At 74.6% G+C, this 56,120-nt stretch carries 54 protein-coding genes and 1 pseudogene (1 of these 55 only partly in view); 29 read left to right on the top strand and 26 right to left on the bottom strand.

All coding sequences use genetic code 11. The features are described from left to right. Positions 1–127, top strand: partial view of a hypothetical protein gene (locus AB0D10_RS14490; protein ID WP_360255531.1) — the final stretch only. 305 nt of this gene lie to the left of the window's left edge; 127 of the gene's 432 nt are visible here — the last part of the coding sequence; its start codon lies beyond the left edge, outside the window; its stop codon occupies positions 125–127. Here the strand turns inward: AB0D10_RS14490 and AB0D10_RS14485 are convergent. Further along, positions 112–456, bottom strand: coding sequence for a hypothetical protein (locus tag AB0D10_RS14485; protein WP_360255529.1), 345 nt, complete (start codon positions 454–456; stop codon positions 112–114). The two genes, AB0D10_RS14490 and AB0D10_RS14485, sit on opposite strands and share 16 nt — an antisense overlap. Before the next feature lie 23 nt (positions 457–479). On the opposite strand from AB0D10_RS14485, the gene AB0D10_RS14480 reads away from it, so the two are divergent. Together AB0D10_RS14480 and AB0D10_RS14475 are read left to right on the top strand one after the other, a co-directional pair. Further along, a complete protein-coding gene (locus AB0D10_RS14480; protein ID WP_360255526.1) occupies positions 480–683 on the top strand; it encodes a hypothetical protein in 204 nt (67 codons plus the stop codon). A gap of 174 nt (positions 684–857) precedes the next feature. Then, positions 858–2,474: an alpha/beta hydrolase gene (locus AB0D10_RS14475; protein WP_360255524.1), complete on the top strand. Its 1,617-nt coding sequence runs from the start codon at positions 858–860 to the stop codon at positions 2,472–2,474. 582 nt (positions 2,475–3,056) lie between these two features. Here the strand turns inward: AB0D10_RS14475 and AB0D10_RS14470 are convergent. Further along, positions 3,057–3,794: an ABC transporter ATP-binding protein gene (locus AB0D10_RS14470; RefSeq protein WP_360255522.1), complete on the bottom strand. Its 738-nt coding sequence runs from the start codon at positions 3,792–3,794 to the stop codon at positions 3,057–3,059. A gap of 406 nt (positions 3,795–4,200) precedes the next feature. Here AB0D10_RS14470 and AB0D10_RS14465 point away from each other — a divergent pair, with 406 nt between their 5' ends. The 3 genes from AB0D10_RS14465 to AB0D10_RS14455 all read left to right on the top strand — a co-directional run bounded on the left by AB0D10_RS14465 (position 4,201) and on the right by AB0D10_RS14455 (position 11,337). Next, positions 4,201–7,404 carry an FtsX-like permease family protein gene (locus AB0D10_RS14465; protein WP_360255520.1) on the top strand — a complete coding sequence of 1,068 codons (3,204 nt, stop codon included), beginning with the start codon at positions 4,201–4,203 and terminating at the stop codon, positions 7,402–7,404. Next, positions 7,401–10,217, top strand: a complete 2,817-nt coding sequence (locus tag AB0D10_RS14460) for a hypothetical protein (protein ID WP_360255518.1) — start codon at positions 7,401–7,403, stop codon at positions 10,215–10,217. Before AB0D10_RS14465 ends, AB0D10_RS14460 begins: the two co-directional genes overlap by 4 nt. A gap of 130 nt (positions 10,218–10,347) precedes the next feature. Continuing rightward, a complete protein-coding gene (locus AB0D10_RS14455) occupies positions 10,348–11,337 on the top strand; it encodes an ABC transporter ATP-binding protein (RefSeq protein WP_360255516.1) in 990 nt (329 codons plus the stop codon). A gap of 130 nt (positions 11,338–11,467) precedes the next feature. Here AB0D10_RS14455 and AB0D10_RS14450 read toward each other — a convergent pair whose 3' ends face one another. After that, positions 11,468–11,650 (bottom strand): hypothetical protein, encoded by a 183-nt coding sequence (locus tag AB0D10_RS14450; RefSeq protein ID WP_360255514.1) that lies wholly within the window; start codon positions 11,648–11,650, stop codon positions 11,468–11,470. A 151-nt stretch (positions 11,651–11,801) separates the two neighbouring features. Beyond that, positions 11,802–13,418 (bottom strand): AMP-binding protein, encoded by a 1,617-nt coding sequence (locus AB0D10_RS14445; protein ID WP_360255511.1) that lies wholly within the window; start codon positions 13,416–13,418, stop codon positions 11,802–11,804. 309 nt (positions 13,419–13,727) lie between these two features. Between AB0D10_RS14445 and AB0D10_RS14440 the strand changes: the two genes are divergently transcribed. Further along, positions 13,728–14,321 carry an AAA family ATPase gene (locus tag AB0D10_RS14440; RefSeq protein WP_360255676.1) on the top strand — a complete coding sequence of 198 codons (594 nt, stop codon included), beginning with the start codon at positions 13,728–13,730 and terminating at the stop codon, positions 14,319–14,321. Between the two features lie 2 nt (positions 14,322–14,323). Here the strand turns inward: AB0D10_RS14440 and AB0D10_RS14435 are convergent. Next, positions 14,324–14,530, bottom strand: a pseudogene (locus AB0D10_RS14435) (hypothetical protein). A gap of 270 nt (positions 14,531–14,800) precedes the next feature. Between AB0D10_RS14435 and AB0D10_RS14430 the strand changes: the two are divergent. From AB0D10_RS14430 to AB0D10_RS14395, 8 genes are all read left to right on the top strand, one after another. Beyond that, positions 14,801–16,048, top strand: coding sequence for a serpin family protein (locus AB0D10_RS14430; RefSeq protein WP_360255509.1), 1,248 nt, complete (start codon positions 14,801–14,803; stop codon positions 16,046–16,048). A gap of 182 nt (positions 16,049–16,230) precedes the next feature. Then, positions 16,231–16,983 carry an alpha/beta fold hydrolase gene (locus AB0D10_RS14425; RefSeq protein ID WP_360255507.1) on the top strand — a complete coding sequence of 251 codons (753 nt, stop codon included), beginning with the start codon at positions 16,231–16,233 and terminating at the stop codon, positions 16,981–16,983. 110 nt (positions 16,984–17,093) lie between these two features. After that, complete coding sequence (locus tag AB0D10_RS14420) at positions 17,094–18,338, top strand: styrene monooxygenase/indole monooxygenase family protein (protein WP_360255505.1); 1,245 nt, start codon at positions 17,094–17,096, stop codon at positions 18,336–18,338. Positions 18,339–18,898: 560 nt separating this feature from the next. Next, positions 18,899–19,354 carry an archease gene (locus tag AB0D10_RS14415; RefSeq protein WP_360255502.1) on the top strand — a complete coding sequence of 152 codons (456 nt, stop codon included), beginning with the start codon at positions 18,899–18,901 and terminating at the stop codon, positions 19,352–19,354. A 100-nt stretch (positions 19,355–19,454) separates the two neighbouring features. After that, on the top strand, positions 19,455–20,882 hold the full coding sequence (locus AB0D10_RS14410) for an RtcB family protein (RefSeq protein ID WP_360255499.1): 1,428 nt from the start codon (positions 19,455–19,457) through the stop codon (positions 20,880–20,882). Positions 20,883–21,280: 398 nt separating this feature from the next. Continuing rightward, positions 21,281–22,300: an ABC transporter ATP-binding protein gene (locus tag AB0D10_RS14405; protein ID WP_360255496.1), complete on the top strand. Its 1,020-nt coding sequence runs from the start codon at positions 21,281–21,283 to the stop codon at positions 22,298–22,300. Next, the gene (locus AB0D10_RS14400) at positions 22,297–23,133 is read left to right on the top strand and encodes an ABC transporter permease subunit (protein ID WP_360255494.1); all 837 of its coding nucleotides are present in this window, start codon (positions 22,297–22,299) and stop codon (positions 23,131–23,133) included. Before AB0D10_RS14405 ends, AB0D10_RS14400 begins: the two co-directional genes overlap by 4 nt. A gap of 221 nt (positions 23,134–23,354) precedes the next feature. Then, entirely contained in the window at positions 23,355–23,963 is a 609-nt protein-coding gene (locus AB0D10_RS14395) for a hypothetical protein (protein WP_360255492.1), read from the top strand. Here AB0D10_RS14395 and AB0D10_RS14390 read toward each other — a convergent pair. After that, on the bottom strand, positions 23,876–24,904 hold the full coding sequence (locus AB0D10_RS14390; protein ID WP_360255489.1) for a LysR family transcriptional regulator: 1,029 nt from the start codon (positions 24,902–24,904) through the stop codon (positions 23,876–23,878). The two genes, AB0D10_RS14395 and AB0D10_RS14390, sit on opposite strands and share 88 nt — an antisense overlap. Positions 24,905–25,079: 175 nt before the next feature. On the opposite strand from AB0D10_RS14390, the gene AB0D10_RS14385 reads away from it, so the two are divergent. The 7 genes from AB0D10_RS14385 (at position 25,080) to AB0D10_RS14355 (ending at position 31,593) form a co-directional block, all read left to right on the top strand. Then, positions 25,080–25,751: a type 1 glutamine amidotransferase domain-containing protein gene (locus tag AB0D10_RS14385; RefSeq protein ID WP_360255674.1), complete on the top strand. Its 672-nt coding sequence runs from the start codon at positions 25,080–25,082 to the stop codon at positions 25,749–25,751. A 204-nt stretch (positions 25,752–25,955) separates the two neighbouring features. Then, positions 25,956–27,032: a TIGR03617 family F420-dependent LLM class oxidoreductase gene (locus tag AB0D10_RS14380; protein ID WP_360255487.1), complete on the top strand. Its 1,077-nt coding sequence runs from the start codon at positions 25,956–25,958 to the stop codon at positions 27,030–27,032. A gap of 268 nt (positions 27,033–27,300) precedes the next feature. Further along, positions 27,301–27,693, top strand: a complete 393-nt coding sequence (locus AB0D10_RS14375) for a hypothetical protein (RefSeq protein ID WP_360255485.1) — start codon at positions 27,301–27,303, stop codon at positions 27,691–27,693. Beyond that, the gene (locus tag AB0D10_RS14370) at positions 27,690–29,504 is read left to right on the top strand and encodes a GMC family oxidoreductase (RefSeq protein ID WP_360255483.1); all 1,815 of its coding nucleotides are present in this window, start codon (positions 27,690–27,692) and stop codon (positions 29,502–29,504) included. The genes AB0D10_RS14375 and AB0D10_RS14370 overlap by 4 nt, the downstream gene beginning before the upstream one ends. Further along, positions 29,501–30,343: a hypothetical protein gene (locus AB0D10_RS14365; RefSeq protein WP_360255481.1), complete on the top strand. Its 843-nt coding sequence runs from the start codon at positions 29,501–29,503 to the stop codon at positions 30,341–30,343. The genes AB0D10_RS14370 and AB0D10_RS14365 overlap by 4 nt, the downstream gene beginning before the upstream one ends. After that, positions 30,340–30,999 (top strand): DUF402 domain-containing protein, encoded by a 660-nt coding sequence (locus AB0D10_RS14360; RefSeq protein WP_360255479.1) that lies wholly within the window; start codon positions 30,340–30,342, stop codon positions 30,997–30,999. The genes AB0D10_RS14365 and AB0D10_RS14360 overlap by 4 nt, the downstream gene beginning before the upstream one ends. A 33-nt stretch (positions 31,000–31,032) precedes the next feature. Beyond that, the gene (locus AB0D10_RS14355) at positions 31,033–31,593 is read left to right on the top strand and encodes a hypothetical protein (RefSeq protein WP_360255477.1); all 561 of its coding nucleotides are present in this window, start codon (positions 31,033–31,035) and stop codon (positions 31,591–31,593) included. Here the strand turns inward: AB0D10_RS14355 and AB0D10_RS14350 are convergent. The 5 genes from AB0D10_RS14350 to AB0D10_RS14330 all read right to left on the bottom strand — a co-directional run bounded on the left by AB0D10_RS14350 (position 31,559) and on the right by AB0D10_RS14330 (position 35,977). After that, a complete protein-coding gene (locus AB0D10_RS14350) occupies positions 31,559–32,605 on the bottom strand; it encodes a bile acid:sodium symporter family protein (RefSeq protein WP_360255475.1) in 1,047 nt (348 codons plus the stop codon). The two genes, AB0D10_RS14355 and AB0D10_RS14350, sit on opposite strands and share 35 nt — an antisense overlap. Positions 32,606–32,721: 116 nt before the next feature. Beyond that, complete coding sequence (locus AB0D10_RS14345) at positions 32,722–33,039, bottom strand: hypothetical protein (protein ID WP_360255473.1); 318 nt, start codon at positions 33,037–33,039, stop codon at positions 32,722–32,724. Beyond that, entirely contained in the window at positions 33,036–33,923 is an 888-nt protein-coding gene (locus AB0D10_RS14340; protein WP_360255471.1) for an isocitrate lyase/PEP mutase family protein, read from the bottom strand. Before AB0D10_RS14340 ends, AB0D10_RS14345 begins: the two co-directional genes overlap by 4 nt. A gap of 464 nt (positions 33,924–34,387) precedes the next feature. Then, positions 34,388–35,257, bottom strand: coding sequence for a class I SAM-dependent methyltransferase (locus tag AB0D10_RS14335; RefSeq protein ID WP_360255469.1), 870 nt, complete (start codon positions 35,255–35,257; stop codon positions 34,388–34,390). 177 nt (positions 35,258–35,434) lie between these two features. Continuing rightward, the gene (locus AB0D10_RS14330) at positions 35,435–35,977 is read right to left on the bottom strand and encodes a PadR family transcriptional regulator (RefSeq protein WP_360255672.1); all 543 of its coding nucleotides are present in this window, start codon (positions 35,975–35,977) and stop codon (positions 35,435–35,437) included. A gap of 154 nt (positions 35,978–36,131) precedes the next feature. Between AB0D10_RS14330 and AB0D10_RS14325 the strand changes: the two genes are divergently transcribed. Together AB0D10_RS14325 and AB0D10_RS14320 are read left to right on the top strand one after the other, a co-directional pair. Beyond that, complete coding sequence (locus AB0D10_RS14325; protein ID WP_360255466.1) at positions 36,132–37,571, top strand: MATE family efflux transporter; 1,440 nt, start codon at positions 36,132–36,134, stop codon at positions 37,569–37,571. An 84-nt stretch (positions 37,572–37,655) separates the two neighbouring features. Continuing rightward, the gene (locus AB0D10_RS14320) at positions 37,656–38,183 is read left to right on the top strand and encodes a DinB family protein (RefSeq protein ID WP_360255464.1); all 528 of its coding nucleotides are present in this window, start codon (positions 37,656–37,658) and stop codon (positions 38,181–38,183) included. Here AB0D10_RS14320 and AB0D10_RS14315 read toward each other — a convergent pair. Both AB0D10_RS14315 and AB0D10_RS14310 read right to left on the bottom strand, forming a co-directional pair. Then, the gene (locus tag AB0D10_RS14315; protein ID WP_360255462.1) at positions 38,170–39,549 is read right to left on the bottom strand and encodes an MFS transporter; all 1,380 of its coding nucleotides are present in this window, start codon (positions 39,547–39,549) and stop codon (positions 38,170–38,172) included. The genes AB0D10_RS14320 and AB0D10_RS14315 overlap by 14 nt on opposite strands. Continuing rightward, the gene (locus tag AB0D10_RS14310; protein ID WP_360255460.1) at positions 39,546–40,136 is read right to left on the bottom strand and encodes a TetR/AcrR family transcriptional regulator; all 591 of its coding nucleotides are present in this window, start codon (positions 40,134–40,136) and stop codon (positions 39,546–39,548) included. The genes AB0D10_RS14315 and AB0D10_RS14310 overlap by 4 nt, the downstream gene beginning before the upstream one ends. Positions 40,137–40,210: 74 nt before the next feature. Here AB0D10_RS14310 and AB0D10_RS14305 point away from each other — a divergent pair, with 74 nt between their 5' ends. Next, positions 40,211–40,369, top strand: a complete 159-nt coding sequence (locus AB0D10_RS14305) for a hypothetical protein (RefSeq protein WP_360255457.1) — start codon at positions 40,211–40,213, stop codon at positions 40,367–40,369. A gap of 85 nt (positions 40,370–40,454) precedes the next feature. Here AB0D10_RS14305 and AB0D10_RS14300 read toward each other — a convergent pair whose 3' ends face one another. Continuing rightward, positions 40,455–40,634 (bottom strand): antitoxin, encoded by a 180-nt coding sequence (locus AB0D10_RS14300; protein ID WP_360255455.1) that lies wholly within the window; start codon positions 40,632–40,634, stop codon positions 40,455–40,457. 151 nt (positions 40,635–40,785) lie between these two features. On the opposite strand from AB0D10_RS14300, the gene AB0D10_RS14295 reads away from it, so the two are divergent. After that, complete coding sequence (locus AB0D10_RS14295) at positions 40,786–42,450, top strand: M28 family metallopeptidase (RefSeq protein WP_360255453.1); 1,665 nt, start codon at positions 40,786–40,788, stop codon at positions 42,448–42,450. A gap of 283 nt (positions 42,451–42,733) precedes the next feature. Further along, entirely contained in the window at positions 42,734–44,140 is a 1,407-nt protein-coding gene (gene lpdA, locus AB0D10_RS14290; protein WP_360255450.1) for a dihydrolipoyl dehydrogenase, read from the top strand. Positions 44,141–44,276: 136 nt separating this feature from the next. Here lpdA and AB0D10_RS14285 read toward each other — a convergent pair whose 3' ends face one another. From AB0D10_RS14285 to AB0D10_RS14255, 7 genes are all read right to left on the bottom strand, one after another. Continuing rightward, on the bottom strand, positions 44,277–45,119 hold the full coding sequence (locus AB0D10_RS14285; RefSeq protein ID WP_360255448.1) for a sigma 54 modulation/S30EA ribosomal C-terminal domain-containing protein: 843 nt from the start codon (positions 45,117–45,119) through the stop codon (positions 44,277–44,279). 107 nt (positions 45,120–45,226) lie between these two features. After that, positions 45,227–45,562: a GNAT family N-acetyltransferase gene (locus AB0D10_RS14280; RefSeq protein WP_360255446.1), complete on the bottom strand. Its 336-nt coding sequence runs from the start codon at positions 45,560–45,562 to the stop codon at positions 45,227–45,229. A gap of 508 nt (positions 45,563–46,070) precedes the next feature. Then, on the bottom strand, positions 46,071–47,333 hold the full coding sequence (locus AB0D10_RS14275) for an AI-2E family transporter (RefSeq protein ID WP_360255670.1): 1,263 nt from the start codon (positions 47,331–47,333) through the stop codon (positions 46,071–46,073). A 332-nt stretch (positions 47,334–47,665) separates the two neighbouring features. Further along, entirely contained in the window at positions 47,666–47,893 is a 228-nt protein-coding gene (locus AB0D10_RS14270) for a hypothetical protein (protein ID WP_360255444.1), read from the bottom strand. Between the two features lie 296 nt (positions 47,894–48,189). After that, positions 48,190–48,651 carry a hypothetical protein gene (locus AB0D10_RS14265; RefSeq protein WP_360255442.1) on the bottom strand — a complete coding sequence of 154 codons (462 nt, stop codon included), beginning with the start codon at positions 48,649–48,651 and terminating at the stop codon, positions 48,190–48,192. A 182-nt stretch (positions 48,652–48,833) separates the two neighbouring features. Next, on the bottom strand, positions 48,834–50,672 hold the full coding sequence (locus tag AB0D10_RS14260) for an alkaline phosphatase family protein (RefSeq protein WP_360255440.1): 1,839 nt from the start codon (positions 50,670–50,672) through the stop codon (positions 48,834–48,836). A gap of 281 nt (positions 50,673–50,953) precedes the next feature. Then, positions 50,954–51,619, bottom strand: coding sequence for a TetR/AcrR family transcriptional regulator C-terminal domain-containing protein (locus AB0D10_RS14255; protein WP_360255438.1), 666 nt, complete (start codon positions 51,617–51,619; stop codon positions 50,954–50,956). Between the two features lie 70 nt (positions 51,620–51,689). Between AB0D10_RS14255 and AB0D10_RS14250 the strand changes: the two genes are divergently transcribed. After that, positions 51,690–53,108 carry an FAD-dependent monooxygenase gene (locus AB0D10_RS14250; protein WP_360255435.1) on the top strand — a complete coding sequence of 473 codons (1,419 nt, stop codon included), beginning with the start codon at positions 51,690–51,692 and terminating at the stop codon, positions 53,106–53,108. A gap of 30 nt (positions 53,109–53,138) precedes the next feature. Here AB0D10_RS14250 and AB0D10_RS14245 read toward each other — a convergent pair whose 3' ends face one another. The 5 genes from AB0D10_RS14245 to AB0D10_RS14225 all read right to left on the bottom strand — a co-directional run bounded on the left by AB0D10_RS14245 (position 53,139) and on the right by AB0D10_RS14225 (position 55,139). Next, positions 53,139–53,399 carry a hydrogenase subunit MbhD domain-containing protein gene (locus tag AB0D10_RS14245; protein WP_360255432.1) on the bottom strand — a complete coding sequence of 87 codons (261 nt, stop codon included), beginning with the start codon at positions 53,397–53,399 and terminating at the stop codon, positions 53,139–53,141. Next, positions 53,384–53,716 carry a hypothetical protein gene (locus AB0D10_RS14240; protein ID WP_360255430.1) on the bottom strand — a complete coding sequence of 111 codons (333 nt, stop codon included), beginning with the start codon at positions 53,714–53,716 and terminating at the stop codon, positions 53,384–53,386. Before AB0D10_RS14240 ends, AB0D10_RS14245 begins: the two co-directional genes overlap by 16 nt. Positions 53,717–53,966: 250 nt before the next feature. Continuing rightward, positions 53,967–54,164 carry a hypothetical protein gene (locus tag AB0D10_RS14235; RefSeq protein ID WP_360255428.1) on the bottom strand — a complete coding sequence of 66 codons (198 nt, stop codon included), beginning with the start codon at positions 54,162–54,164 and terminating at the stop codon, positions 53,967–53,969. A 79-nt stretch (positions 54,165–54,243) separates the two neighbouring features. Further along, positions 54,244–54,417 (bottom strand): CsbD family protein, encoded by a 174-nt coding sequence (locus AB0D10_RS14230; RefSeq protein ID WP_360255426.1) that lies wholly within the window; start codon positions 54,415–54,417, stop codon positions 54,244–54,246. A gap of 86 nt (positions 54,418–54,503) precedes the next feature. Next, entirely contained in the window at positions 54,504–55,139 is a 636-nt protein-coding gene (locus AB0D10_RS14225) for an SRPBCC family protein (protein ID WP_360255423.1), read from the bottom strand. A 162-nt stretch (positions 55,140–55,301) separates the two neighbouring features. On the opposite strand from AB0D10_RS14225, the gene AB0D10_RS14220 reads away from it, so the two are divergent. Next, complete coding sequence (locus AB0D10_RS14220) at positions 55,302–55,991, top strand: TetR/AcrR family transcriptional regulator (protein ID WP_360255421.1); 690 nt, start codon at positions 55,302–55,304, stop codon at positions 55,989–55,991. Positions 55,992–56,120: the final 129 nt, after the last annotated feature.

Genomic DNA, 56,120 nt, shown 5'->3' with positions numbered 1-56,120 from the left:
GGTGGAGGACCGGGAGGCCGCGCTCGACACCCTGCTCGGCGCCCTCGGTATCGGCCGTGAGGCGCTGGCGTTCGTCGGCACCCTGGAGGCCGGCTTCGAGTACCTCAACGGCTACAGCGACGCGTAGGGCCGCGCGTGGGACCGGCGCGTGGGACCGGCCGCCGCCGGGCGGGTGGCCAGGACGGTGAGCATGGCCGGGTGGTCGAGCAGCAACCGGCGCAGTTCGACGGCGAACTCCCGGACGACTTCGGTCCAGGGGCCGTCGGGTTCGGCGAAGAGGCCGCCGGTGGACAGTTCCAGCAGGCGTTCCACCCTGCCGTCGAGCAGGGCGGCCTTGCCGGGGGCGTGGTAGTAGCGCGTCATGCCCTCGACGCCGAGCACCGCGCCGAGTTTGCGGCTGGAGAGCGCGGCGAGGTCGTGTTCGTCCACGTGGGCGAGGGCGGCGTCGATGACCACGGGCCGGAGTCGATGCGGTCCGGATGGAGCGGTTCGCTCCGGTCGGGGAGCGCCGCTTCGAGCGGATCGAGGACCTGGTCGGCCCGCCGTGCCTGAACGCCGTCCATCAGGTGGTCGCCGAGGACGACCTGTCGAAGCCGATCGCGCAACAGCGGCGCCGGCCGCGGGTCGCGTCGGCGGCCCGCAGCCCGGCCGACGGTGCGTCAGTCCGGGATGGGCGGGAGTGAGAACGACCCGCTAATGATTGGCCGTCAGGTCAATGAACCGTCAAGTCGGTTCATTCACAGAATATTCCGTTGTTTTCGGCATGGAGTGCGGACAATTCTGCGGTCCCGAGGTCTTCACACGGAGATCTCCGGCTGACAGGCTGGGGCAGCCCTTTTCAGTACCGAGGAGGTTCCTTGTCCCGCATATCCACGACGGCCGGAGCAGTCGCCTGCGCTCTCGCCCTTGTCACCGGTTCCGCCGTCGCCGCCTCGGCGGCGCCGATCGACCGGGCCCCGGGCCTGGCCGAGGCGAAGGTCGACCCCGTCGCCTGGGCCCCGTGCAACCCCGACCCGAGCAAGCCGGACCCGGGCATCTACGACTGCGCCGTCTACCCCGTGCCGCTGGACTACGACAACCCGTCGGGCGAGAAGGTCGGCATCGCGATGATGCGGCGCCGGGCGAGCGACCCGTCGAAGCGGATCGGCTCGCTGTTCCTCAACCCGGGCGGCCCGGGCGGCAGTGGCTACCTGTGGGCGACGACCAGCCGCTTCGGCCCCGAGGTGCAGTCCAAGTTCGACCTGATCGGCTTCGACCCCCGCGGTGTGGCCCGGAGCAACCCGCTCAAGTGCTTCAAGACCCAGGAGGACGCCGACGCGGTCAACAACCGCATGGTCGGCGTCCCGGTCACCAAGGCCGAGGTCAACCAGACGCTGGACGCGGACCAGGACTACACGGACGCGTGCAGCAAGAACGCGGGCCCGCTGATCGAGCACATGTCGACGATCAACGTGGTGCGCGACCTCGACCGGATGCGCCGCGCCGTGGGTGACGCCCAGCTCAGCTTCGCCGGCTTCTCCTACGGCACCCTGATCGGTTCGACGTACGCCAACATGTACCCGAACAAGGTCCGCGCGATCATCATCGACGGCAACGTCGACCCGAACCTGCGCCTGCACAACGGCCTGGAGTACGACCGCCAGCGCGCGGGCGGCTTCGAGCTCGCCCTGGACGAGTTCCTGAAGCGCTGCCAGGCGGCCGGCGCCCCGCGCTGCGCCTTCGGCGAGGGCGACACCCGGGCCAAGTTCGACGGGCTCCGCGACCACCTGCGGACCAGCCCGATCACGCTGCCGAACGGCTCCAAGGTGACGCTGAGCAGCTTCACCAGCGAGGTCGCCAGCGCCCTGTACTCGCAGGCCAAGCTGGCTCCGCTGGCCAAGTCGCTGCAGGCGACCTACCAGGTGCTGCAGAAGCCGAACGCCGCCACCCTGCTGGCTCCGAAGGCGAACGTCGCGGAGGAGGACGCCAACCTCCTGTCGGTGAACGTGCCGCGGGCGCTGCGGGAGGCCCCGGCGGACTCCGAGTACACCGCCGACGACTCCTACATGGGCGTCAACTGCCAGGACAAGCCGTACCCGTCGAACGACCGGGTGTTCGCGAACGTGGCCAAGACCTGGGAGCAGGAGTCGCCGACCTTCGGCCGCTACCAGGCCTTCGACGCGCCCGCGTGCGCGAGCTGGCCGGCCCCGGCCCGGGACGCCGAGCGCTTCTCCGGCCCGTGGAACAAGAAGACCTCCAACACCGTGATGGTCATCGGCAACCTCTACGACCCGGCGACCCAGTACAAGTTCGCCCAGCAGATGCAGCAGGAGCTGGGCAACGCGGTGCTGGTCAGCGTCGACTCCATCGAGCACTGCGCCGTCGGCCGCAGCAAGGCGTTGAACGACCTGGTCACCCGCTACCTGGTGGACGGCACCGCGCCGAAGCCGGGCCAGCTGCTGAAGCCGGACGCGGAGATCTTCCCGGCGGTCTGAGGACCCGCCCCCCGGGAGTCCGAAGGATGAGATGACGATTGTGGTGGTCGGCTGCGCCGGCCACCACAGTCGTGTTTCCGGGGCGGGTTCCGGGACCGCCCCGGAATGCCTGGACAATCGTCGGCGAACCTTCCCGGGGCGGGCCGCTCCGCGTCGCGCCGACCCCGGCCGGTGCCGTCGGCAACGCCGGCAATGGGGGTCCGGTGCGGTGGTCGAGATCGGTGCCGTCGTGGATCGCCGGAAAGGACGTGGGGTCACATTTCGATCGTCACTTCCCGACGTCGAATTCCCGTGCCGACGGGAGCCCCGCCGGTTTCTCCCGAATCGGGAAAGCGCTGACCGCGCGCCGCGGGGAACCCGGATCGGATTTCCCCCGGCGCGCGGTGCACGTTCAGCGGTGCGCGGCTCGCGGTGCACCTTTTGCGGTGCACCTTTCGCGGTGCGCGTTTCGCGGTGGCGGTCACCGCCACCGGAGTTCCGCCGACAGAAGGCCCGTTACGTGCCGGTGGGCGGGTGCGGGGAGGCGCTCGGCGTCCCCGCACCCACCCACCCCACGCCCACCCACCGCGCGGCCGGCTGCCGTCAGGCGGCCTGCCCGGCCGACTGTTCCTCGATGACCCGCCCGTCGCGCAGCTCGATCACGCGGTCGGCGAGCCCCATCAGCGTCGGGTCGTGGGTGGCGACCAGCACGGTGACGCCCTCGCTGCGCACCACCGCGCGCAGCAGCTCCATGATCGAGCGGCCGGTCTCCGAGTCCAGCTGACCGGTGGGCTCGTCGGCGATGATCAGGCCGGGCTCGTTGGCCAGCGCGCGGGCGATGGCGACGCGCTGCTGCTGGCCGCCGGAGAGCTCGCCGGGGCGCTGGTTGGCGTGGTCGGCCAGCCCGACCAGGGCGAGCAGGGTGTGTGCACGCTCCTCGCGCTCGGCGGCCGCGACCTTGCGCAGCCGCATCGGCACGCCGACGTTCTCGGCGGCCGTGAGCATCGGGATCAGCCCGAAGGACTGGAAGACGAAGCCGATCCGCTCCCGCCGCAGGGCGAGCCGGCCGTCCTCGTCGAGCTCGGCGAGGTCGATGCCGTCGAGGGAGATGCTGCCGCCGGTCGGCGAGTCCAGGCCGCCGACCAGGTTGAGCAGGGTGGTCTTGCCGGAGCCGGACCGGCCCTTGAGTGCGGCGAGTTCGCCGCGCCCGACGGTGAAGGAGACGCCGCGCAGGGCGTGCACGGTCCGCTCGCCGGTGCCGAAGCTGCGCCGGAGGTCGGTCACGGCCACCATCGGTTCGGTGGTCGTGACGGTCGCGGTGGCGGCCTGATCCTGTGTCATGCGGCGTCCCCCCTGTGGGCGTGGCGACCCGGTCCTATCCGGTATCCACGGATGCGGTGGCTCCGCCGGTTCACGTTCCGGGACGGGAATCCGGGAAGGCGGAGTCCGCGGCCGTGGGAACGCGGTGGAGCCGGAGTCCTGAAGTGTGCATGGCATTTCGACGGCACATCCTCGGCCGGGATGCTACCAATGAAAGGAATTTGCTCACTGCTTACTTGATTCGCGCAAGTCCCTTCCGTTCCTGGATCGAATCTGACAGCATCGTCCGCTATCCGGTGATCGAATGCCGGTGTTCAATGCGTCGGTGTGCTCTCGATGTGTCCATCCGTGGCCGATTTGTGTCCGGATCGGGTCGATGGGCGGTGCCGGTGGACGCTACCGGGGACGCGATCCGGGGAGGAACTTGATGCTCGGCTTCGTCGTGCGCCGACTGCGCGGGCGACTGCCGCTGGCTGCCGCCGTCCTGCTGACGGTGCTGATCACCACGGCGGTGCTCACCGCCCTGGTGACCTTCAACAGCAGCGTCGGCCAGGCCGGCCTGCGGCAGGCACTGCAGGGCCCCGGCCACGCCCGGACCACGGTGGTGGTGACCGCGGAACACGGGCTCGACCAGCGGCAGAAGGACGAGGAGGCGCTCGCCTCCTACCTGCAGAAGCTGTTCGGCGACCTGCCCGTGCGCACCGACAGCCTGCTGCGCAGCCGTTCCTACGGCCTGCCCGGCAGCACCGCGGCCGGTGCGGCGGGAGGGGCCGACGTGGCAGGAACGGCGCCCGGAGCGGCGCCGGGAACACCGGCAGCCGGCGGGACGGCCGGTCAGGCCGCCGATGCCAAGGTGGACCTGACGGTTCTCGCGGACCTCGACCGCGACCGCGTCCGGCTGGTCGCCGGGGCGTGGCCGGGCGCCGCCACCGCACCCGTCGGCGCCACCGGCCCGCAGGTAGCCGTCCCGCAGAGCATGCTGGGCCGGCTCGGCCTGACCGAGCAGGCGCTGCCCGCCGACGTCCGCCTCACCGACCGGTTCGACGGCAAGCCGCTGACCGTCCGGGTCACCGGCGCCTACAGGGCTGTCGACCCCTTCGCCCCGTACTGGCGGATCGACCCGGTCGGCGGCCACGAGGTCGAGGTCGGCGGCTTCACCACCTTCGGCCCGATGATGGTCGACCAGAGCGCCTTCACCGCGGGCGGTCTGCTGCAGAGCAGCCGCGGCTGGCTGCTCGACGCGGACTTCACGGGCGTCGACCGGGACACCGCCCAGGCCATCGGCGACCGTGCCCCGGGCCTCACCGCAGACCTGCGGAAGGCCGCCTCGCTCGGTGTGACGACCGAACTGGCAGACGTCATGCGCGAGTTGTCGGCGAGCATGATGGTCGCCCGGTCCACCCTGCTGATCGGCGCGCTCCAGCTGGCCGTCCTCGCCGCCGCGGCCCTGCTGCTGGTCGTCCGGCTGATCTCCTCCCGTCAGGAGTGGGAGAACGAACTGCTCGCGGCCCGCGGCGCCTCCGGTGCCAGGCTCGGTGGCTTCACCGCCCTGGAACTGGTGCTGCTCGCAACACCCGCGGCACTGTTCGCCCCGCTGCTCACCCCCTTCCTGGTCCGCGTCCTGGCCGGTCTCGGCAGGGCCCACCAGGTCGCCCTGGACACCGGCATCAGCTGGACGCTCTGGCCCGTCGCCCTGCTCTGTGCCCTCGCCTGCATCGTGCTGGCCGGCGTGCCCAGCCTGCTGCGCGGCGCCGGCGCGGCCCTGCGCCGCCGGGCCGGAAGCCGCCAGGCCGTGGTCTCCGGCATCGCGCGCAACGGCGGCGACCTCGCCCTGCTGGTCCTGGCCGCCCTCGCCTACCAGCAACTGAGCCAGTACGGGGGCGGGCTGTCCACCGACTCCTCGGGCAAGCTCGGAGTCGACCTCCTGCTGGTCGCCACCCCGACCCTGGCACTGTGCGCGGGCACCCTGGTGGTGCTGCGCCTGCTGCCGCTCGCCGCCCGGCTGGGCGCCCGGGTCGCCGCCGGCGGCCGGGGCCTCGGCCCGGCCATGGTCGGCTGGCAGCTGGCCCGTCAACCCGCCCGAGCCACCGGCCCGGTGCTGCTGCTCGTGATGGCCGTCGCCACCGGCGTCCTCGCCCTCGGACAGCAGGCCACCTGGAACGCCTCCCAGCGGGACCAGGCCGCCTTCACCACGCTCGGCGGCCTGCGCATCTCCGCCTCGCACAGTTCGCTGATGGGCCAGGCCGGCCGTTTCGGCGCCCTGCCCGGCGGTGACCGGCTGGTCCCCGTGGTGCGCGAGGAGCAGCAACTGCCCTCCGGCACCGGACAGGTGCTCGCCCTGGACACCGCCGCCTTCGCCGACCGCGTCCCGGTGCGCGAGGACCTGCTGGACGGGCACACCCGGGACGAGTTGTTCCGTCCGCTCGCCCTTCCGGCCCCGGCCGGTGCGCCGGACGGGGTGCCGGTGCCCGGTCGCCCGCTGCGGATCGACGCCGAGCTCGCGACCGACTCGACCGGGTTCCCGTCCACCGAGCCGTCCCTGCGGGTGACGCTCCTCGTCCGGGACCGCTTCGGCATCGTCTACAAGCTCCCGTTCAACGGTGTCCCGACCGACGGCGGACTGCGCGGCTCGGCCTCGCTGAGCACGCTGGTCGACGCCCCGCTGGGCTCCGTCGCCGCACCCCTGACCGTCGTCGGGGCGACCGCCGCCGCCAGGAGCAAGACCGACCTCGACGCCGCGTTCCGCTCACTGGCCGTCTCCGACACCGAGGCCGGGCCCGCGACGGCCGTCCCGCTGCCGGCCGGCATCTCCTGGGGGGCCCGGGGCGGCGGCAAGGCCGGCGCACCGGCCACCGTGCCGGGTGTCGCCACCCGTGACTACCTGAAGGCCATCGGCTCCTCGGTCGGCGACACCGTGCGGGTGCCGTTCGGCGGGGCCACCCTCCCGATCAAGGTCACCGCCGTCGTCGAGGCCCTGCCGGTGGCGGGCCGCAACGCGGTCGTGATCGACCTGGCCACCACCGCGCGGGCGCTGCTCGTCCAGCACGGCACGGTCGCCAACAACGCCGAGTGGTGGCTGCCCGCCACCGGCCCGGACGACCACACCCCGGCGCAGGCGGCCGCGGCCCTCCGCGCGGCCCCCGGAGCGCAGGACGTCCGGCTGTACGACGAGGTGGCCGAGGGCTTCCTCAGCGACCCGGTCGGCGCCGCCCCGCAGAGCGCGCTGACGGCCATCGCGGTCGTCACCGCCCTCCTCGCGGCGATCGGCTTCGGCGCCGCCGTGGCCGGCTCCGCCCGTCAGCGCTCCCAGGACGCCGCCCTGCTGCTCGCCCTTGGCGCGCCCCGCCGGATGGTGTCCCGTACCACCACGGCCGAACCGGCCATCCTGGTCGCCCTCGGCGGAGCCGTCGGACTCGGCCTCGGGGCGCTGCTCGTCCACCTGATCGTGCCGTTCGTCGTGCTGACCTCCGCCGCGCACCGGCCGCTACCCGCGGCAGTGGTCGAACTGCCGCTGGGCCAGGCGCTCCTGCTCACCGCCGCGATCGCCGTCGTCCCGCTGCTGTCCGCCTTCCTCGTCGGACGCCGTCGTCGGAACGTGGCCGCCCGGCTGCGCCTCGTGGAGGAGATGTGACCACCAAGGCCGGCACCCCCGTGCCCACCCCCGCCTCCGCCCACCGGCCCGCGAGCTGGGTCCGCACCAGGTTGCGCGCCAACCCCGCGGCGGCGCTGCTGATGGCGGCCCTCACCCTGGTGACGGTCTTCCTGGCGGCGGCCTTCCCCCGCGTCGCGGACCGGGGCGCGGACGCGGCCCTGCGGGACTACGTGAGCCACCAGGGCCTGAACCTGACCAGCCTGCAGACGGCCACCAAGACCCGGACGGGCGACACCGCCGCCGGGCTGGACACCGCGCGCGAGCAGATCACCACACGGATCGGCCGGGAACTGACGCTGTCCCGGCCCGGCGAGGCCTACGGCACCAAGGCGCAGACCGAGGCCAGGATGAACAACCCGGGCTACGCCCGGCTGTCCGACAACGCCGCGCCGACGATCTCCCTGCTCTACCTGCACGGCCTGGCCGACCGGGTCACCCTGACCGCCGGGACCTGGCCCGGGCCCGCCCCGGCGGCGGTCGGCGCCCCGCTGCCGATCGTGGTCAGCGAGAAGGCCGCGGCGACCGTCGGCATCAAGCTCGGCGACACCGTCGACAACGGCGCCGGCGGACCGGGCACCGGGGCGAACAGCGTGGTGACCGGCTTCTACCGCGTCAACGACCCGCTGGACCCGTTCTGGGACGACCTCGGCTGCCCGGCCCGGGCCTGCCTGCACCTAGGGCCCAAGGGCACCAGCTGGTGGCAGACCACCGGCTTCGTCGACAGCGGAAGCATCGCCGCGCTGGCGCTCTGGGGCTCGGGCGGCGACAACTTCTGGCGCCTGCCGGTCGAGGCCTCCTCGCTGCGCGCCGACCAGCTCGACCGCACCCGCGCCATCCTCGCGTCCTTCCAGACCGGACGCGGCGCCTCGGACCTGGTCGACGCCACCAAGCGCGCGGACCTGCACACCACCTCCAACCTGTCCGACCTGCTCACCCGGGCGGACGCCCGCTACCAGGCCGCCATGCCGCTCAGCGCGATCGGCCCGGCGGGTGTCGCCGGGGTCGCCGTGGTGGTGCTGTTCCTGGCCGCGGCCCTGACCACCGACCGGCGCACCGCCGAGATCCGGCTGCTCCAGGCCCGCGGCGGCTCGCGCGGCGGCGTGCTGCTGCGCCTGCTCGGCGAGGGTGCGGTCACGGTCCTGCCGGCCGCCGTGCTCGGGACGGCCCTCGCCCTGGTGCTGCTGCCCACCCCCCGGTGGGAGTACGCCGTCCTGGCGGCCCTCGTCGCGGCTCTGCTCGCGCTGCTGGCCTTCCCGGCCCGGGCGGCCCTGCTGTGGTCGCGCCGCCGTACGGTCGGCGGCTGGCGCCGGGCGATCGGCGAACTCGCCGTCCTGGCCGTGACCGCCGCGGCCGTGGCCGAGGTCCGGCGCCGCGGGGTCGGACACTCCGGCGTCGGCGTGGACCCGCTGCTGGTGGCCGCGCCGCTGCTGCTCGCCGTCACCGGCGGGCTGCTGCTGGCCCGGATCGAACCGGTGGTGGTCGGCTGGCTGGCCGCGCTGACCGGTCGCGGCCGGGGCCTGATCGGCTTCCTCGGCCTGGCCCGGGCGGCCCGTGACAGCTCGGGCCGGCGGCGCCCCTCCGCGCTTCCGCTGCTCGCCCTGCTGATCGCCGTCACCACGGCCGGCTTCGGTGCCACCGTGCTCGACACCGTGGACCACGTCCGGACGCGTGCCGCCCGCATCGCCACCGGCGGGGACGCCTCGGTGGCGATTCCGGAGTACGCCACCCTGTCCGAGTCGTTCACCAAGGCCGCCGGCGCCCTGCCCGGGGTCCGCGCCGCTACCGGGGTCCGGGTCGAGGGCAAGGCCCTGTTCATCGGCGCCGACAAGCAGTCCACCGAGGCCTACCTGGTGGTCGCCGAGCCGACGGCGTACGCCGAGATCGCCCGGACCACCGGGCGCGGCGAGTTCGACCCGGCGAAGCTGGCCGGGACGCCCGGCAGCCCGGACACTCCGGTGCCCGCACTGTTCAGCCGCGACCTGGCCGCGCGCCTGGCCGCCGGCGATCCCCAGGTCCGCGTGCCCAGCGGGAACCAGGTGCGCACCACCGTCGCCGGGACGGTCGCCGCGACCCCCGCGCTGCCGGACCCGGGCAAGCCGTTCATCGTGCTGCCGGCCGGCCCCGCCGCCGAACGCCTGCCGGAACTCGGCCGGGTGAACAAGTGGTTCGCGGTCGGCGACCCCGACCCCGAGCAGGTCCGGGCGGTCCTCAGGGACGGCGGCGTGACCCAGCCGACGGGCATGGCCAAGCTGATCGCGGACGAGGCCGCGGCCGCCGGAAAGGACACCCACGGCCTGCCCGCGGGATACACCGTGCACAGCAGCCGGGAGACCGCCGCGGCCCTCGCCGACGATCCGCTGCAGCACGCCGCCGGCCGGCTGTTCCGGTACGCGGCCGCCGCGGGCGGCGGATTCGCCCTGCTCGCCGTGCTGTTGACGCTGTTCCGGGCCGCGCCCGAGCGCACGGCCGTGCTGGCCCGGCTGCGGACGATGGGCCTGCGGCCGCGGCAGGGGCTGGCGCTGATCGTCGCCGAGGCACTGCCGCAGACCCTGGCGGCGGCCGTCGGCGGCGGCCTGGTCGCCGCGGCGGCGGTCGCCCTGCTCGGGCCCGCGTTCGACATCTCCACCCTGGTCGGCGCCAAGGTCGGCGACGCCCTGAAACCCGCGCTGATGCCGGTGTTGCTGCCCACCGCGGGCCTGGCCCTGCTGGTCGGCCTCGGGGTGGTGGCGGAGACGCTGGTCGCCGGCCGGCGGCAGATCGCCACCGAACTGCGCGCGGGGGAGCAGCAATGACACGCGAAGCGTTGACACGGGAAACGCTGCCACGGGACGCGGCGGCGGACCGGTTCGTGACACCGGCGAACGCCGCCGGGGCCGTGGGAACCGGCACGATGAAGCACACAGTCGAGACAGGAGACGAGCGGTGAACAGCACCCCCCAGGGGCAGACGGTCGTCGAGGCCCCCAGCCTGCAGGAACTCCGGCAGCGGGCGCTTGCCGCGGCCTCGCCCAAGGCCTACGGCGAGGGCGCGGCCATCGTCTGTGACCGGCTGGTGCGGATCTTCAGTGCCGAGGGCGTCGAGGTCCAGGCACTCCAGGGCCTGGAACTGACCATCCGGCAGGGCGACCTGGTCGCCCTGGTCGGCGCCTCCGGCAGCGGCAAGTCGACCCTGCTCACCATCCTCGCCGGGCTGGACGTGCCGACCGCCGGCACCGCCACCGTGGCCGGCTGCGACCTGCTGGAGATGTCCGTCAAGGAACGGCTGCGCTACCGGCGCGAGGTGGTCGGCTTCATCTGGCAGCAGACCGCGCGCAACCTGCTGCCCTTCCTCACCGCGGCCGAGAACATCGCCCTGCCCATGCAGTTGCGCGGCCGCCGGTCGGGCACCACCGGCGCGAAGCGGCAGGCGGCCCGGGTGGCCGAGTTGATGGAGGCGCTGGAGATCGGGGAGCTCGCCCACCGCAAGCCCAACGAACTCTCGGGCGGCCAGCAGCAGCGGGTGGCGATCGCGGTGGCGATGGCCAACAACCCGCCGGTGCTGCTCGCCGACGAGCCCACCGGTGAGCTGGACTCCGAGACCGCCGGGGTGATCTTCGAGTCCTTCCGCACCGTCAACCGCGAACTCGGCGCCACCGTCGTCATCGTCACCCACGACCCGATGGTCGCGGGCGAGGTGCGCCGCACCGTCGCCATCCGGGACGGCCGGACCAGCAGCGAGGTGCTGCGCCGCACCGTGACGGACGAGCACGGCGAGGAGTCGGTCAACGAGCGCGAGTACGTGATGCTGGACCGCACCGGCCGGGTGCAGCTGCCGGTCAAGTTCCTGGAGGCGCTGGGGATGGAGCACCGGGTCGCGGTCGACCTCGCGGCCGACCACATCGAGGTGCGCCCGGACGACATCGCGGGGCACTGACCGGGGTCCGGCCTCCGGTGGCCGGGTCACGGGTCGTCGGCTTCCGGTGGCCGGGTCACGGGTCGCCGGCTTCCGGTGGCCGGGCGCCGGTTTCGGGGAGACGGCTTCCGGGCGACGGCGGCCCACGGTGTCAGTCGTCGTCGCCCATCCGCCGGAAGAGGCCGCTGTTCTCGGCGTCCGAACGGAGGTCGGGCGGTGTCTCCTCCGCGGCGCGCTCGCCGCGCGACGCGGAGGTGCACAGGGCGAAGACGAGCAGGGCACTGGCCGCCACGGCGAGGATGCCCAGTGCGGTCAGGACGCGTAGCCAGGTCAAGGTAGTGCCTCCTGGGGGACGGTGCGGGGAACGCTGCCGGGGATGTATCGGCAGGCGGGCCCGCACGGTCGAGTGCCCACGGACGGTTCTTCCCGCCGGGTGCCGGGCGAGCGGTGGCCCGCTTGGGCGCTCGAAGCACGGCCGGGGCGTGTCACGCCCCCTCGCGCGCCCCTGCAGTGGCGGCGGTCCGGCCGCTGCCGCCGGTCGGGCCCTTGCCGCCGCCGGTCGGGCCCCTCCAGTTGCCGGGGCGGCCGCGGTCGGCCGCCAGGGCGCGCAGGAGGCCGAGGTCCGGCTTCCCGAGGCCGTTCAGCGGGATGGCGGGCAGCAGGAGGACGGTGTCCGGCGCGCACCGCGTGCCGCCGTGCTCCCGGCTCCAGCGCCGCAGTTGCCCGGCCGTCGTCCGGGAACCCTCCGCGAGGGCCACCGCGGCGTGGACCCGCTCCAGCCGGTCCGGGTCGGTGGTCGTGAACATCACCGCCTCGTGGACGTCCGGGTGGGCGCGCAGCGGCTCCTCGACCTCGCGGGGGAACACATTGTGCCCCTCGACGATCGCCATCGGATCCCGCCGCCCCGCCACCGTCAGGTAGCCGGCGGCGTCCAGGCTGCCCAGGTCACCGGTGTGCAGCCAGCCGTCCCGCAGCATCGCGGCGGTCGACTCCGGGTCGCGCCAGTAGCCGACCATCGCCGTCGGCGTACGGACGCAGATCTCCCCGGTCCGCCCCGGGGGCAGCTCCGCCCCGTCCTCGTCCAGGACACGCACCCCGGTGTCCGGGTACGGGCGCCCGGCGGTGACCAGCAGCCGGGGGTCCAGGTGCTCGTCCGGGCTCAGCCGGGCGACCGGCCCGCACTCCGTCAGGCTGTAGGTCTGGTGCAGCACCCGGCCCAGCCGCCGGGTCGCCTCCGCCAGCCGCCGGGGCGAGGGCGGGCAGCCGGTGTAGCCGACCCGGCGCAGGCTGCCGGTCTCGGTCGCGGGTAGCAGGGGATGGTCCAGCAGCCGGTACAACAGGTGCGGCGGCAGGTACATCCGGGACACCCGGAACCGCTCGACCGCCGCCAGCACGGCCCCGGCGTCGAAGCCCTCCTGCAGCACCACCGTGCCGCCCGCCGCCAGCGCGAGGTCGGCGGTCGTGCCGCCGCCGTGGCAGAGCGGCGTGCACAGCAGGAACGTCGAACCGGCCGGCAGCAGCGGGCGCGGCGGCCGCGCGAAGCGCCGCAGCACGCCCTTCGGCCGTCCGGTGGTGCCGCCGGTGAACCGCACCGCCATCACGTCCTCGGGCCCGTACCGGGGGGCGAACGGGGCGGCGGAACAGTCGGCGGCGAGCCCCAGCAGGTCCTCGCCGAGCCCGAGCGGCGCCGGGCCGAGGGACAGCAGGGCGGCCCCGGGCACGGCACGCGCGACCCCGGCGGCCGCGGGCGAGCAACGCAGGGGGTCGAAGACCAGCGCCGAGGTCCCGGCGAACTCCGCCAGCGCCACCTGCTCCGCCACCGGTCCGTCCGGGAACGGCATCGCCACCCGGCAGCCCAGCAGGTTCGCGGCGAGCCGCACCAGCAGCGCCTCCGGCCGGTTCCCGGCCAGCACCGTCACCCCGTCCCCACGCCCCAGCCCGACCCGCTCCAGCGCCCGGGCCGTGCGGTGGACCGCGTCCAGGCAGTCCTGCCCGGTCAGCGAGGACTCCCCGGCAACCCCGGACCGGACCGCCATCCGCCCCGGGTCCCGCGCCAGCCCGTCCAGCACCAGCCCGGTGTACGTCGAAGCCACATCCGCCATGACCCGCCTCCCGTCTGACGGTGCGTCAGCCTAGTGGACGGGCGGCCCGGGAGCGCACCGCGGTCGCCCGGATCCACAGGAGCACCGTCGGCCGGGCGCGGACCGGGCTGCCGGACCGGACGCGGCGCCTGGGCACCATCGCCGGGAGCAGCCCCCGGTGCGGGGGTGCCGGCGCGCGGGTGACGGCGAGGGCCGGGGGTTGACGAGGGGCAGCCGCGCGCAGTTGTTAGGGTTCCCGGTCGGACGGAAACGGGGGAAGCGGGGGAAACGGTGGGCGGCGGGGTGGACGCGGTCGTGGTGCCGCACGCGGTGGTCGACCTGCGGGGCGAGGCCGGGGCGGGGTTCGTCGTGGCCTACCCGGCGGACGCCGTCGTGGTCGTGTCCGGTCTGCCGGGCGCCGGGAAGAGCACGCTGCTGCGCCGGTGGTCCGGGACGGCGGTGCGCGCGGTGGACCCGCGGACCGTGCACGAGGCCTGCGAGGCGGTGATGCCGGCGAGCCTGCCGTACGCGGTCTACCGGCCGTGGGCCCGGCTGGAGCACTTCCGGCTGCTGCGCTCCTCGGTGCGGCGCGGCGGGCCGCTGCTGGTGCACGACTGCGGCAGCCGCGCCTGGATGCGGCGCTGGCTGGCCCGGGAGGCCGGCCGCCGCGGTCGCGAACTGCACCTGGTGCTGCTGGACGTCGGCGCGGCCACGGCGCTGGACGGCCAGCGAGCCCGCGGCCGGCACTCCTCCAGCCGGGTGTTCGCCCGCCACCACCGCGGCCTGGAACGGCTGTTGGACGCCTTCACCCGGCACGTGCGCGTCGGCGGGCCGCTGCCGACGCCCGAGGCCTCCTCGGTGCTGCTGCTGGACGCCGCCTCCCGCTCCCGCGCCGAGGCGGTGCGCTTCGGGGTGGACCGCTGAGCTCAGCGGTGGGCGCGGCGCTCGGCCTCGGCGTGCCACCAGCCGGGTGGGGAGGGCCCATCGACGGCGGCGGTGGGCTGCTCGGGGTGGAGCCCCAGTGGGCGCAGGGCATCGGCCGAGACCTGGACGTCGAACCAGCCGCGTCAGTGTCCGTCCGGGCCGATCCCACAGGTCAGGCCCCAGCGCACCGAGTTCGTGGCGAACGGCATCCAGTCGATGCCCCGGTCGCGCAGTCAAGCGCGGACGGCGGCCCACGGGGTGAGGCGGCCGGGCAGGTTCTCGTAGGCGGCGACGGTGATCCAGTCGGTGTCGGGCTCGCGCATGGGGACATCCTGCCAGGGCGCGGCGCCGCCGGGGCCGGAAAATCCGCTCGCACCGGGCCCGCCCCCGGCCCTACGCTCGGCGCGCCGGACGCGCAACGCGCAACGCGCAACGCGCAACGCGCAACGCAACACGCACCACGGAGCGCAGGGGGACGGATGGGCAAGGCCGGAGCCGTACGGGCGGCCAACGCACTGGGCGTGCGATGGGTCGAGCGGACCGACCCGGCGGAGGGGACGGTCCTGATGCCGGCCGGTGTCTGGCCGCTGCTCGGGCTGCTGGCCCCGGCCGGGAGCCCCGAGGTCCGGGGCGAGTTGGCGCAGGCGCTCGGCATGCCGCCGGAGGCCGCCGCCGACCGTGCCCGGGACCTCCTCGGCCTGCTGCGGGACGTCCCGGCGGTCGGCTCCGCGCTCGGCCTCTGGACCTCGCGGCGCCTGCGGCCGCGCCCCGAGTGGCTGTCCGGGCTCCCGCCGGCCCTGCACCGGCGGCTGACCGGTGACGTGCCGGAGGACCGTCGGCAGCTGGACGCCTGGGCCAGGAACGCCACGGACGGCCTGATCGACGCGATGCCGGTGGAGGTGGACCGGGACACCCGGCTGGTGCTGGCCGCCGCACTCACCGTCCGCACCGACTGGATCCGCCGCTTCGACGAGGTCCACGGCGTGCCGTACGGCGTGGACGACGCCTGGGGCGAGCCCGTCCGCTACCTGTCGCGGTGGACGTCGATGCTCGACCGGGTCGCCGTCCTGGAGACGCCGGCGGGCCTCGTCACCGAGGCCAGGGTGCTCGGCTACGGCGACATCAGTGTCCACCTGCTGCTCGGCGAGCCCGACGCCCGGCCCGGCCGGGTGCTGGCCGCCGGGATCGAGGTGCTGGGCCAACGACACCGGCGTACCACCGCCGACCGCCTGCCCGACGGCGCCCCCGGCCCCGGTCTCACGATCGCCCGGATCGCGCGGTACCAGCCGGAGGACCTGCTCTCGGTGATCGTCCCGCAGTTCACCGTCGAGGCCGACCACGACCTGCTGGCCCACAAGGCGGTCTTCGGCCTGAAGACGCTGAGCGCCCGCTCCGAGACCGAGCACCGGCTGCCCGGCCTCGCGGACGGCGAGCCGCTGTACCTGAACAGCGCCCGCCAGCGGGCCACCGCCACCTTCGGCCCGCGCGGCTTCCGGGCCGCCTCGGTGACCGCCCTCGGGGTGGCGATCGGCGCCGCCGCGACGACCCGCCGCCCGCCCTACCAGCAGCGGATCGCCCGGGTCGGCTTCGGTCGCCCCTTCGGCTTCCTCGCGGTCCACCGCACCTCCGGTCTGGTCCTCGCGGCGGGCTGGGTCACCGAGCCGGACCGGGAGGCCGAGCGTGAGCCGGAGACCGACCCGTGGGAGGAGTGGCAGGAGGAGGACTGACGGACGGACGGGGAACCGAGGGACGAACGGGGAACCGACGGACGGAACCGACGGGTGGGGGACGGACGGATGGATGGCCGTCGGCCGGCCGGGGTGCGTGATCACCACAACACCCCGTGGCGGCCTGCGCGCTGACAGACTGGGAACAGCACAGTCCGTCACGGAGAGAGGCCACACCCCGCATGCCCAGCAGCGCTGCCGTCGACAACCCGTGGTTCCGCCGGTTCAACCCGTCCGACTCCGCGCCCGCCCGGGTCGTGATCTTCCCGCACGCCGGCGGCTCGGCCAGCTACTACCTGGAGTACGCCAACGCGCTGGCGCCGCACGCGGACGTGCTCGCCGTCCAGTACCCGGGCCGGCAGAACCGCTTCCTGGAGCCGACGATCAGCTCCGTGGACGAACTCGCCGACGAGCTGTTCCGCGAGCTGCAGGACTGGACGGACCGGCCGTTCCTCTTCTTCGGCCACAGCATGGGCGCGGCCGTCGCCTTCGAGACCGCGCGGCGCTTCGAGCGCCACGGCGTGAAGGGGCCCGAGCGGCTGTTCGTCTCGGCGGGCCGCGCGCCCTCGCTTCCCCGGGACAGCGAGGTGCACACGCTGCCGGACGACGAACTGTTCGCCGAGATCGTCGAACTCGGCGGCACCGACGAGCGGATCCTCGACATCCCCGCGCTGAAGGAACTGATCCTGCCCGCCCTGCGGGCCGACTACACCGCCATCGAGACGTACCGCTGCGCCCGGGACGCGACCGTGTCGGTGCCGATCACCGGCCTGGTGGGGGAGACCGACCCGAACGCCACGGTGGAGCAGGTCGGCCAGTGGGACCGGCACACGACCGGCGGCTTCGACCTGCGAGTCTTCCCGGGCGGGCACTTCTACCTGGCCGACCGGATCGCCGAGGTCGTGCAGCTGGTCGTCAGCCGCCTGCACGGCTGAGCCTGCCCGGAACCGGCCCTCCGCACGGGTGACCGAACCCCGTCGGCTCGGCTACTGTGCCAGCGTGACGGGCCGTCAGCGGACGGTCAGCAGAGCACCGGGAGGCCGTGTTGCGCCGGATCGCCGTCGTCGGAGCGGGCCAGGCCGGCCTGCAGTTCGCGCTCGGGCTGGTGGCGGACGGGTACGAGGTGACGCTGGTCGCCGAACGCACCCCCGAGCAGGTGCGCGGCGGTCGGGTGCTGTCCACCCAGGCGATGTTCGGCCCGGCGCTGCGGATCGAGGCGGCGGCCGGGCTGGACCTCTGGGCGGACCGGGCGCCCGCCGTCTCCTCGGTCGACGCGGTGCTGGTGGCGCCGCCCGCCGTCCGGGCGCTGGAGTTCACCATGACGCTCGACGAGCCCGCCCAGTCGGTGGACCAGCGGCTCAAGCTGGCCGGGTGGCTGGAGCTGCTGGCGGAGCGCGGTGCCCGGGTCGAGTACCGCGCGCTGGACCGGGAGGGACTGCACGAACTGGCCCGCCGGCACGAGCTGACCGTGGTCGCGGCCGGGCGCGGCGAACTGGCCGGGATCTTCGACCGCGACGCCGGCCGCTCGCCGTTCGACCGGCCGCAGCGGAACCTGTCCTGCCTGTACGCGCACGGCGTCGACGCGCCCGACCCGGCCGCTGGGCCCAGGGCCCGGATGCACGCCTTGCCCGGCCTGGGGGAGCTGTACCTGCAGCCGGCGCTCACCCACTCCGGTCCCTGCTCGGTCCTGCTGTGGGAGGCGCTGCCCGGCAGCCCGCTGGACGTGTTCGGCGACGACCCGGCGCCCGACGTCCGACTGGCCAGGATCCGCGCCCTGTTGGGCGAGTACCTCCCGTGGGAGGCGGAGCTCTGGAGGGCCGCCGAGCCGACCGACGCCGGGGCCGGGCTGTCCGGCGCGGTCACCCCGACGGTCCGCCGCACGGTGGCCGAACTGGGATCGGGCGTGGACGCCGTCCACGTGCTGGGCCTCGGCGACGCGGTGGTGGTGAACGACCCGATCACCGGCCAGGGCGCCAACAGCGCGGCCCGCGCCGCGGAGGCCTGCCGGCGGGCCGTCGTCGAGCACGGCGACGCCCCGTTCACGGCCGACTGGATGTGCCGCACCGCCGAGCGGTTCTGGCAGCAGCACGCCCGCCACGCCGTCGGGTTCACCGCCACGATGCTGACCATGCCGGACCACCTGCAGGGTGTGTTCGCGGCCGCCGCCGAGCGCGAGGAGGTCGCCCGCCGCCTCGCCAACACCTACGCCGAGCCGAGCGACCACGCCGCCTGGCTGGCCACCCCCGACCTGACCGCCGCGTATCTCGCCCCGCAGGGCACCGCGCCGTAGTTGTCGGGTGGGACGCCTCCCGCGTGAGCGCGCAGGAGCGGGCCGAACTGTCCGGCCTCGCGAAGGCCCTTCATGGTCGATCCGTTCGAGGCCGACATCCTCCCGGGATTCCGGGGCGACCTCGACGAGGAGGACCGGGACCGCCCGCTGGACGACATCGCCGGCGCCCTGCCGGACCTCGTCGACCGCGGCCGGATCGAGGTCCGGCGGATCGCGCCCTGGGTCTCACCGACCAGCGAGGAGGGGTACGGGCTCGGAGACCCGGCGCCGGTGGACCGTCTCGCGACCGTCCTGGGGACGAGTCCGGGTGGGAGCCCCCGGCGGACGGCACCTGGGTCGGCGCCCTTGATTCCGGTCGAGAGCGACGCCGGGAAGCGAGACCGACGCCGGGAAGAGGGGCAGCCGCCGCTCGCCGGGGACGGGGACGACGGGGACGGGGACCCGCTGGGGTCCGCCGCACTTGCCCCCGGGCCGTTCCCAGGACGACGCTGGAGGGGAGGACGGCAACGGGTTCGCGAAGCCGCGGGTCCGGGAAGCAGCGGGTTCGGGAGGCGTCTCCCGTGGACGGACACGAGCCCGCGGGCCGGTCCGGGAGCGGTCACCGCAGCGTGCCGCACACGGCCGACCTGCGGGTGGAGGCCTGGGCGCCGACGGCCGAGGGCTGCATCGGCGAGCTGGTGCACGGTGTCGTGCACAGCTTCGCCGACCTGAGCGGTGCGCGGATCGTCGGCGAGCGCGGCTGCACCGTCGTCGCGGCGAGCGACGTGGACCTGCTGGCGGGCGTCCTGGAGGAGGTCGTGTACCGGATGGACGCGCACGGCGAACTGCCCGTCGCCGTGGCGGTCGGCGGCATCGAGGGGCCGGACGGCGCCCGGACCGTCGCGGTGCGGTTCCGGATGGCGGACACCGCGACCGCGGCCCTGGTCGGAGCCGTGCCGAAGGCCGTCTCGCTGCACGACCTGGACCTGTGCGCCGGGCCGCACGGCTGGACCTGCCGGGTCACCGTGGACGTCTGAGCCCGGGGAGTGCCGGAGCGCCGGAGCAACCGGGCGCCGGAGCAGTCGAGCGGCGGATACCGCGGCAGCGGGCGCCGTCCGCGGGAACGGGGTGAGCGAGGTGGAGATCGCACTGACCGAGGCGGGCCGGCACCGCTGGCGGATCGAACCGCGCCCGCCGATGCGGGTGCCCGGCATCGTGTTCGCGTCCGCCGCACTGCTGCCGCAGGCCGCCGGGGACAAGGCGCTGGAACAGGTGGCCAACGTGGCGACCCTGCCCGGGATCGTCCGCGCCTCCTACGCGATGCCCGACGTGCACTGGGGCTACGGCTTCCCGATCGGCGGGGTCGCGGCCACCGACGTCGCCCGGGGCGGGGTGGTCTCGCCCGGCGGGGTGGGCTTCGACATCTCCTGCGGGGTCCGGCTGCTGGCGGCCGGCGTCGCCCGGCACGAACTGGACCACGAGCGGATCCGCCGCCTGATGGACCTGCTGGATCGCACCGTCCCGCGCGGCCTCGGCCGGGGCGGACTGTGGCAGCTGTCCGGGCCGGGGGAACTGGACGAGCTGCTGCTCGGCGGTGCCCGCTACGCCGTCGAGCACGGCCACGGCGTGCCGCGCGACCTGGAACGCTGCGAGGACGGAGGGGTGCTGGACGGCGCGGCCCCGGGGGAGGTGAGCACCCGGGCCGTCGAGCGGGGGCTGCAGCAGGTCGGCAGCCTCGGCTCGGCCAACCACTTCCTGGAGGTACAGGCCGTCGACCGGGTGATCGACCCGGAAACCGCGGCCGCCTTCGGACTGCGGCCCGGCCAGGTCTGCGTCATGATCCACTGCGGCTCGCGCGGCCTCGGCCACCAGATCTGCACCGACCACGTGCGCGCCATGGACCGCGAACTGCACCACCACCGGATCGACCTGCCGGACCGCCAACTCGCCTGCACCCCGGTCGACTCGCCGCGCGGCCGCGCCTACCTGGGCGCGATGACCGCCGCCGCCAACTACGGCCGCGCCAACCGGCAACTCCTCTCCGAGGCGGCCCGCCGCGCCTTCGCCACCGCGCTCGGCGTCGGACTGGAGCTGGTCTACGACGTCTCGCACAACCTCGCCAAGCTGGAGACCCACGAGGTGGACGGCGCGCCCCGGACGCTGTGCGTCCACCGCAAGGGCGCCACCCGAGCGCTGCCGCCCGGAGACCCCGACCTGCCCGCCGACCTCGTCGACGCCGGCCAACCGGTGCTGGTGCCCGGCACCATGGGCACCGCCTCGTACGTCATGGTCGGCCTGCCCGGCAACGAGGCCTTCCGCTCCGCCTGCCACGGCGCCGGCCGGGTGCTGAGCCGGCACCAGGCACTGCGCACGGTGCGCGGCGAGCAGCTCGGGAGCGATTTGGAGGCGCGGGGCATCGCGGTGCGCCCCGCCTCGTGGCGGGCGCTGGCCGAGGAGACCCCCGAGGCCTACAAGGACGTCGACGCGGTCGCCGCCGTCACGGAGGCGGCCGGGCTGGCCCGGCAGGTCGTGAGGCTGGTGCCGCTGGGCGTGTGCAAGGGGTGAACCGGGTGCCCGCCGCCCGCCTTCGCTTCCGCCGCTGCTTGCCCCCTGCCCGCTCTCTGCCCGTCGCCGGTCCGCCGCCCGTCGCCGGTCCGCCGCCCGCCTCCGGTCCGCCGCCCGCCGCCGGTCCGCCGCCCGCCTCCGGTCCGCCGCCCGCCTCCGGTCCGCCGCCCGCCGCCGGTCCGCCGCCCGCCTCCGGTCCGCCGCCCGCCTCCGGTCCGCCGCCCGCCTCCGGTCCGCCGCCCGCCTCCGGTCCGCCGCCCGCCTCCGGTCCGCGCGTCGGGGCGGGCCGCCGGTCCGTGTCCGGGGCCGGGCTGCACCCGGTCGTCCCGGCCGGGTCTCTCGACAGGCCGTCCCGCGGGCGCTTTGATGGCCGACGCACCCGTCACAGGAGGTGGTCCATGCCAGGCAACGGAACCGGGCCGGTGATCGAGCTGACCTCGCTCACCAAGCGGTACGGCAGCACGGTCGGCATCGAGGGACTGGACGTGTCCGTGGCGGCCGGCGAGGTGTTCGGCCTGCTCGGCCCCAACGGCGCCGGGAAGACCACCACCCTGCGCTGCCTGGTCGGCCTGCTCGGCCCGACCGGCGGCCGGGTGCGGGTGCTGGGCCTGGACCCGGTGGCCGACCACCGTCGGCTCGCCCCCTCGATCGGCTACCTGCCCGGCGAACTGCGGCTCTACCCCGAACTCACCGGGCGCCAGACCCTCGACCTGCTCGCCGCCCTCCAGGGCGCCCCGGTGCCGCGCCAAGGGGAGCTGTGCGAACGGCTGAAGCTCTCCCGGGCCGATCTGGCGCGCCCGGTGGGGGAGTACTCGCGTGGCATGAAGCAGAAGCTCGGGCTCGTCCAGGCGCTCCAGCACCGGCCCGCCGTCGTGGTGCTGGACGAGCCGAGCGAGGGGCTGGACCCGCTGGTCCAGGAGACCTTCTACGAGTTGCTCGCCGAGGAGACGGCCGCCGGGCGGACCGTCCTGCTCTCCAGCCACGTGCTGCCCGAGGTGCAGCGCACCTGCGGCCGGGTCGCCATCGTGCGGCACGGCCGGCTGGTGACCGTCCGCTCGGTCGCCGAACTGCGCGAGGCCCGGGCCCGGAAGGTCCGGCTGGTCCTCGCTGACGGGCTGGGCGCCCGGCCGCTCGGCGCCGCCGAGCGGTGGTCCCCGCGCTGGGACGGCGGGCGGGTCGAACTGCTGGTGCCGCCGGACGAGGTGGTCCCGGCCGTGCGCGGCCTGCTGGCCGAACTGCCGGTGGCCGACCTGACCGTGGAGGAGGCGGGCCTGGACGAGGCCTTCCTCGACCTCTACCGCTCGGACGACGACGGCTCGGACGACGACCGTGCGACCGGCGACCCCGATGTCCGGAGCCGTGCCGGCGGCGCCCGTCCGACCGGCGCCCGTCCGCCGACGACCGAGGAGCAGTCGTGAACCCGGGCACCGTCAGCCGCCGCCTCCCCCTGGTCTGGCTCGCCCTGCACCGGCGCCGCCGGATGCTGCTGTCGCTGCTGCTGGGCATGGTCGTCTTCGAGACCCTGATCGTGGTGATCGCCGGGACCGTCGCGCCGGGCGACCTCTTCGGCGCCGCCCGCCGCAACCCGCCCGGTGCCTTCAAGGCGTTCAGCGGTTCCAACGGCGACATCTCCATCGCCAGCTACCCCGGACTGCTCGGCGCCGGACTCACCCACCCGTTCTGGATCGCCCTCCAGCTCACCGTGATCGGCTCGCTCGGTGCCGCCGCCGTCGCGGCCGACGTCGAATCCGGCACCATCGAGCTGCTGATGACCCGCCCGGTCTCCCGGCGCCGGCTGCTCGCCGAACGGGCGGGTGCCATGATCGCCGCCTCGGTGCTGCTCAACGCCGCCGCCACGCTGACCATCGCACTCGGGGTGGCGTTTTCCCCGAAGCTGCGCGCCGCCGTCCCGGAGGGCGCGGTGTTCACGGCCGGATTGCTCGGCTGCGCCCTCGCGTTCTGCCTGACCGGGCCGGTGCTGGCGGTGTCCGCGCTCAGCCGGCGGCGGGCGTACGTGGTCGGTGCGGCGGTCGTCTTCGGGGCGGTCGGCTTCGCGCTCAACTTCGTCGCGCTGGCCTGGGCGCCGGCCCGGCCGCTGCGCTACCTCAGCCCGTTCCACTACTACGCCCCGGGCGACGTGCTCGGCCACGGCGGGGTGCCGTGGGCGGCGCTGGGCGTGCTGATCGGGGTCGGCCTGCTCGGTCTGCTGGCGGCGTTCCGGCTGCTGGAACGCCGGGACCTGGCGATCTGACCCGGACGGTGCCGGTCGACCGGCACCCCGGTGCAGCGGCCGGGGCGCCGCTCCGGCATGCTGTACCCCCGCCGACCCGGCGGTGATGATCATTCTGCGCGGACGGACCGATGGACAGCAGCGACGACAGACCCGCCCCGCCCCGCGGGGCGCGGCGCCCGCCGACCCGGCGGACGGCCCGCCCGACAGCCCGTGCGACGGACGGCCCGGGGACCCGGCGGGTGCCCAGGGCCCGGGTGGCGGCGCTCCTGGTGGCCGCGGCGCTGGCGGGCTGGGGTGCCGCCACCGCCCCGGACTGGAACGGGCCGTGTGACCCGGGCTTCCCCGGCGTGGACGAACTGCGGGATGCCCTGCCGGTCTTCGCCTGCTTCACCGTGGGCGACCGGACGGCCGCCGGCTACCGGCTCGACGTCCGCTACTCGGGGAAGGAACACGACCCGGAGGAGGCCCTGTCCGTCGCCCGTCAGGAGGCCGGGGTGTTCTGGCAGCGCTTCCCCTACCCGGTGTCGGGCGTGCACATCGACACCACGGCGGCATTCGGCGAGTCGGCGGTCAAGCAGGTGACGCTGGACGCGGGCGAGTTGACGTCGCGGTTCGGCCCACAGTCGGCCGGGCCGGGCGCGCGCTTCCCCGGACAGCCGGTCGGGCGCACCGAGGTCGTGCTGTGGGCGGTGTGCGGCGCGCTGCTCGCCGTGGCGGCGGGACTGCTGCGCCGCCGTCGGCCGGGTCGGCGGTCCGGGGCTCAGCAGGCGCGGGCCGCCGCCAGCAGGTGTTCGCGGACCAGGGCGACGTGGGGGTTGGCGGACCCGGCCGGCCGCCGGACCAGGTAGGCGGTGTTGATCGGCGGGTCGGCCGGCTCGTGCAGCAACCGCAGCGCTCCGGAGGCGAGTTCGGCCCGGCAGAGGTAGCCGGGCAGGACGCTCCAGCCCGCGCCCGCCGTCACCGCCGCCAGCACCGCCCGCAGGTCCGGCACGGTGAGTGCGGCCCGGGCGTGCAGCCGCCGGTCGAAGACGTGCCGCCAGTAGCGGCGGGCGATCGGCAGGTCCTCGGCGTAGCTGAGCAGCGGCACCTCGGCCAGTGCCTCGGGCAGGTCCCGGCCGGCCAGCCGGTCGGCCCAAGCGGGTGCGGCGACCAGGACGAACTCCTCGTCGGCCAGCGGTTCGGAGAGCAGCGTGCGGCCGCGCGGACGCCGGGTGGCGATCACCAGGTCGTGCCGACCGGCCCGCAGTTCCTCCAGCAGCGGGTCCGTCAGCCCGCCGGTCACCCGGAGCCGGACGCCCTCGGCGACCAGCGGTGCGAGCTCCGCCAGCAGGACGGTGCCGAGGAACTCCGCCGGCCCGGCCAGGTGGACCGGCTCCGGGACGCCACCGCCGCGTCCGTCGGCGAGGCCCGCCAGCTGGTCCAGCGGGACCGCCAGGCGGGCGGCGAGGTCGTCGGCATATGGCAGCGGACTGACCCCGCGCGCCCGGCGCTCGAACAGCTCCCGGCCGAGCCGCTGCTCCAGCGTGCGGATCTGCGCGGTCACCGTGGACTGGGACAGGCCCAGCAGGTGTGCGGCCGCGGTGAAGGATCCGGCGCGGTGCACGGCGAGGAAGGTCCGCAGCTGGTTGAGGTCCAGCGGGCCGGAGCCGGGGAGCAGCCGGTCCTCCGTGCTCGGGCGGCTCGTGCTCGGGCGGCTCGTGGTGGGGCGGTTCGTGGTGGGGCTGCTCGTGGTGGGGCTGCTCGTCGTCCGACCGCTCGCCGTCCGATCGCTCGTCGTCCGATCGCTCATGCCGCGAGGGTACGGGATCCCGATGGCTGGGCCGACCGTGCGAGGCATCGGAATTCCGATGCCTCGCATCGCGTGGCCCATTGGTTCCCGTGGGCCCGCCGGGTCTAGCGTCGACGGTGTGAGCGCCGCGGCGGGGGTCGTCGCGGCGAGGAACGCACCACTGGAGGCACCCACGATGGCCGACATCCTGTTCGTCCTGACCGGCTCGGACGTCTGGACCCTGAACGACGGCACCAAGCACCCGACCGGCTTCTGGGCGGAGGAGGCCGTCGTCCCGTACCAGGCCCTGACCGCGGCCGGGCACCGGGTCGTCGTCGCCACGCCGGGTGGCGTCGTCCCGGTCGCCGACCGGGCCAGCCTGACCGACCCGGCGATCGCCTCGGCGCTGGAGGCGATCGAGGAGTTCCGCCGGCCGCGCGTGCTGGCCGGGACCGACCCGGCCGACTACGACGCCGTCTTCTACCCGGGCGGCCACGGCCCGATGGAGGACCTGGCGGTCGACGCCGACTCCGGCCGGCTGCTGACCGCGGCACTGGCGTCCGGCCGCCCGCTCGGCGTGGTCTGCCACGGCCCGGCCGCGCTGCTCGCCGCCCGCACCGAGGACGGCGGTTCGCCGTTCGCCGGGTACCGGCTGACCGGCTTCACCAACGCCGAGGAGACCCAGGCCGGTCTGGCGGACCGGGCGCCCTGGCTGCTCCAGGACCGGCTGGTCGCCCTCGGCGCGGACTTCCGGGAGGGCGAGGCCTGGGCGCCGCACGTGGTGGTCGACCGCAACCTGGTGACCGGCCAGAACCCGGCCTCCTCCGCGCTGGTGGCCGCCGAACTGCTGAAGCTGCTGCAGGCGTAGCCGCCGCGGGCCGGCCCGCCCGGGCGGTGTGCCAGTCGGTGGTGCGCCCGGGCGGTGCGTCCGTCGGTGGTGCGCCCGGGCGGTGCGTCCGTCGGTGGTGCGTCCGTCGGTGATGCGCCCAGCCGCCGGGCTCGGGCCGGCCGGCGCCGACGGTCGTGGCAGGCTGCCCGGGTAGCACCGCCGCCCGTGACCAGGAGCACCGCCATGGACCGACCCGCCGCCCCCCGCCCTGCCGCCCTCCGACCCGCCGCCCTCCGCCTCGACGCCACCGCCTCCGGACACCCGGCGGGCATCCTGGACGCCGCCGAGCGCGCCGAACGCCGGGGCATGGACCGGCTGGTGGTCGCCGAGACGGCGTACGACCCGTTCCTCCAGCTGGCCCGCGCCGCCGACCGGACCACGTCGATCGAACTGGCCACCGGCATCGCGGTGGCCTTCGCCCGCACCCCGATGACGCTCGCCTACCAGGCGTGGGGGCTGCACGCGGCCTCCGGCGGACGGGCCGTCATCGGGCTGGGCTCCCAGGTCAAGCCGCACATCGAGAAGCGCTTCGGGATGCCCTGGGACCGTCCGGCCGCCCGGATGCGCGAGTACGTGCACGCGGTGCGGGCGATCTGGCACAGCTGGCAGACCGGTGAACGGCTGCGCTTCCGGGGCGAGTTCTACACCCACACGGTGATGACGCCGGTCTTCTCGCCCGACCCGGTCCCGGCCGGGGTGCCGCGGATCCTGCTGGCGGGCGTCGGGCCGCTGATGACCCGCACCGCCGGGGCGGTGGCCGACGGTTTCCTGAGCCACCCGTTCTCCTCCACCGCGTACCTGGCCGAGCAGGTGCTGCCCGGCCTGACCGAGGAGCGGGCGCGGGCCGAGGCGGAGGGCGCCGCGTGGACGGAGCGGCCGTTCGAGGTCGTCGGAAACGTGCTCACCGCCGTCGGACGCACCGAGGAGGAACTGGCGGCCGGCCGCGCCGCGACGCGCGAGCGGCTCGCCTTCTACGCCTCCACGCCGGCCTACCGTCCGGTGCTGGCGCAGCACGGCTGGGAGGACCTGCAGGAGGAGTTGCACGCCCACTCGGTGCGCGGGCGCTGGGCGGAGATGGCCGCGCTGATCGACGACGAGGTGTTCGACGCCTTCGCGGTGTCCGGTTCGGTCGAGGAAGTGGCCCGGGAGGTGCGGCGCCGGTACGCGGGCCTGGTCACCCGGCTCTCCGTCAGCCTGCCCGAGGACGCGGACCCGGAGCTGGGCCTGGACGTCCTGGCAGCGGTGCGCTCCCTGGACTGACGTCCGGAGCGCGGGCCGTGCAGTGCGGCACCGACCGGTGTGGTCCGGAAACGGGCGGGACACGAACGATGTGGGTCGTCGATCGGGCGATGGGTGATCAAGTCCGGGCAGATTCGGGCAACGGGTTTCCGGTGGTGAGGGCGGGAGGCAGGATCGCGGTGACAGGCCGGGCCAGGCGATGAGGCGTGGCCCTCCGGGCCTGTCATGTCTTGGCCAGCCGTTCCTTCCCTGGCCATCCGCTGCCGATCGTGGGGGTACCCGCGTGTCCGTGTCCGACGACCGCCCCGCCGACTACGACCTCGCGGAGCGCTGGGACCCCGTCGAGGCCGCCGAGGCCGACGAGTTGGCCGACCTGGACGAGTTCCTGCGCGTCTGCGCCGAGCTCACGGGCTTCGACGTGCCCGAACTGCGCGCCACCGGCATGGCGGACGAGCACCACCGCACTGTGCTGGCCCACCGGGTCCGGGATGAGCACGCCCTCGTCCACCTCTGGTACGTCGGCGCCTGGCCCGGCGAGGCGCCCGGCTCCGCCCGCGCCCACGACCGGGGCCTGGTCTGGCGGACCTTCCGGGCCGCCCCGCCCGGGGCCGCCGCGCCCGGGTACGGCAGCTGGGCCGACGCGCCCCGGGGCGCGTCGGCCCGAGGGGACGAGAGCCGGTGACCGCCCACTGGGACGCCGTCGTGGTCGGCGCCGGCTTCGCCGGGAGCCTGGTCGCCCACCGCCTCGGCGCACAAGGGTGGCGGGTGCTCGTCCTGGAGGCGGGACGACCCGCGCCCACCAGTGCCGAAGCCTCGGCCGCCCACCGCGCGGCCGGCGGCGGACCACCCACCTCGCCCTACCCGCACAACCCCGAGGCGCCGTCACCCGACGTCACCGACCTCACCGGACTGCCCGGCGGCGGCTTCACCGCCACCGGACACCTCCGCCAGTACGGGCCGCTGCCGTACGCCAGCGGCTACCTGCGCGCCAACGGCGGCACAGGCCTGCTCTGGACCGGACTCGCCCCGCGCATGCACCCCGAGGACTTCCGCACCGGCGACCTCGGACACGGCCGCAACTGGCCGATCGGCTACCACGACCTGGAGCCGCACTACCGCGACGCCGAGTACGAACTCGGTGTCGCCGCCGACGCCGGGGAGCAGCGCAGCGCCGTCGGACTGCCCATCCCCGACGACTACGCCTTCCCGATGCGCGCCATTCCCGCCAGCTTCCTCGACCGGCAGCTGGCCGGCGCCCTCGACGGCCGGACCGTCCGCGACCCCGTCGTGCCCGGGCCCGCCCGGCTCGCCGTCACCCACACCCCGCACGCCCGCAACGGGGTGCGGACCACCGGGGTGCCGGTCCGTCCCGGCTCCGCCGACGGACCGCTCTGCGCGGGCAGCGCCGGCTGTGTCCCGGCCTGCCCGAGCGGCGCCAAGTACACCCCGCTGCGCACCCAGGCACGCTGGGCTTCCGGGGTCGAGCTGCGCACCGGGGCCGTGGTCGCCCGGGTGCTCGCCGACCCGCGGACCGGGCGCGCCGGGGGAGTCGAGTACCTGTCCGGCGGTGCGACCCACCGGGTGGCGGCGGACCTGGTGGTGCTCGCCGCGCACGCGATCGAGAACGCCCGGCTGCTGCTGCTCTCCGGTCTGGCCGAGCGCAGCGACCAGGTCGGGCGCAACCTGATGGACCACCCGGCCCTGCTCACCTGGGGCCTGATGCCCCGCCCGGTCGGCCCCCACCGGGGGCCCGGCTCCACCAGCGGCCTGGAGGCCTTCCGCTTCGGCCCCGGCCGCGACCGCCGGGCCCCGTTCCGGATCGAGATCGGCAACTGGGGCTGGTCCTGGGCCGGTGGGCCGCCGGAGGCGGAGGCCGCCGCGATGCTCGCCGCCGGACTGCGCGGCAAGGAACTGCGCGAACGCCTCGGCGACCGGCTCGGCCGCCAGTTCTCGCTCCAGTTCGAACTGGAACAGCCCGCCGACCCGGCCAACCGGGTCACCCTCGACCCGGACCGGCGCGACCCGCTCGGCCTCCCCGCGCCGGCCGTCCGCTACGACCTGTCCGACTACGTCCGCGAGGGCATGGCCTCCGCCCGGGCCGTCTCCGACCAGCTCTTCGCCCTGCTGGGCGCCGAGGACCACACCGCCTACCCGGCGGAGGGCTGGCCGGGCCGGCTGGAGCACCGGGGAGCGGTCCACGGCTACCGGGGCGCGGGCCACGCCGGCGGCACCCACATCATGGGCGACTCGCCCGCCACCTCCGTGGTCGACCACTGGCAGCGCTGCTGGGACCACCCCAACCTGTACGCCGTCGGCTGCGGCTCCATGCCCTCGCTCGGCACCTCCAACCCCTCGCTCACCATGGCCGCGCTGGCGCTGCGCAGCGCCGAGCGGATGCACCGGGACCTGCTGGAGCTGCACCGGCCGGCGACCGTCACGACACCGGCCACGTCCCGTACCCCCGAACCCCCTTCGTCCTCGGAGCCCTCATGACCGGCCTGCCGCTGCCGCCCGTACCGGAGCCGTACCACCTGCCGTTCCACTACGGCGCGCTGCACAACATCGGCGTCGACTACCTGGTCGACCACGAGCGGGCCCGCGAACTGCTCGGCAAGCGCCACCCCGGGCTGCAGGCCGCCGCGTTCGACGGCGGGGCCTGCGTGTCGCTGAACTACCAGCTCTACTTCGCCCAGTACCCGAACGGCGGCGGCATCACCCAGGAGTTGGAGATCAACCTGATCGCCCACCCGCTGTTCGCCGAGGACCGGATCCCGGTGGTCAACTACGGCCAGTACGCCCGGGGGTACGACCAGACCAAACTGCTCGGCATCGCCCGGCTGCACGTGCTCTGCGACAACCTGCTGGCCATCGACGCCGGACGCCGGCTCTACGCCGAGCCCAAGCACCCGGGCTGGTTCGAGACCACGCTGCCCTCCCTCAACGCGCCCGCCGTGCGCGAACGCTGGATCGTGTCCTGCCGCCGCGCCGGCCTCGGGCCCGACGGGCTGGACCGCCACGACAAGGAACTCCTCGCCCTGGACGTGAACCTGGCCGGCCTCACCCCCGAAGCGGTCAACAACACCCCGATCACCGGCTACGGCACCGACGACGAGGGCAAGCTTCTCGCCGGGCCGCTCACCGTGTACCAGCCCTACCGCTACTACGCCCTGGACGACCGCACCGCCGACCGCGTCCGGCTCGACCTCGGCAACCCCGCCGAGGAGTCCGCCCGCGACCTCGCCCACCTGATCGCCGACGCCCCGGCCGCCGGGGTCTGGACCTACCAGTCCCCGCCGGTCGCCGCCCACAACCGGGCCTACTACGTCCGGTGACCGCGGAGCGCTTCACCCCCGGGAGTACCGCCGTCCGCCGGGACATCGCGTACGGCCGGGTCTGGACGGCCATGCCGTACACCGTCCTCGCCGACGACGGCGCCGACCTGACGATGACCGCCCGCCCCGGCATCGCGAGCCTGGCCCCGTCGAGCTGGACCACATCGCGGCGGGCGGGCGACGTCGCGGTCCGCAAGCGCGGCATCGACGACCTCGCCGCCGGGCAGTGGGAACTCGACCACTGGGTCTGGCGCGACACCGTGGTGCTCAGCCGGTTCGTCGCCGGCGAGCCGTACAGCGTGCACCGCTTCCTGACGCCCGAGGGCCGGCCGCTGCGCTGGTACGTCAACTTCGAGCGTCCCTACCGGCGGACGGCCATCGGCATCGACACCCTCGACCTCTTCCTGGACCTGGTGATCACCCCCGATCTGGCGACGCACACCTGGAAGGACGAGGACGAGTACGCCCAGGCCCGGCGCCTCGGCCTGATCGACGAGGCCACCCACCGTCAGGTGGAGCGCGCCCGTGAGGCAGCCCTCGCCCAACTCCTGGACCGCAGCGGACCGTTCGCCCCCGCCCCGGACGCCTGGACGATGCCGCCCCCGGGTCCACTGCCCGTCCTGCCGGCCGCGACCCTCAGCACCCCCGCGGGGTGAGTCGGCGGCTGCCTGCTAGGGTCACGCCTCGACATGAACGACACCAACCCGACGGGCACCGCGGACACGACGGGTACCGCGAACGCGACCGGCAATGCGGACCCGACGGGTACCGCGGCGAGGGCCCTGGTGAACGCCGCGGACGCGATGGACGACATCGAGGCGCTCGGCCACCTGCATGACGGCGGAGACTACCGGCGGCTGGCTGAACGGACCTCGAACCCGGACGTGCTGCGCCGACTGGCCCAGGGCGAGTACCCGTTCGTCTGGCACGCGATCGCCAAGAACGCCGCCGCGCCCACCGACCTGCTGGTCTCGCTGTCCCTCCGGCGCAACACCACCTGGAACGAGAACTTCCTGCTCGAACTGATCGCCGCGCACCCCGCCCTCACGGTCGAGGCGTTGGACGGGTTCATCGATCTCCTGGCCACGCGGCTGAGGGAGGACGCGCGCCCGTACGCGGCGGTGCTGGAACTGGCCCGGAGGCCGGAGCCCACGGCCGAGCGGCTGCACTGGCTGGTGCACCTGCCCGGGGCCTCGGCCCGGTTGCGCCGGGGAGTCACCCGGGTGCTGGTGGCACGGCCGGACCGGTGAGCGCGGACGGCGCCTCTCCATCGGCCTGATGCGCGCCGGGCCGATCCGTGGGTGCGGCTGCGGCCGGCACCCGGGACCAGCGCCCGGCGAGGACCGTTCCGACCACCAGCTGCAGTTGGTGGTAGAGCATCAGTGGCAGCACCATCAGCCCCGCCTGCGACCCGAACAGGACCGTGGCCATCGGCAGGCCGTTGGCCAGGCTCTTCTGCGAACCGCACAGCACGGCCGCGATGCTCGCGGACCGGTCGAGCCCCAGCAGCCGCGCCCCGAGTGCGGTGGCCGCGAGAGCGGCGGCGAGCAGGGAAAGCAGCACCGCGAGGAGCCCGAGCAGGGCGGCCGGCGTGGCCAGGCGCCAGATGCCCTGGGCCACCGCCGCGCTGAACGCCGTGTAGACCACGAGCAGGATCGACACGCGGTCCACCGGGGCCAGGGCCCGCCGGTGACGGTCCAGCAGCCCGCCGATCCACGTTCGCAGCAGCTGCCCCAGCAGGAACGGGGCGAGCAGTTGGAGCCCGATCCGCAGCAGGCCGTCGGCGGACAGCTCCGTGTGCGAGCCCAGCAGCCGGGCCGCCAGCAGCGGGGTGAGGAACAGCCCCGCCAGGCCGGAGTAGGTGCCCGCGCAGATCGCCGCCGGGACGTCGCCCCCGGCGGCGCCGGTGAGCGCCACCGAGGACTGCACCGTCGAGGGCACCAGGCAGAGGAACAGCACCCCGGTCTGCAGCGGTGCGGTCAGCGGTACCGGGGTGAGCAGTGCCGTGGCGAGCCCGAGCAGCGGGAAGAGGACGAAGGTGGCGGCCAGGACCAGCCCGTGCAACCGCAGGTGCCGCAGACCGGCCAGCGTCTCGTGGGTCGAGAGCCGGGCGCCGTAGAGGAAGAACAGCAGTGTCACCGCGAGGTCGCAGGCCGACCCGGCGACCCGCGCCGACCCGCCGGAGGCCGGGAACAGCGCGGCCAGGCCGACCGTCCCGGCCAACGCCGCCAGGTACGGATCGAGCCACCGGGGCACCTGCACACGCGCGCCAAGCGCAGGCCGGTGTTGCCCCTGGCGGCGTTGCCCGTGCCGGCGTTGCCCGTGCCGACGCTGCCCCGGCGGTCGCTCCGGCTGGTCCCAGCCTGCCGGACGGTCGGTCACGGACCGCCTCCCGTCACCGGGCGGCGCGCGGGCCCGGCCAGTGGCGCCGGACCCAGGAGACCGCCGACCAGCGAGCCCGCGCCGTCGTGGTCGCTGCCCGCCGAACCGCTGCCGTTCTGGAGATTGGCCGTCCGGTCGATCTCCAGCCACGAATCGGCGTTGGAGTTGTCCACGACGGTGATCAGGGACCCGCCCGCCGCCGCGGGTGCGGCGCCGGCCGCGAGCAGGGCGCACGCTCCGGCCACCCCCAGCACACCGGCCCGCAGGGCGGCGGCCGCCGAGGGCGGGGCGGGCCCGCGCCGACCGGCCGTCACACCGTCACCGCCGTCAGCTCCCGGGAGCGGGCGATGTTCCGCTCCAGCAGCTCGGTGGACTCCCGCACGCCGATCTGCCGGTCCTCCTCCGCCGCGGCGGGCAGCCGCCCGTCGGCGACCTTCAGCCCGGCCAGCGCCTCCTCCATCGCCCGGTGCGCCGCGAACAGGCACGGTGTGCTGTAGATGGCGACGTCCACTCCCAGCTCCGTCAGCTCCGAGAGCGAAAGCCGGGGGGACTTGCCGCCCGCGATCTGGTTGAACAACAGCGGCTTGTCGCCGACCACCGCACGGATCCGGCGGATCCACTCCTCGCTGCGCACGCCGTCGACCAGCACCACGTCGGCGTCCGTCGCGGCGAGCGCCCGGGCGCGGCGCAGGATGTCCTCCTCCTCGGTGGCGTCGGTGCGGGCGACCACCACGAGGTCCGTCCGGTTGGCGAGGACGAGTTCCAGCTTCTCCAGGTACTCCTCCAGCGGGAGGACCTGCTTCCCGTCCGCGTGACCGCAGCGGCGCGGCCGCTTCTGGTCCTCCAGGATCACGCCCGAGGCGCCGATGCGTTCGAGCCTGCGCACGACGTGGCAGGCCACCTCGGGATCGACGTAGCCGTCGTCGATGTCGACCAGGAGGTGGTGCCGGGGGAAGGCGCCGCGCAGCCGCTCGACGAAGCCGACCATGTCCGGCCAGGCGATGAAGCCGATGTCGGGCAGCCCGTAGTAGGAGGCCGCGAAGCCGAAGCCGGAGACGAACATGCCGTTGTAGTGCTCGGCCGCGATGGAGGCCGAGTACATGTCGTAGACGCCGATCAGGGGCGTGGTGCCGGGGCCCGCGATCTCCGCGCGGAGGCGCTGTCCGGGGGCGTCCGTCGTCGTGGTTCCGTGGAACAAGGCCTTCTCCTCATCCGGATGACTTTGCCTGAACTTGGTGTCCGCTAGACCAAGCTGAGGTGTCATCACTATGTGGCCTTTAATGTTCCGTGGGCAAATCTTTAAAGGAGGTTCCTTCGTTGGAGTGAAGGTATCGGCGACAATAGGAAAGGCGTAAAAAACGTTCGTATGCCGCAGGGGGCGTCAAGGGTTCCGGGACGGGAAGGCCGGCGCGGCTGTTCGGGTGGTCGGGTGGCGCGCGAGGTGCGGCAGGTCCCGGCGGTCGACGGCCGCGAGGGGGTCGGCCGGGTGCCGGCCCGTACGTCCGGAGCGGGAGCGGGCACCGCCCGCTCCCGCCGACCGCCGGGCGCTGACCTGCGGCGGTCCGACGGTGGGCGGTCCGACGGCGGACGGGCGGGGCGGGGCAGGCGGACCGGCCAGGCGGGCGGACGGGCCGGGTGGGTGGAGAGGCCGGGCGGCAGGGTTCAGGCGCTGGCCACCGGCGGCGCCGCGCGCCGCTCGCGCAGCGTCCTGAGCATCCTGCGGGTCGCCTTGGTGGCGACGGGCGGCAGCAGCTCCAGCGCCAGCCGGCGCGGGGCGGAGCGCAGGACCGGGGCCTTGACCTGGTAGTTGAGGCGCAGGACGCGCGCCCCGGCGATGGTGTCCTCGTCCACCGTGTAGCCGTCGGACCGCCAGTCCCGCGCCAGCAGGACCTGCCGGGCCGCCGCGGCGTCGCCCCAGGTGCCGTAGAACTTCATCGGCGTGAGCAGGACCGGGCGCAGTCCGCCGGTGAAGACCGCCTCCCAGACCGCCGCCGAGACGCCGGGGGTGTGCTCGGAGCGGTAGTCGTCCAGCGCGACCAGGCCGTTCCCGGTGAGCGCGGCCCGCGCGACGGCGATGTCGCCGGCGACGTGCTCGTACAGGTGGGAGGCGTCGACGTGGACGAACCGGCAGCTGCCGGCCGGGATCCGGCCGTCGGCCAGTACCGAGGTGGGCGCCTGCACGATCTCGGGCAGTTCGCTGTGGAAGGCCAGGTAGTTGGCCTCGAAGGCGCTTCGGGTCAGCGTCTTCCGGTAGGACATGTCCATCTCGGCGGCGTTGTCCTCGTCGCCGGCTTCGGAGTCGAACAGGTCGCAGACCGTCAGCCGCTCGCCCGGCCGCAGGTGGTCGCCGAGCAGGACGGCGCTGCGGCCCAGGTAGCTGCCGAGCTCCAGGATGTCGCCGGTGACGCCGGCGGTGGTCTGGGCGGACAGCAGGTGGCCGAAGGCGGCCCGATCGAGACTGAAGAACCAGCCGGGGATGTCGTCCCGCTTCATCGGTGCGGGTCGGGCGGCTGTGGTCTCGGCAGTGGGCACGGCGGCCTCCAGGGGGACGGCGGGGCGCGGTGGCGGATCACGCCGCGGAGGGACGCCGAGGACGTGAGGCGGATCATCATAGCCACGCGGGGGCCCGCTGGGGCCAGGTGTGGAAGGACCTGATTCCGTTCGGCCGTTCGGGCGTCGGGGCGTTCCGGGAGGGCGGCGGCGTCCGGGTCAGGCGGGCCGTCCGGGGCGCTCCAGCTCCGTGATGGTCTCCGTCAGCCAGGCCCGCTCGGCGGCGGTGGAGGCCCGGGCGACGAGCAGCATGCCGCGCCGGAACGGATTGGGCTCCTGTTCGGCGCTGACCGGCCGGCCTTCCCCGTCGTAGAAGAAGCTGCTCGGCGCGTCCAGGAAGGCCAGCCGGCGGCGCAGGACGGCGGCCTGCCGGGCCGGGTCGGCGAGGTGGTGCAGGAACGTGGTGAGCGTGAAGAACCGGATCTGGTCGGTGATCTCGGCCTGTTCCGGGTCGGCCAGCCGCCGCAGTAGCTCGGCCCGGCCGTCCTCGGTCGGTTCCAGGGTCTGGCGCGGCGCTGCGCCGGTGCCGGGTTCGCTGCGGCGGGAGAGCAGGCCGGCCTTCTCCAGCCGGGCGATGGCGGGGTAGAGCGCGCCGTCGCTGACCGGCCGGACGTGCCCGGTCAGGCCGGTGATCCGGGACTTGAGTTCGTAGCCGTGCAGCGGCTGGTCGTACAGGAAGCCGAGGATCGCGAGGGTCAGCACGGTCGGGGCCCTTCCGTCGGAGCGCGCCGGTGGAGCGGTCATGATATCTCTTGCCGATGTACCTCGAATCGATGTATCTCTATTCGAGATGTCCGTCCGGGCTCCGGCCGAAGGGCCCCGAGCGGGCCCCGGACGGCGGAACAGGGGAGGAATCATGCGCGGGCATCTGTCCCGACTCACGGCGCTCGCCGTACCCGTCTACGCGGAACTGCTGTCCGGGGTGGTCGCCTCGGTGATCGGCACGCTCTGGGTGGCCGGCCTCGGCGGGGCCGCGGTCGCCGCCGTCACCTTGGCCGGAACCGTCGAGAACCTGCTCCTCGGGCTCGTCCTGGTGGTCGGCTCCGGCACCAGCGTCCGGCTGTCCCGCGCACTCGGCGCCGGCGACCACGACGAGGCCGCCCGCACCACCAGCGCCGCCTGGTGGCTCTGCGCCGCGGGCAGTCTCGCCCTCGCCGTCCCCGGCTTCCTGCTCCGCGACCGGCTCGCGGGCGCCTTCCTGGACGGCGAGGCCGCCGCCCACGCCGCCGCGTACCTCACCGTCGCCTTCCCGGCCTTCGCGCTGTTCTTCGGTCAGCGGGTCGCCGACGAACTGTTCAAGGGCGCGGGCGACACCCGCACCCCGATGCGGATCGCCCTGCTCTCCAACGCCCTGCTGCTCGTCCTCGACCCGCTGCTCATCCTCGGCGCCGGCCCGTTGCCCGCCCTCGGTGTACCGGGCGCCGCGCTGGCGCTGGCCGCCTCACGGGCGGTCGCCCTCGCCGTCACCCTGCGGCTGTTGGTGCGGCCGCAGCCGTGGCCCCGGCCGGCCCGGGCCGCCGGGGCAGTGCGCGCGGCGGCGGCGCGGATCGTGCGCGCGGGCACGCCGTTCGGCCTGGACTTCACCGCCCGGATGGCCGTCGGCACGGCCCAACTCGCGCTGCTGGCGGGCTTCGGCGTCGCGGCGGTGGCCGGCTACGGCGTCGGCTACCGGGTGCTGCTCGTCGTCACCATGGCCTTCTACGCGCTGCGTCAGGCCGCCGCGATCGAGGCCGCCCGCCTCACCGGGGCGGGGGAGGACGGCGCGCTGCGCACCCTGCACCGCGCCACCGGACGGCTGGCCGCGCTCGTCGGTGCGGTGGCGGCGGTGCTGTCCGCGACGCTCGCCGCCCCGCTGACCGCGCTGTTCACCGACGACCCGGCGGTGGCGGCGCAGTCCGTCGGGTTCCTGCGGATGGCGGCGCTCTACCTGCTCCCGTACGCGCTGGTGGTGGCCCTCGGCGGGTTCCACCAGGCGGCGGGTGCCGGCCGCCCGGTGGTGCTGTCCGTCCTGGCCGGCCTCGGCGCCCAACTCGTCACCTCGGCCGCGCTGTCGGGGCCCCTGGGAGTGTCGGGCGTCCGGCTCGGACCGGTGGTGGGCGCGGTCCTGCAGCTCGCCCTGCTGGCGGCCCTCGCACGGCCTCGGGCGTCGGCTGCACCGAAGCGACCGGCTGCACCGAAGCGACCGGCGGTACGGGAGCAACCGGCGGTACGGGAGCAGCCGTCGGCCTCGCGCCCCGCGCCCGCACCGCACCCGGCGCCGGCCGACGAACCGAGGGTGCTCCGAAGGGCCGAGTGACCCGCGGCGGCCGCGGCGCCCGCCGAGTCGCCGCCCCGGACCGGCGCGGGCACGGAGGGTGCCGGCTGTGCGAGGGTGGCGGGCATGGCATTCACCCCGGACGGGCGGCCGATTCCGCCTGCGCACGCCGACGAACGGACCATGCTGGAGAGCTGGTTGGAGTTCCAGCGGGCCACGCTCGCCACGAAGGTCGCCGGACTCGACGACCGTCAGGTCCGGCTGGTCGCCGTGCCACCGTCGACGATGACCCTGCTGGGTCTGGTGCAGCACCTCGCCGAGGTCGAACGCACCTGGTACCAGCGGGTGTTCGCCGGTCTGGAGGTGCCGCCGGTGTACGGCGCCGACAACCCCGACGGGTACGTTCTGGACCCGGGGCGGGGGGCCGCCGAGGCACTGGCGCGCTGGCGGGCGGAGATCGACCTCGGGCGCGAGCTGACCGCGTCGGCGTCCCTGGACGCCGCGGGCCCGCTCTCCGCCGGAGCCGCCGCGGCGCTCGGCTCGGAGACCGTCTCGCTGCGCTGGATCCTGGTCCACCTGGTCGAGGAGTACGCCCGCCACAACGGCCACGCCGACCTGCTCCGCGAGTGCGTCGACGGCGTCACGGGCGTGTGACGGACTCCGGTGCCCGTCCGGTGCCGTCCGGCAGCCGTGCGGCGAGCAGGGTCCCCGCCGCCGCCAGGGCGGCCATGGCCAGGGCGGACGGCGTCAGCGCGGCGCCGGGGTCGCCGCTGCCGGTGGTGGTCGTGGCCAGGGCGATTCCGAGGGCCGGGCCGACATTCAGCGCGGTCTGCTGCAACCCGCCCGCGACGCCGGCCTCGCCGGTGGACGCGCCCCGTACCACCAGCGCGGTGGCCGTCGCCATCACCGCGCCGAAGCCGGCCCCCAGCAGCAGGAAGCAGACGGTGATCCCGACGGTCCCCGAACCGGGGCCGAGCCGGGCGGTGAGCAATGCGCCCGACGTGACGAGGACCGTCCCCACCAGCACCACGGCGCGCTCGCCGTGACGCTTGGCCGGCCGGGCCGAGGTCGCCGCCGCGAGGATCATCGCCACCGCGAGCGGCGCCGCCCGCAGTGCGCTCTGCAGCGGGTCGAGCCCCAGCACGTCCTGCAGGTAGTACGTCGCCGGGAAGAGCACGCCTTGGAGCGCCGCCGAGGTCGCGAGCAGGACCCCGAGCGGCGGTGCGACCGCCGGCGAGCGGAGCAGGGCGGGTGGCAGCAGTGGACGGGCGGTGCGCCGCTCGTGCCGGGCAAGGGCGAGGCCGAGCACCCCGGCCACCGCCAGGCCGAGCGCGGTGCCGGCCGACCAGCCGGAGTCCGGCAGGGCGACCAGGGTCTGCACGAGGCAGGCCAGGGCCAGTGCGAGCAGGGCCGCACCCGGCAGGTCGAGTCCGCCGCCGGGTGTGGCCGCGGCCGGTCGTGCCGCGGACGGCACGGCGAGGACCGCGAGCAGTGCGGCGCCGGCGGGCAGGAGGCCGATCAGGAAGACCGACCGCCAGCCGAAGTGCGCGGTGAGCGCTCCGCCGACCAGGGGCCCGGCCGCCGCCGCGAGCCCGATCGCCGCGGTGCGCACCGCGATCGCACCGGCCAGCCGGTCGGCGGGCCAGGCGGTGCGCAGCATGCCGAGGGTGGCCGGCTGCAGCAGGGCGCCCGCCACGCCCTGGACCACCCGCAGTGCGACGACCCAGCCGATGCCGGGCGCGACGGCGATCGCGGCGGAGCTCGCGGCGAAGCCCGCCACGCCGAGGGCGAAGACGCGGCGGTGCCCGTAGCGGTCGCCGAGCCGGCCGGCGAAGACCAGCAGGGCGGCGACGGTGACGAGGTAGCCGGTGCCGGCCCACTGGGCGGCGGCGACGGAGGCGTGCAGGTCGCGCTGGAGGACGGGCCGGGCGACGGTCAGCACCGTGCCGTCGAGGGCGACCAGCACGGCGCCGGTGATGCTCGCGGCGAGGGTGAGCCGGCGGTGGAGCCGCGGTGTCACCGGGCGGCCGGGCCGAGGTGGGCGTCCAGCACGGCGCGCAGCAGCGGCTCGACGTCCTCGCTGCCGGTGATGAGCCGAAGGCTGCCCCAGGTGCGCAGCTGAGCCAGGCCGTGCAGGTTGGACCACAGGGCGGCGGTGGCGGTGGCCGGGTCGTCGCCGTCCGGGTGCACCTCGGAGACCAGGCCGACGAAGGTGAGGAACAGCGGCACGCTGGTGCGGCGCAGTTCCGCGCCGCTGCCCTCCAGCAGGTCGTGACGGAACATCAGCTCGAACATGCCGGGGTTGGCGGCGGCGAAGCCGAGGTAGGCGCGGGCGAGCGCGTCGAGGCGGCTGCGGGCGTCGCCGCCGGTGCCGGCGGCGAGGGCGTCGGCACCGGCGAGCGTGTCGGTGAGCCGGCCGAAGCCCTGCTGCGCGATGGCGGCGAGCAGTTCGCGGTGGGTGGGGAAGTAGCGGCGGGGCGCTCCGTGCGAGACCCCGGCGTGGCGGGCGATCTCGCGCAGTCCGAGTGCCTGGACGCCCCCGGTGGTCACCAGTTCGACGCCGGCGGCCACCAGCCGGGCGCGGAGGTCCCTGTCCTGATCAGTCATGGACACTGTCTACCAGGGTGGCGTAGACAGTGTCTACTCGCCGTCGGCCGGGTGCCGGGAGCAGAATCGGCGGCATGGACGAAGGCGGCGAGTCGGCCTGCCGGCTGGAGCGGGTGTGCCCGGAGTGCGGACGGCTGCGGGAGCGGCCCGGTCCGGAGCCGTGCGAGAACTGCGGTGCCACCGGCGACGACCCGCCCCGCGGTGCCGGACGGACGTACCCGGGCGACAGCTGAGCCCACCGACAGGGCGCGGAGAGCCGGACCCCGGCCCGGCCGCTCGGCCGGACCGGGGTGGCGCACGCCTGGACGGCGGGCGGCGCTACTGCGCCGGCGGCTCGTCCCGGAACTGGTTCTTCATCTGCTCCTGGGCGGTGTCCACCTGGCTGCCGTACGTGCCCTGGGTGTGCTCGTCGACGGTGTCACCAGCCTTGTCGACGGCCTTGTCGGCCTGCTCCTCGTGGCCCTTCAGCAGGCTCTTGAGCTTATCCATCATGGACATGTGGTCACACTCCTGGATGAGACGGCCCCACTCCTCCAATATCACCGCGCATCCCCCCGCGCGCATCCCGCGGGCCGCGCGGCGGGCTTGGCAAGGCGATTCCGGTCCTGTCAAATCGTGAGTTCACGGCCCGTCGGAAGGAGTCGCCCTGATGCTGCGCACCCGTCGCTCGACCTCCCCGCTCGACCGCTCCACCACGAACGACCGCGCCACCCGGCCGGACAGTGCCACCCCGTTACCGCGCTCACGCGGCGCCGCCGCCCGGCGCGGCGCGGGCGCCGCACTGACCGTCGCCACCCTGGTCACCCCGCTGCTGCTGGCCGGTGCCGGGAGCGCGGTGGCCGACCCCGACCCGGCGCGCAAGGGCGCCAAGCTGGCCGCGCGGCTGGTCGAGGCGAGCGACGCCGAGACCGCCCGCGACACCCTGGCCGCGCTGCAGCGGATCGCCGACCGCAACGACGGTACCCGGGTGGCGGGTTCGAAGGGCCACGAGCAGTCCGCGCAGTACGTCTACGACCGGGCGCGGCGCGCCGGACTCAAGGTGTCCAAGCAGGAGTTCGAGTACACCTTCTTCGAGGCCCGGACCCAGCGGCTCGACGTGCTGTCGCCGAAGGCCGAGTCCGTCCCCGTGATCGCGATGACGTACTCGGTGAGCGGTCCGGACGCGGGCCTGACCGCCGAGTTGGCCGTCGCGCCGGTCAGCGCCACCACCGGCTGCGCGGCCACCGACTACCCGACGGGCGGGTTCACCGGCAAGGTCGCCCTGATCCGGCGGGGCGGGTGCAGCTTCGCCCAGAAGCAGGCCGCAGCGGCGGCGGCGGGCGCGGCAGGCGCGCTCATCTACAACAACGCCGAGGGTGACCTCAACGGCACCCTCGGGGACCCGACCGCCGGAAAGGTCCCGACCGGCGGCATCACCAAGGCGGCCGGTGAGGCACTGGCCGCCGGGGCGGCCGCCGGGCCCGTCCGGGTGACCCTCGACCTCCGCACCTTCATGGAGCCGCGCAAGACCTGGAACGTCATCGCGGAGACCCGCGGCGGCGACCCGGCCAACACCGTGATGGTCGGGGCGCACCTCGACTCCGTCCCGGCCGGGCCCGGCATCAACGACAACGGCTCCGGCTCGGCGGGCATCCTGGAGGTCGCGGAGAACCTCAACGTCCACCCGGTGAAGAACAAGGTCAGATTCGCCTGGTGGTCCGCCGAGGAGTTCGGCCTCAAGGGCTCCGAGGCGTACGTGGCGTCACTCTCCGAGGCGGACCGGAAGAAGATCCGGCTCTACCTCAACTTCGACATGATCGCCTCCCCCAACTACGCGCAGTTCGTCTACAACGGCTCCGGCAGCGCCGGCGGCGGCGCGGGCCCCGAGGGCTCGGCGCAGATCGAACGCGACATCACCGGCTACCTGGACGGCCTCGGCCTGCCGCACGACCCGACCGCCTTCGACGGCCGCTCCGACTACGGTCCGTTCATCGACGCCGGCATCCCGGCCGGCGGCACCGACACCGGCGCCGAGAAGATCAAGTCCCCGGAGCAGGCGGAGCGTTACGGCGGCACGGCGGGCACCGCCTACGACACCTGCTACCACAAGGCCTGCGACAACCTCGGCAACATCGACATGGACGCCTTCGACGTCAACATCGACGTGATCGCCAACGCCGTGGGCACCTACGCCTGGGACCTCTCCTCCCTCCAGCGGCCCGTACCGGCGCCGGCCCCGACCGGGAAGTCGGCGGCCGTGGGCGCGGGCGGCCCCGGCACCAGCGGCACGAACGACGCCGGGGTGGGCGGCTGCGCCGACGACGTGGCGGCCTGATGCCCGGGTGGGCCCGCTGCCGTCCTCGGGCGGCGGGCCCACCCGCCCGCCGTACGCACCGCGAACGCCGCCTCCGATCGTGCCATCGCTCCCTCCCCTCCGTCATCGTCCCTGATGGGCGCCGGTGCGGTCACCGTAGCGGAGACCACTGACAATCCGGCCCCGGGCCTGTACGGTGCCGCGCGGAGCGCATCCGCCGAGACCCGGTGGGTGCGCCGAGCCCGGTCCTGCCACCATGGGACCGAGATCACGACACCGTGACACCCTCGGAGGAGTCAGCAACATGAGCACGCACTACGACGTCGTCGTCCTCGGCGCGGGCCCCGGCGGCTACACCGCCGCCGTCCGCTCGGCCCAGCTGGGCCTGAAGGTCGCGGTCATCGAGGCCAAGTACTGGGGCGGCGTCTGCCTCAACGTCGGCTGCATCCCCTCCAAGGCCCTGCTGCGCAACGCCGAGCTCGCCCACATCTTCACCAAGGAGGCCAAGACCTTCGGCATCAAGGTCGAGGGCCAGGTGACCTTCGACTTCGGCGAGGCGTTCCGCCGCAGCCGCTTGGTGGCCGACGGCCGGGTCAAGGGCGTCCACTACCTGATGAAGAAGAACGGCATCACCGAGTACGACGGCTGGGGCACCTTCGTCGACGACCACACCCTGCAGGTCGCGCTCAGCGGCGGCGGCTTCGACGTCGTCACCTTCGACCACTGCGTCATCGCCGCCGGGGCCACCACCCGCCTGCTGCCCGGCACCAGCCTGAGCGAGCGCGTCGTCACGTACGAGGAGCAGATCCTCACCGAGCAGCTGCCGGAGAGCATCATCATCGCCGGCGCCGGCGCGATCGGCGTCGAGTTCGCGTACGTGCTGCACAACTACGGCGTGAAGGTCACCATCGTCGAGTTCCTCGACCGCGTGGTGCCGCTGGAGGACGTCGAGGTCTCCACCGAACTCGCCAAGCAGTACCGCAAGCTGGGCATCGAGGTGCTGACCTCCACCCGGGTCGAGTCGATCGACGACAGCGACCCCGGCGCCAAGGTCCGCGTCACCGTCACCAAGGACGGCGAGCAGAAGGTGCTGGAGGCCGACAAGGTGCTCCAGGCGATCGGCTTCGCCCCGCGGGTCAACGGCTACGGCCTGGAGAACACCGGGGTCAAGCTCACCGACCGCAACGCCATCGCGGTGGACGGCCGCGGCCGCACCAGCGTCGAGCACATCTTCGCGATCGGTGACGTCACCGCCAAGCTGATGCTCGCGCACGCCGCCGAGGCCATGGCCGTGATCGCCGCCGAGACCATCGGCGGGGCGGAGACCATGGAGGTCGACTTCGCCATGATCCCGCGCGCCACCTACTGCCAGCCGCAGATCGCCTCCTTCGGCTACACCGAGGCGCAGGCCCGCGAGCTGGGGTACGACGTCAAGGTCGCCAAGTTCCCGTTCACCGCGAACGGCAAGGCGCACGGCCTCGGCCACCCGATCGGCTTCGTCAAGGTCATCAGCGACACCACGCACGGCGAGCTGCTCGGCGCCCACCTGATCGGCCCCGAGGTCACCGAGCTGCTGCCCGAGCTGACGCTGGCCCAGCAGTGGGACCTGACCGTCCACGAGGTCGCCCGCAACGTGCACGCCCACCCGACGCTGGGCGAGGCGGTCAAGGAGGCCATCCACGGTCTCGCCGGTCACATGATCAACATGTGACGCACCGTCCCCGACGTCCGGGCGCACCCGGCCGGACCCGGTCGGACGCCGCACCGCGCCCCGCCGAGCAGCCGCTCGGCGGGGCGCGTCGGGTACCCGGGCTCGGTGCCGTCCTGCGGTCAGGCTCGTCCCGCGGTCAGGCCCGTCCCGCGATCAGACCGAGCCGGCCGTCGAAGCGCCGGTAGAGCACGCGGCCGCGCCCGCTGACGGGGTCGGCGAAGAACAGGAACGGCAACTCGGCGTCCACCAGCCGGTCGACGGCCCGCGCCTCGCTCAGCCGGGGCGCGCCGTACGGACTGAGCGTGATCGGCGCGGTCCGGCGGCCGGGCGGTCCGGCGGCGACGGTGCGGGCCAGCCGGTAGCCGGTCGGCCCGACGCGGTAGACGACGGCGTCGGTCTCGGTCGCCGGATCGGTGAACAGGTGGATGTGGTAGTCCATCGCGTCCATGGTCCGGGCGGCCGCCTCCGGCGAACACCACACCAGCGCGGGCTCCTTGCGCCGGACGATCCGGGCGTCCCCGCCGCCCCCGCCGACCCCCCGGTCCGCGGCGGACGGGACGACGGGCGGCACGGCGGACGCGTCGACGGGCGGCACGGCGGGTGAGGCGATCCGGTGGGCGCCCGGCCACGGGCGCGGCGCCCAGGCCCCGGTGACGGACCCGATCCTGCCGCGCAGCGCGTCGGCGGCCCGGTCGAGGGATTCACCCAGCCCGGCGGCGACCTCCTGCACCCGGATCCGCCGACCGTCCACCTCGGCGTTCACCTGCGCCAGCACACCCCCGGCCACGGCCGCCAGCCTGACCCGCAGCGCCTCCACCAGCGTCCCCACACCGGGTGCCACCGCTGCGGCGGCGACCCGGGCCCGAGCCTCGGCCAGGACCTCGCCCGTCAGCCCCTCGAACGCCCCCACTGCGACCAACTCGCCCATCACCAGGCCCTTCCATCCCGTCCGGCGCACTCCGCCGACCAGGATCCCCATCCCCCCGTCGCCCCGGCCAGGGACCAACGACCCCACCCGCTGGGCCGACCGGGCCCACCAGGGAAGGGGAGAACGGGCCCGGGGCAGGGCTCCGCGGGGCGGGTCGCTCAGGCGAGCCGGGTGCGGAGCCAGCCCTTGACCTCGGGGGTGACCGGGTCGGTGATGTCGGTGAACTCCTCGTGCTTGGTGAGGAACTTGGCGACGTACGGGCAGATCGGCACGATCCGCTTGCCGGCCGCGCGCACGTCGGTCAGCGCGTCCTGGACGAGACGGCCGGCGAGGCCCTGCCCGGCGAAGGCGTCGTCGATCTCGGTGTGGAAGAAGACGCGCTGGTCCTCGTGGTCCCGGTACTCGGTGAAGCCGGCGAGCGTGCCGTCCACGAGGATCTCGTACCGGTGCCGCTCGTCCGCGCGCTCGACGACGGTGCTGGTGGGAGTGGTCACGGTGGGGCCCTTCGGTCGTGCGGAGTGTCGCTGGAGTCGATCATGGGCATCCTGCCAGGCCGCCCCCCGGACGGGCCATCCCCGTCCTCGGGAGCCGGGCCGTCCCCGCTGCTCCGGAGCCGGTGCTCCGCGCCTGGTGCTCCCACGCCGAGTGGCCCCGCGCCCGGGCGTCCTCGTGCTGCCCCGCGTGGCGCCGGAGGTGGCGGAGGTGGCGTTGGTGGCGGCGGTGGCAGGCCCGGGGCGCTCGCGCGGGGAGCTGCGGATCCTGGCGGAGATCGAGGACGATCTGCGTGCGGACAGACACGCCGGACCGTGCCCCGAGCACCACGCACGCGGTGCCGGGTGCCGGGTGCCGGGCGGCGTGCTCGGAACGGTCGTGCGCGTGCCGGCCGCCGTGCTGTCGGTGTTGCGGTCCCTTTCGCGGTCCCCGTCGCCGTCCCCGTCCCCGTCGCCGTCTCCGTCATCGGGTCTGCCGCCGGGTCTGCCGCCGGTCAGTGCCACCGCGCACTCAGCGGCCGCGCCGGTCGTCTTCGGCGGGATCCGGGCGCCGGCGCTCGTCCGCGCGGCTGTGCGGACGAGCGCCCGGCACCGAGGGATCGTCCCGTGAGCGCCCGGGCGGGCCGCGGTGGGCCCGCAGGTCGCGGAGTTCGCCGATCACGGCCCAGGCGACCGACACCACCGGCACCGCCACCACCGCTCCCAGGACGCCGGCCAGGACGGCGCCGCCGGTCACCGACAGGGCGATGACCACCGGGTGGATCCGGACGGACCAGCCGAGCACCAGTGGGTGCAGCAGGTGTCCCTCGATCTGGCCGATGACCACGATCAGGGCGAGCACCAGCAGCGCCACCACCGGCCCGCGCGCGGCCAGGGCGACCACGGAGGCGACGGCCAGGGCGATCGGCGAGCCGATCAGCGGGATGAGCGCCGCCACGAACTCCAGCACCGTCAGCGGCAGGACCAGCGGCACCCCCAGGATCGCCAGGGCGACGCCGACCAGCACGGCGTTGGTCGCCGCCACGATCAGCACGCCGCGGGTGTAGCCCGCGAAGGTGCGCCAGGCCGCGCGCCCGGCCCGGTCCCAGACGGTACGGCGGCGGGGCGGCAGCTGCCCCTGCGCCCAGGACCACATCCGGTCGCCGGAGTGCAGGAAGAACACCGAGCAGAACACCGCGAGCGCCAGCCCGGTGACCAGTTCGACGGCCCGGCCGGCGCCGCTGAGGGCGGTGCTGACCAGCGTCGAGCGGTGGGCGGAGATGAAGTCACCGATCTTCGCCCGCAGGTCGGTGACGGTCCCGGGCCGCAGGTGGAAGGGGGCGCCGGTCAGCGAGCGGTCGATCCGGCCGAGCCCACCGCGCACCTCGTTGCCCAGCCGGTTCCACTCGTCGGCGACGGTCGTCCCGACCAGCGCCAGGACCCCGCCGATCACCGCGAGGGCGCAGAGGAAGGCGATCAGGACGGCGAGCGAGCGGGGCATCGCCCTGGCCAGCAGGTCGACCAGCGGGCGCAGCACCGAGGTGATGACGAGCGCGATGAACACCGCGATGACCGGCAGTTCGAGCCGGCCGAGGACGTCGACGACCAGGTAGGCGCCGACGCCGAGCAGCCCCAGCCGCCAGGTGTACCCGGCGGCCGTCCGCAGTCCTACGGGGACGTGTTCCACGGGCCCGGCCCGGTCCGCGGGCGCCACCGGGGCCCGGCGGCGCGGTGCCACCCGGGGGCGTCTGCTGCCGAGCGGTACGGCCCGCCGGTTCGGCCCGGGGCCGTTCATCCGCACGGGTGGCCTCCCTTAGGTCCTGTCCGGCTCCTGGGTCCAGTCCGGCGGGGGCGCGGCCCGCCCCGCGACGTCACGGGTGTGCGGACGGCATCGGCGGGGACGGATCATCGAAGCCTCCCGGGTGGAATTCCTGCTCCCAGCGTCTCTCCGGCGGGGACTCTTCGTACACCCGCACCTGAATGCCCGCCGTGCGCACGTCACCGCGGCGGGTCGCGGGCGGGCGGGCGGGTCGCGGGCCGTGCGGTCGGATCCGGTGCCGGCGACCGGCAGCCGGCACCCGTGCCTCACGGCCGTGCCGCTCCCGTGACCGCCGGCGGAGCGGACGGTTACCGGGCGCTGGCCGCCAGGGCCTCGCGCACGGTGAGCAGGCAGGGATCGCAGTACCGGTCCGGTGCGGCCTCGACGGCGGTGTTGTCCCCCGCCGGGACGACCCGCTGGGACGGCTCCAGGAACCGCCCGCACAGCGACGACGTCGCGTCGTCCTTCGCCACCACGTGCCACACCACGGCGGGCGGGGACACCGCCGGGTCGTGCTCGGCCCACATCTCGTACACGGCGCTACCTCCGGATCGCTGGGGCTCGGTCAGTCCATGCAACCCCGGGGTCCGCCGAACGGCCACCGGGCCGGACCCGGTGGGATGGTTGTCGGCCCGGTGGGGCCGGAGGCCGCTCCGGGGTGCGTGGATCCGCCGGCCCCGGGGACGCGCGCCGAGTGGCGTCGGGCCCCGCGCCGGATGCCCGGTCTGCGCCGCACGGCCATGGCGGCCCCCGGACGGAGTAGCCGGTCTGCTGCCGTCCGTGCGCCTGCCCCCGCTCGGTGGTGGCGACACGACTGCCCGGCCGGCCCCGCTCACCCGGGCGCGCCGAGCCGTAGCCGCACGGCCAGGTGGGGCCCCTGCGCCTCGCGCTCCTGCTCGACCGACCCGCAGAGGGCGGTGAGCACCGTCAGCACCCGTTCGACGTCCTCGTGGCCGCCGAGCAGGTCCGCGTCGATCCTGCCCGCCAGGGTGATCGCCTGCGCCGGTGTGGCCCGGTCCCGCCCGCTGCGCGCGTCGAAGGCCTGGGAGAACAGGTGCACGCCGGCTGGTGCCGCGCGGGGCGGGGCACCAGCCGGCCGCGGGCCGGCCACCACCCGGGTGCCCTCCGAGGTCATGGCCGGCGGGTCTTCCCACACGTTGCCGACCTGGGTGCGTCCGCGTCCGGTGTGGTTGGGGAAGACGGTCTCCAGTGCGTCCAACACCGTGTGCGCCGCCTCCGGCGGGCCGTCGCCGAGGCGGACGAGCACGTGTCCGGCCGCCAGGGGCAGGCCCATGACCCCGTCTCCTTCCGGTGGGATTCGCTCCCTTCCGTTCTACGGCCGCAGACACGGCCTGCGCACCCCGGGCGGACGGCGGCGGCACCGTCCCGACCGCCCCGGAACGCGGACACCGCCGGGCCCTCGACGAGGACCCGGCGGTGTCGGTATGCCGGCGCGTGCGCGCTGCGGACGGAGCGTCAGGCGCGGCGGCCGCGCCGCCGCCGGGTGACGAACACCGCGCCGCCGCCGAGCGCCAGCAGCGCCACGGCCGTGATCGCGATCGGCACGGTGTTCGAGTCCGCGCCGGTGGTGGCCAGCGCCGGACCGGAGGCGCTGCCGGTGGGCGCCGCGACGGCGGTGCCGCTGCCGGTGCCGTCCGTCGGGCCTGCCGGAGCGGAGGCGGAGGCCGTGGCCGAGCTGCCGCCGGTGGGCTGACCGGTCGGCGTGGCCCCGCCGGCGGGCTGGCCGGTGGCCGGGTCGAGCAGGAGGGTGGCGGCCTGCGGGGACTTGAAGTCGAACATGCCCTCGATGGAGGCGGCGTGCTCGTCGAAGGAGGCGTCGCCGATTCGGCCGGTCTTCCAGTTGTCCTCGACGAAGCGCAGGACGGAGGTCTGGTCGGTCAGCGTGTGGTCCACGAAGTTGGCCTTGGCGTACGGGGACGCGACCATCAGCGGCAGGCGCGGGCCGTAGCCGCAGCGGTCGGCGTAGCCGCCCGCGCCGCCGTCCTTGCCGCACTGGCCGGGGCCGTTGAGGCTGTCGTTGGCGGCGTCCCGCGAGCCGTTGACCGGCTCGGCGAACTTGTGGTCGTACCAGCCGTCCGAGTCGTCGTACGCGATGACGACGGCGGTGGAGGCCCAGTCCTTGGACTTCTGGAGCTTGTTCAGGGTATCCACGACGAAGTGCTGCTCGTCCAGCGGGTCGGAGTAACCCGCGTGCCCGTCCTGGTAGTTGGCTGCCTTCAGGTAGCTGACGGCGGGCAGGTTGCCGTGCTGCAGGGCGGCGTCGAAGTCGGTCAGGTCGTACTGGTGGTTGGCCTGGCCGTTGTGCCCGACCTCGTCCACGTCCTTGGGCGCCAGGTGCTTCGGGTTCGCGGTGGACTTGTAGTACTGGAACGGCTCGTGGTGCGGGTTGTAGTCGGTCTGCGACGCACCCACGATGTTGTCGTGGGCGGCCCCGCAGACGGCCTTGCCGTCCTTCTCGCCGGTCGGCTTGAACCCGCCCTGGAACCAGCCCCAGCTGACACCCTTGTCGTTCAGCAGGTCGCCGACGTTCTTGCCGGTCATCACCAGCTGGTTGTGCTGGGGGCTGGAGCAGTCGTCGTAGCCCGGGTCCGGGTCGTTGATGACGGTGCCGACGCCGTTGGCGTCCGGGGAGGAGACCACGTAGGCGTCGGTGGTCTTCTGGCCGGTCTTCGGGTCGACCGGGTAGCCGCCGTGGGTCTGACCGGTGACCAGGTTGAGCGCGCCGGGGGTGGACGGGCCGTAGGTGGTGCCGAAGAAGCTGTCGCTCATCGCGAAGCGCTGGGCGTAGTTCCACAGGGCGGTGACGGTGTTGCCGTCGTAGTAGTCCATCACCAGGCCGGGCTGGGTGAACATCGGCGCCTTGCAGCTCTCGACGTCGGTGTGCTCGACGAACTTGTCCATCTTGCCGCCGTCGAAGGCGAGTTGCTCGTCCTTGTAGGTGTGGTCCTGGTCGCAGGTGACGGCCTGGGACGGACTCAGCCGCTTCGGGTTGGTCCCGTTCGGGTTGTGGTGGAGCAGGTCGTCGGAGAGGCCGTCGACCTTCGGGGTGCCGGGCTTGGCGGTGAACTTCACCTTGTCGTCGGCGGTGTTGGCCGCGTTCGGGTAGGTGCCGAAGTAGTGATCGAAGGAGACGTTCTCCTGGAATATCACCACCAGGTGCTTGATCGGCGTGGCCGTCTGGGGGCCGTCGGCCGCGAAGGCCGCGGGCGCGCCGCCGAGGGCCGCCAGGGAGACCGCGCCGAGCAGGCCGGCTCCGGAGCGGAGCCACCGTGTGCGGGTGGGGACTGCGTACATGGTTGGTACCTCGAACGTCAGGTCATTTTTTTCGGAGTCGGGCCCCGCCGGTGGATCTTGGGCGGCGGGGCGCCACGAAGGTAGACGGGCGAGGTGAACGCAGTTTACATGTACACGTGAACGCCGAACCAACGGGGGTGGTACGAGGGGGAGCGTTCCGGCTTCGAAAAGGTTCGGATGCGTCGGAAGCTTGACGGCGTGTCGGATGTGTGACGGCCCGTCGGGTGACCGGTGACCGGTGACCGGTGGCTCGCGGCCGACGGGCCGCCGGTCTGCGGCCGTCAGCCGGTCATGGTCGCCTCGACCCCGGCCAGGACCAGCGCCAAGCCCGCCTCGAAGCCCTCGTCGAAGTCCCGGAACATCACCCGGCCCGCCTCGGCGGCCAGCGGGTGGGCGGCCAGGCGCTCGGCGCGGGCCTCGACGTCGTAGCCCTCGTCCCCGTCGAAGGGGTTGGGGCCCATGGCCTGCTCCTCGATGACGTAGCCGATGGTGTAGCTGTACGCGGTGTACCAGGCCCGGGTGGCGGTCGCCATGGTGAAGCCGGCGTCGATGAGCAGGTGCAGCGAGGCGTCGAGGCCGGCCGCGTACGAGGTGTCGGTGAACCGGGCGCCGCTGTAGACCTTCGCGCCGTCGCGGTGGCGCAGGAGTTCGGCGCGCAGGGCCCGCATCGTGGTGAGGTACACCGCCCGCCAGTCGGCCGGTGCCTCCGCCGGGCCGCCGCCCGCCCCGGCCGCGCGGGCCGTCATCCGGCGCATGATCTCGGTCGCCATCTCGTCCAGCAGCGCCTGCTTGTCCTTGAAGTGCCAGTACAGCGCGGGTGCCTTGACGTCGAGCGAGGCGGCGATGGCGCGCAGGGTGAGGCCGTCGAGGCCGACCTCGTCGAGCAGTCTCAGTGCGGCGTCGACGACCTGGGCGCGATCGAGCTTGGGGGTTCTCTGCGGGGTCACGCTTGACAGTTTAACGCCGTTAAGTGCACGCTTCCGGCATCGGCTGCTTAACAACGTTAAGGGGGTTGCCGTGACCGCTCGCGGCACGCACACGGACGTCCTGATCATCGGCGCCGGGCCCACCGGCCTCGCCCTCGCGCTCGACCTCGCCCGGCACGGCGTCGCCGCGCTGGTGGTCGAGCGCGGCGCGGAGCTCTTCCCCGGCTCGCGCGGCAAGGGCCTGCAGCCGCGCACCCTGGAGGTCCTGCACGACTACGGCGTGCTCGACCGGGTCCGCGAGGTGGCCGGCCACTACCCGCCCAACCTCTTCTGGAAGGACGGCGAACCGCAGGACGAGCGCCGCATGTACGAACCGGCCGAACCCTCCGAGGCCGAGCCGTACACCGAGACGCTGATGCTGCCCCAGTGGCTCACCCAGCGGATCCTGCACGGGCGGCTGCGCGAGCTGGGCGGAGAGGTCGCGTTCGGCCGCGAACTGGCCGGCCTCGGCCAGGACGAGGACGGCGTGACCGCCGAGTTCACCACCGGCGCCCCGGTCCGGGCCCGCTACCTCGTCGCGGCCGACGGCGGACGCTCGACCGTCCGGCGACTGCTCGGCATCGGGATGGCCGGGGAGACCGTCGACCCCGCGCCGATGCTCATCGCCGACGTCCGGGTCACCGGACTGGGCCGCGACCACTGGCACGTGTTCCCCTCCGACGAGGGACTGCTGGCGATCTGCCCGCTGGGCGGCACCGAGGACTTCCAGCTCGTCGCCGGGTTCCCCGAAGGGACGGCCGTCGACCTCACCCTCGACGGCCTGCGCGCGGCGGTCGCCGCCCGCTCCCACCTGACCGCCGAGCAGGTGACCGAGCTGCGCTGGATCTCCGAGTTCCGCCCGCGCGCCGCACTGGCGGACCGCTTCCGCGCGGGCCGGGTGTTCCTCGCCGGCGACGCCGCGCACGTCCACTCGCCGGCCGGTGCACAGGGCCTCAACACCAGCGTCCAGGACGCGTACAACCTGGCCTGGAAGCTGGCCGCCGTGCTGGCCGGCCGGGCGGACGCCGCGCTGCTCGACACCTACGAGGAGGAGCGCCGCGCCAACGCGGCGGAGATGCTCGCCCTGTCGACCCGGGTCCACCGCGGCGAGGAACGCCGCGGCCGCGCCACCCGGCAACTCGGCCTCGGCTACCGGGAGTCCTCGCTCGCTGTGGACACCCGCCCGGACCTCCCGGAGGACGCGCTGCGCGCCGGCGACCGCGCCCCCGACGGACAGCGCGGCGGCACCCGCCTGTTCGACGCCTTCCGCGGTCCGCACTGGACCCTGCTGACCGTCGGCACCGACGACCCGCTGCCCGCCCTCACCGCCCCCGTGGTCCGCATCCCGGCCTACGGGGCGTACGGCACCGGCGTGTTCCTCGTCCGCCCGGACGGCTACCTCGGCTGGGCCGGCCGGACGGCCGACGGCCTCACGGACTATGCGGACCGCCACGGGCTCCTCGACGGCTGACCGGGCCGGACCGGTGCGGCCGCCCGGCATTCACTCGGGACGGTCGTCGGAGCGCTCGTCGCGACGCCCCCGGCGTACCGCCAGCAGCAGGAGCAGCGTGGTGATCGCGCCGCCGATGCCCAGCCGGGAGAGCTCGACGCCGGGCGCCTGGAGGACGGTGAGGAGGGCGGCGAGGCAAAGCCCCAGCAGCGCGAGGACGGCGGCCTGTCGCATCAGGTCGCGGGTGAGCGCCGCAGTGGTGGCGGCGAACCCGGTCAGCAGCAGGGTGATCACGATCAGCGCGTCGGCCACCGGTCGGCCCCCCGGGCGGTCTCGACGCGTGCGGTCGCCCGGGCGGCGGCCGTCGCGCCGTCGGTGCGCTCCGTCAACGCCGGCTCCAGCGGCGTGATCTGACGGACGAGGGCAAGCCGGCCGACCCGTCGGCCGTCGGGGGAGGCCGCGAGCGGCGGCCGGCCGGGGGTGAGTCGCAGCACCGCCGCGCCGACCGCCCCGAGCAGGGCGATGCCGCCGCCCACCGCCGCCTCCAACGGCGGCACCGAGCTGATCAGCACGAGGTTGAGCAGCAGCAACGCCCCCCACCAGAGCAGGAGTTCGGCTGCGGTCCGCATCTCGTCCCTCCCGTCCCGGTCGTCGGTGCAGTGCCGCGGGTGCGGCGAGCGGCCCCAGGTGTACCGCCCGGTGGGCGACCGCGTCCCGCGCGCAACGCCGCCGCGCGCGGGATCGCCGTGCCGGACCACTCGTTCGCCGGAGCGCGCGGCGGAATCGTCCGATCAGCCGATTCCTCGGATCATCGGACGTTCGGCCCGGACCGGCGTGCGCGGGACGAACCACCCGGGGCGGAGCACCTGTCGCGCCGGCTCAGTCCGGCGGCTCGTGCGGCTCCGGCTCACAGGCCGGTTCGTGAGCCGGTTCGGTGGTCCGGTACTCGGGCCCGTCCTCCGGCCCCTTCCGGTCCTCGTGCCCGGGTGGCGGCGAGCCCTCGCCGGCCATCCGGGACTCGGGGGTCTCGACGGGGACCGGAAGGTCCTTGGGTACGGGCTGGTCCTGGTCGGTCATGGGATTCGCCTCCTCGGCCGAGTGTGCGGGGGGAGTGCGTCGCCCGGGGGCCGTCCGGGTGCGGCCCCCGGGCAACGGGTCAGTGCTTCCCCGCGTCCTTGATCTTCTCTCCGGCCTGCTTCAGGTCGCTCTTCACCTGATCGGCCTTGCCCTTGGCTTCGATCGTGCGGTCGCCGGTGGCTTTCCCGGCGGCTTCCTTGATCTTGCCGCCGGCCTTCTCCGCCATGTTGCGCATCTTGTCGTCGGTCCCCATGGCAGGTGCTCCTCTCGTCGACGGGGCGAGGTCCGCCCCGGGCCGCGTCTGCCCGGACGGCCGGGTTCCATGCGCGGGTCCGCGGTTCAGTTCCGCTGCTGCCGGGCGCGGGCCTCGGCGATGGTCTTCAGGTCGTGCAGCCAGCCGTCGAGGCCCTGGCGCAGGATGGCGGTGGCGGCGGGCACGTTCGCGTCGACCTGGGGGCCGGTGTGGGTCTCCTCGGTGCGCACCAGGACGCCGCCGTCGACGGCGGTGAAGTTCCACACGTGGACGCCGTCGATGTGCAGGCCTTCGGCGTCGGCGGGGCCGGTCCAGCGGACGCAGGAGCCGGGCCGCATCTGCCGGACGGTCGAGGTGATGTCCAGCTCGGTGGCCGTGGTCGCGGGGTTCGGGGGCAGCGGGGTGGTCCAGTGGAACACCGAACCCCGGTGCAGCGGGCCGTGGTCGAGGCGCTCCGCGCTCCGGACGGGGGCCTGCCAGACGGGCCAGCGCGCGATGTCGGTCTGCAGCTTCCAGACGGTGCGCAGCGGCGCGTGGATCAGCGCCTCGGTCCGGTACCGCACCTTGGCGCCGGGGTCGACGCCGGCCCCCCGGCAGGTGAGGGAGGTGTCGTGGCGCGAGGTGGCGGCCCCGGCCGGAGCGGCGGCGGCGCCGAGCAGGCCGAGGACGAGCGGGACGGTGACGAGGGCGGCGCGGACGCCGGTGCTGCGGGTGCCGGACATGGAACTCCCCTTCGCTGACGGGCGGTTCGAGGTGGAGCTAGATGCTCGTGCTTTCGTGAGAAGTTGTAACTCGGTGACGCTGCCGGGGTCAATAGCTTTCGTGATAACCTCTAACGAAAGCGTGAGCATCTAGGCGCGCATGGCGCGGAGGGCGGGCCGGGCATGGCGAAGACGGGCACGGACACGCCGCGCGAGCGCTACCGCGCCCAGCTGCGCGAAGAGGTCAAGCGGCACGCCCGGGACCAGATCGCCACGGCGGGCGCCTCCGCGCTCTCGCTCAACGCGATCGCCAAGCAGATGGGCCTGAGCGGCCCCGCGCTCTACCGCTACTTCGCCGGCCGCGACGAACTGATCACCGAACTCGTCCGGGACGCGTACCGGAGCCTCGCCGACACCCTCGGCACGGCCGCTGCCGACGGCGCCGGCCTCGCCGGACTCGCGCGCACCCTGCGCGGCTGGGCCCTGGCGGACCCCCAGCGGTACTTCCTGCTCTACGGCACCCCCGTCCCCGGCTACCACGCGCCGCAGGACACCACCGCCATCTCCGACGCGATCATGCGCACGCTGCTTGACGCCTGCACGGCGGCGACCCCCGGGGCGCCCGAGGCCCCCGAGGTGCCCGAGGTGCCCGAAACCGCGGGGACGGTGCTCGCCGCCCACCTGGCGGCGCACCGGGACTGGGTCTGCGACCACCCCGCCCCCACCGGTGCGATCCACCGCTTCCTGGCCTTCTGGACCCGCCTGCACGGCGTGCTCTCCCTGGAACTCGCCGGGCACTTCGGCGGCATGGGCTTCGACCCCGACCTGCTCTTCGAGGCCGAGCTGGAGGGCCTGCTGGCCCCCCGGTTCTGATCGACCCCCGGTGGGGGCAGGCTCGCCCGTCAGACCCGTCAGACCCGTCAGACCCGTCAGACCCGTCAGACCCGTCAGACCCGTCAGACCCGTCAGACCCGTCAGACCCGTCAGACCCGTCAGACCCGT

The sequence above is a fragment of the Kitasatospora sp. NPDC048545 genome (genome assembly GCF_040651155.1).
GTDB lineage: Bacteria > Actinomycetota > Actinomycetes > Streptomycetales > Streptomycetaceae > Kitasatospora.
Note: the sequence above shows the minus strand (reverse complement) of the source record. Positions and strands in the feature narration are given on the sequence as shown.

Bases quoted from the DNA above. Each gene is read 5' to 3' on its own strand.
- AB0D10_RS14480 (WP_360255526.1), top strand. From the start codon at position 480: ATGGAGCGGTTCGCTCCGGTCGGGGAGCGCCGCTTCGAGCGGATCGAG.
- AB0D10_RS14470 (WP_360255522.1), bottom strand. From the start codon at position 3,794: ATGACACAGGATCAGGCCGCCACCGCGACCGTCACGACCACCGAACCG.
- AB0D10_RS14465 (WP_360255520.1), top strand. From the start codon at position 4,201: ATGCTCGGCTTCGTCGTGCGCCGACTGCGCGGGCGACTGCCGCTGGCT.
- AB0D10_RS14445 (WP_360255511.1), bottom strand. From the start codon at position 13,418: ATGGCGGATGTGGCTTCGACGTACACCGGGCTGGTGCTGGACGGGCTG.
- AB0D10_RS14430 (WP_360255509.1), top strand. From the start codon at position 14,801: ATGGGCAAGGCCGGAGCCGTACGGGCGGCCAACGCACTGGGCGTGCGA.
- AB0D10_RS14425 (WP_360255507.1), top strand. From the start codon at position 16,231: ATGCCCAGCAGCGCTGCCGTCGACAACCCGTGGTTCCGCCGGTTCAAC.
- AB0D10_RS14405 (WP_360255496.1), top strand. From the start codon at position 21,281: ATGCCAGGCAACGGAACCGGGCCGGTGATCGAGCTGACCTCGCTCACC.
- AB0D10_RS14390 (WP_360255489.1), bottom strand. From the start codon at position 24,904: ATGAGCGATCGGACGACGAGCGATCGGACGGCGAGCGGTCGGACGACG.
- AB0D10_RS14385 (WP_360255674.1), top strand. From the start codon at position 25,080: ATGGCCGACATCCTGTTCGTCCTGACCGGCTCGGACGTCTGGACCCTG.
- AB0D10_RS14380 (WP_360255487.1), top strand. From the start codon at position 25,956: ATGGACCGACCCGCCGCCCCCCGCCCTGCCGCCCTCCGACCCGCCGCC.
- AB0D10_RS14365 (WP_360255481.1), top strand. From the start codon at position 29,501: ATGACCGGCCTGCCGCTGCCGCCCGTACCGGAGCCGTACCACCTGCCG.
- AB0D10_RS14355 (WP_360255477.1), top strand. From the start codon at position 31,033: ATGAACGACACCAACCCGACGGGCACCGCGGACACGACGGGTACCGCG.
- AB0D10_RS14325 (WP_360255466.1), top strand. From the start codon at position 36,132: ATGCGCGGGCATCTGTCCCGACTCACGGCGCTCGCCGTACCCGTCTAC.
- AB0D10_RS14320 (WP_360255464.1), top strand. From the start codon at position 37,656: ATGGCATTCACCCCGGACGGGCGGCCGATTCCGCCTGCGCACGCCGAC.
- AB0D10_RS14310 (WP_360255460.1), bottom strand. From the start codon at position 40,136: ATGACTGATCAGGACAGGGACCTCCGCGCCCGGCTGGTGGCCGCCGGC.
- AB0D10_RS14305 (WP_360255457.1), top strand. From the start codon at position 40,211: ATGGACGAAGGCGGCGAGTCGGCCTGCCGGCTGGAGCGGGTGTGCCCG.
- AB0D10_RS14300 (WP_360255455.1), bottom strand. From the start codon at position 40,634: ATGTCCATGATGGATAAGCTCAAGAGCCTGCTGAAGGGCCACGAGGAG.
- AB0D10_RS14295 (WP_360255453.1), top strand. From the start codon at position 40,786: ATGCTGCGCACCCGTCGCTCGACCTCCCCGCTCGACCGCTCCACCACG.
- lpdA (WP_360255450.1), top strand. From the start codon at position 42,734: ATGAGCACGCACTACGACGTCGTCGTCCTCGGCGCGGGCCCCGGCGGC.
- AB0D10_RS14285 (WP_360255448.1), bottom strand. From the start codon at position 45,119: ATGGGGATCCTGGTCGGCGGAGTGCGCCGGACGGGATGGAAGGGCCTG.
- AB0D10_RS14275 (WP_360255670.1), bottom strand. From the start codon at position 47,333: ATGAACGGCCCCGGGCCGAACCGGCGGGCCGTACCGCTCGGCAGCAGA.
- AB0D10_RS14265 (WP_360255442.1), bottom strand. From the start codon at position 48,651: ATGGGCCTGCCCCTGGCGGCCGGACACGTGCTCGTCCGCCTCGGCGAC.
- AB0D10_RS14260 (WP_360255440.1), bottom strand. From the start codon at position 50,672: ATGTACGCAGTCCCCACCCGCACACGGTGGCTCCGCTCCGGAGCCGGC.
- AB0D10_RS14240 (WP_360255430.1), bottom strand. From the start codon at position 53,716: ATGCGGACCGCAGCCGAACTCCTGCTCTGGTGGGGGGCGTTGCTGCTG.
- AB0D10_RS14235 (WP_360255428.1), bottom strand. From the start codon at position 54,164: ATGACCGACCAGGACCAGCCCGTACCCAAGGACCTTCCGGTCCCCGTC.
- AB0D10_RS14230 (WP_360255426.1), bottom strand. From the start codon at position 54,417: ATGGGGACCGACGACAAGATGCGCAACATGGCGGAGAAGGCCGGCGGC.
- AB0D10_RS14225 (WP_360255423.1), bottom strand. From the start codon at position 55,139: ATGTCCGGCACCCGCAGCACCGGCGTCCGCGCCGCCCTCGTCACCGTC.
- AB0D10_RS14220 (WP_360255421.1), top strand. From the start codon at position 55,302: ATGGCGAAGACGGGCACGGACACGCCGCGCGAGCGCTACCGCGCCCAG.